The sequence below is a fragment of the Pyramidobacter sp. CG50-2 genome (genome assembly GCF_003612005.1).
Classification (GTDB): domain Bacteria; phylum Synergistota; class Synergistia; order Synergistales; family Dethiosulfovibrionaceae; genus Pyramidobacter.
In genome coordinates, this window is sequence record NZ_RAWT01000008.1 from 1 (window position 1) to 54509 (window position 54509).

Sequence of the window (54509 nt, forward strand, 5' to 3'; positions counted from 1 at the left end):
TTTCAGTTGAGGGTCACTTTTGTATGCTCTTTTTTCGGACAATTTCCTCGTAACAGCTTTTCATCCCCTTGAATTTGTTCCGTTAGCGCAATCTTGATCGTTATTATGTGTTCGTAATGACTGCTTGCTGCTTTTGTCCTGTCAAAGTAAATGCAACCCCGTCGCATTTACTTTGACGAGGTTGCATTTACTCTGAAAATTTACCTCCAAAGAAAAGGGAGAGCCGCAGGCCCTCCCTTTGGTATTTATCAGTGATCCGGCGTTTTAATTCGGGATCAGGACTCCGTAACCGCCGGCCTCGCGCTTGTAAACGACGTTGACTTTGCCGCTTTCGGCGTTGAGGAACATGTAGAAGGAATGTTCGAGAAGATCCATCTGCATCACGGCTTCGTCGGGCGTCATCGGATAGAGGTCGAAGTGCTTTTCCTTGACGATCGTCCCCACCGGGAGCTCGTCGAGCTCCGGCTGGTCGTCGAAGGAGAACTCCCGGTCGTGCGTCTTGAAATGGGCTCGGTCCACCAGATATTCCTTGTGCCGGCGGATGCGGCGCTCGAGGTTCTTGAGCCCCAGATCGAAAGACTTGCGCAGATCCACGTCCTTCTCTTCCCCGCGCATGATCACGCCGTTGACGTTGGCCGTCACTTCCGTGATATACGTGTTCTTGATCATCTTCACGAGGATCTGACTGTCGGTGATGCGCGGGAAAAACTTTTCCATCTTGGAAAGTTTCTTCTCCATATACTCCTTGAGGTCAGCAGGAACTTCAACATTTTTCATCAAAAAACGAATCTCCATGCATACTTCCTCCTTCCAGTGTGCGTTCTGTCACTCTCTGTTGCAAACTTATCATATCACTCAAATTATATTCCGGCAAGTCCTGATATAGAAATATTAAAAAGTTATTGTCAACTGGATTTTCATGACGTTTTCTGCTACATTGGATCCGTTCCAGCTTATTTTTATCAAAACAAAACAAGGAGTGGTACACCATGTCACTGTCTCTGTCGAAGAAAGCCACGAACCTAAAGCCTTCCGCCACGCTCGCCGTGGGGGCCCTTGCCAAGGAAATGAAGCGCGAAGGGAAGCCGGTCATTTCCTTCAGCCAGGGAGAGCCCGACTTCACGTCGCCGCGGGCCGTGCTCGAAGCGGGGCATGACGCCATCGACAAAGGCTATACTCATTATACCGCCAGCAACGGCATCGCCGAGCTGCGCGAAGCCATCTGCGCCTACTACAAAAAACATTTTGGGCTCGAATACGCGGCCAACGACGTGCTCGTCGGCGCCGGAGCCAAGCCGGTGCTTTACTGCGCGCTGGCGGCGATCCTCGACGAAGGCGACGAGGTCGTCGTTCCCGCTCCCGCCTGGGTCAGCTATGTCGAACAGATCCGCCTCTGCGGCGGCAAAGAAGTTCTCGTCGAGTGCAGCGACACCGGCAACGTGCCGACGCTCGAGCGCATGAAGGCCGCGATCACGCCGAAGACGAAGTGCATCCTCCTCAACAGCCCCAACAACCCGACCGGCGCCGTCTATGACGAAGCGACCATGAAAGGCATCGCCCAGCTGGCGCTCGATCACGATCTGATCATCGTCAACGACGAAATTTACGAGCGCCTTGTCTACGGCGACGCCAAGTTCAGCGAGATCGTCGCGCTCTGCCCCGCCGTCAAGGACCGCACGATCATCGTCAACGGAGTCAGCAAGGCGTTCGCTATGACGGGCTGGAGAATCGGTTACGCGCTCGGTCCCTCGAAATACATCAAGGCCATGGGCAGCATCCAGGGACATTTGACGTCCAACGCCTGCTCCATCGCCCAGTATGCCGCGCTCGGCGGTCTGAAGGGCGCCGACGACGTGGACGTCGAGGTGATGAGAAAAGCTTTCAGCGCCCGGCGCGAACTTGTGTTCAGTCTGCTGGACGCGATTCCCCGCATCTCGTACGTCAAGCCGGACGGGGCTTTTTACGTGCTGATCGATCTCAAGGGGCTGCTGGGGAAAAAGCATGGCGGCACGCTGCTTGCCGACGACGCGGCGCTCTGCTCCGATCTGCTCAAGAGCAAATACGTGGCGGTGACGCCGGGCAGCGCCTTCTTCGCTGACGGCATGATGCGCATCGCCTACGCCAACTCAGAGGACGATATCCGCGAGGGGCTGCGCCGTTTCGCCGAGTACGTGTCGGAGATCGAATAGGTCCGACTCGTTTCCGCAGGGGAGTATTTCGCCGCATGAAATACTCCCCTGTTTCATTTCGGACGCCGCTCCGCCGGGCACGGCGGCGCCGGCAACGGCGGCAGGTCGCGCGGGAACTTGCGGACTTGCGGCAAATAGTGTATCCTCATCCCGTGATTTTCGTTCCGAAAGCTCCATAATATCAGCGATCAGGAGGAATTTTGCATGTTCGAGAAGTTGTTCAAGATCAAAGCGGCGGGCAGCTCCGTCCATACGGAGATCATGGCCGGGATCACGACGTTCATGACGATGGGGTACATCATTTTCGTCAATCCCAACATCATGGCGAACGCCGGCATGCCGTTCGACGCCGTGATGGTGGCCACGTGTCTGGCCAGCGCTTTCGCCACGGCGCTGATGGCGTTCCTGGCCAATTATCCGATCGGTCTGTCGACGGGGATGGGGCTGAACGCTTTTTTCGCCTTCTCCGTCGTCCTTTCGATGAAGGTTTCCTGGCAGGTCGCGCTGGCGGCGATCTTCATCGAGGGCGTCATCTTCATCCTGCTGACGCTGACGAAGATCCGCGAGGCCGTCATCAACAGCATCCCCAAAACTCTCAAGGTGGGCATCGCGGCCGGCATCGGCTTTTTCATCGCTCTGATCGGTCTGATCGGCTGCGGCATCGTCGTCGATAACCCGGCGACGCTCGTCTCCGTCGGCGATCTCACTTCAAAGCCCGCTCTGGTCGCCATTTTCGGCTTCCTCGTGATCGTCTGCCTGGAGTGCCACCGCGTCAGGGGCGCTGTGCTGTGGGGGATCCTCGCTTCCACGCTGGCCGCGATCCCCGCGGGACTGACGAAAGTGCCGGCTTCCTTCGTGTCCATGCCGCCTTCCATCGCGCCGCTGTTCTGCAAGATGGACTTTTCCATGATCGGCACGGCGACGTTCTGGGGCATCGTCTTCACGTTTTTCTTCGTCGATTTCTTCGACACCGTCGGCACGCTGGTCGGCGTCACCACGCGCGCCGGCATGCTGGACGAAAAGGGCAACCTGCCCCGCGCCAGCCAGGCGCTGATGGCCGACGCCATCGGCACGGTGGCCGGCTCGGTCCTCGGCGTTTCGACCGTCACGTCCTTCGTCGAAAGCGCTTCCGGCGTCGAGCAGGGCGGGCGCACCGGGCTTACCGCGCTGACGACGGCGGTCCTCTTCCTGCTGGCCGTTTTCTTCAGCCCGCTCGTGGCCATGGTCCCCAGCGCCGCCACTTCGCCGGCTCTGGTCATGGTCGGCATTTACATGATGATGAGCCTTCGCGACCTGGATTTCGGCGACTTCTCCAACACGATCCCCGCCGCCGTCGCCATCTTTACGATGCCTTTCACGTACAGCATCGGCAACGGCATCGAGTTCAGCACGCTCACGTTCGTCGTCACCAAGGTCTTGGGCGGCAAGATCAAGGAGATCAGCCCGATCCTCTGGCTGCTGGCGCTGCTGTTCCTGGCCAAGGAAAGCAGCTCCTGGTGGCTGCCGGCCGTCGCGGCGATGTTCTAATACTAATTCTTGATAGAAAGTATTAGCATAGTTCTCTGGGCGCTGCGGGGGAGTTCAGTCGCTCAGGACTCCCTCGACCGCTGCGCGGTCTGCGCAGCTCGCTTTGTGAATCTCCCCCGCAGCGCCTCTGTATTCGGCATTTTAATTGAGAAATAGTATAAGCGCCGCGTTGTATGATAGTATTGAGGAGGTCTTTGACAGACCTCCTTTTTTTGTATTGCCAGACTGATTTTCGTAAGGAGGAACGTAGGTGGATTATCGGAAGTTGACGTCACAGGCCCGCGGCGCGAGCCCCGCCGATTGTGTCATCAAAAACGCGAAGGTGCCCAATCTCTTCTCCGGCGAGACCGAAGAAGCGGACGTCGCCGTCGGCGACGGCCTGATCGTCGGCGTCGGCGCAGGATACCGCGGACGGGAGGAATTTGACGCCGCGGGAAAATTTCTCGTGCCCGGCTTCATCGAAGCGCACTGCCATATCGAAAGCACGATGCTGACGCCGCGCGGCTTCGCCGAACTGGTGCTGCCTCACGGCACGACGACCGTGTTCGCCGATCCGCACGAGATCGCCAACACCTCGTCCTTCGAGGGGCTCTGCTTCATGCGCGAAGCGAGCGAGGGGCTTCCCGTGGACATCTATTTGAACGCGCCCTCGTGCGTCCCCGCCTCGCCGTTCGAAACGCCGCGCGAGATCCTCGAAGCCGACGCGATCGCGCGGATGTTTTCCGAAGGGACATGCCGGGGATTGGGCGAGATGATGAACTACCCCGGCGTCGTCGGCGGCGACCGGGACACGTGGGAAAAGATCCTCGCCTCGCGCGGGCAGCCCCGCAACGGGCACGCGCCCTGCCTGAGGGGAAAAGAGCTCAACGCTTACCTGCTGTCGCGCTGCAACTCCGACCATGAATGCAGCTCTTACGAGGAAGCGCTCGACAAACTCCGCCGCGGCTGCTGGGTGATGTTGCGCCAGGGAGCGACGGAACACAATCTGGCGGCTTTGGCGCCGCTGGTCGCCGAAGACGAACGGCGGGCCAGCCGCTGCATGCTGGTCAGCGACGACTTGACCGCCGCCGTGCTCCACGACGAAGGGCATCTGGACCGGATCCTGCGGCTGGCCGTGAAAAACGGCATCTCCCCCGTCAGCGCCCTGCGCATGGTGACGCTGAACCCGGCGGAGTTCAACCGCATTTACGACCTGGGGGCCATTGCGCCCGGTTACCGCGCCGACATGGCGCTGCTGGACGACCTCGAGGATTTCAACGTCCTTCGGGTCTGGAAGAACGGCAGGGCCGCGGAGTTCCCCCGCCGGGGATCGCCCCGCGGCGCGAATCTCCCCGGCGTCAGCGGCAACGGCTGCACGCTGACGGCGGACGATCTGAGGATCCCGGCGCGGGGCAGGCTCCGCGTCATCGAAACCGTTCCCGGCGAAGTGATCACCCGCGAACGGATCGTCGACGGCGCGGCCGTGGACGGTGAATTCACGGCGTGCCCGTCCCGCGATCTCGCGAAGATGGCGGTCGTGAACCGGAACACCGCGCAGCGAAGGATCGGCCGCGGGTTCGTCACAGGTCTGGGACTGCGGCGCGGCGCTCTGGGCTCGTCCGTGGCGCACGACGCGCACAATTTCAGCGTCGTCGGCATGGACGACCAGTCGATGCTGACGGCGTTCGCCGCCATACGGGAAAAGGGCGGGCTGGTCGCGGCCGACGGGAACGAAGTTTTGTTCCATCTGCCGCTGCCGATCGCCGGGCTGATGAGCGACCTTCCGCCCGAGGAGCTGCTGAGGGATTTCAGCCGGCTGCTGGACGCCGCGAAGAGACTCGGCACGCCGCTCCCCAATCCGTTCATGGTGCTCAGTTTCCTTTCGCTGTCCGTGATCCCTTCGCTGAAGCTAACCGATCGGGGCTACGTCGACCTCGCCCAGGGCGGCCTGGTGCCGCTCGGCGTTCAATAAAAGCTTCTTCGATAAAGACAAAGCGCAAGCAGGCGTTCCGCGCGGAACGCCTGCTTGCGCTTTGTGTGTCGTTTATTTTTCGAGGATCTCTTTTTCCTTTTTCTTGAACTCGTCGTCGACCCGGGCGATGAATTTATCGGTGGTCTTCTGCGCGTCGTCGAGCATTTTCTTGAGATCGTCCTCGGTGATTTCCGAAGCTTTCTCCTGCTTTTTGTAGGCGTCGTTGGCGTCGCGGCGGATGTTCCTCAAGGCGACTTTCGCTTCCTCGGCCGCTTTCGAAGCCATTTTGACGAATTCCTTGCGCCGTTCGCCGGTCAGTTCCGGAACGACAAGACGGATGTTGTTCCCGTCCACGTTGGGCGTCAGGCCGATGTTGGCGGCCAGGATCGCCTTTTCGATGAGCTTGACCGCCCCTTTGTCGAAAGGCGCGATGATCAGCATCCGCGCTTCGGGCACGGTGATGTTCGCCAGCTGTTTGATGGGCATGGGCGACCCGTAATAATCGACTTTGACGCCCTCGACAAGCCCGGGATGGGCGCGCCCGGTGCGAATGCCCTGAAACTCGCCGTCAAGGTGATCGAGCACCTTTGCCATTTTCTCGTCAAGATTGAAATCCGCCATACTGAATCCGCTCCTTTGTCTTATTTGGATACGATGGTGCCGATATTTTTGCCCTCGATCAGGAACGCGCGCAGGCTGCCTTCTTCCAGCACGTTGAGAACGGCGATGGGGATGCCGTTTTCCATGCAGAGGGAAAACGCCGCGGCGTCCATGACTTCGATACGGCGCTGCAGCGCGTCCATATATGAAAGTTTCTCGAATTTGACCGCGTCGGAATATTTGAAAGGATCCTTGTCGTAAATGCCGTCGACCTTCGTCGCCTTGACAAGGCATTCGGCGCCGATCTCCGCCGCGCGGAGGGCGGCCGTCGTGTCGGTCGAAAAATAGGGAGAGCCCGTCCCGGCCGCGAAAATCACCACGCGGCCTTTCTCGATGTGGCGCAAAGCCCGGCGGCGGATGTAGGGCTCCGCCACCTGACGCATCTCGATCGCCGTCAGCACGCGCGTCGGGATGTCGTTTTTCCGTTCCAGGACGTCCTGCAGGGCCAGGGCGTTGATGACGGTCCCCAGCATCCCCATGTAGTCGGCCTGAGAACGTTCGACCCCCTCGTCCACGGCCTGTCGGCCGCGGAAAAAATTGCCGCCGCCGACGACGAGCCCGATCTGAATGCCGTCTGCCGCAACCTGGGCGATCTGGCGGCACATCCGATCGATAGCGCGAAAATCAAGACCAAATCCCTGGGGCCCGGCGAGGACTTCTCCTGACAGTTTCAGCAGCACACGTTTGAACTTCATGACGGCTCCTCCTCATCGCTTCGCGATCCGCGCTCATATGCCCTTCATCCCGCGCGACTTGATTTTAACATAAATCATCAAAAGAGCGAAACTTTCACAATAAAACCGCACATAAAAAGGCACAGAGCTCATCAGGAACTCTGTGCCACCACATCCTATTCGCCGATGGAAAAACGGGAAAAACGGCGCACTTTCATGTTTTCGCCCATTTTGGCGATCAGGGCGATCACGAGGTCGTTGATCTTCTTGTCTCCGTCGCGAATCCAGGCCTGCTCGAGCAGACAGCTCTGCTCGTAGTACTTGCGGACCTTGCCCTCGATGATCTTGTCAAGGCGATCGGCGGGTTTGCCTTCGGCGATCAGCTGCTCGCGGTAGATGTTCTTCTCGCGTTCGAGAACGTCGGCCGGGACGTCTTCCGGAGTCACGTAGGCGGGATTGGCCGCGGCGATTTGCATGGCGATGTCGTGGCCCAGCTGCTGGAACTCGTCGGTCTTGGCGACGAAATCGGTCTCACAGTCGATCTCCACCATCACGCCAATCTTGCCGGTGTTGTGGATGTAGGAGAAAACACGTCCGTCCTTGGCGTTGCGGTCGGCTTTCTTGGCAGCTTTGGCAAGGCCCTTCTCGCGAAGAAAATCAATGGCCTTCTCGGCGTCTCCGTTGCATTCGACCAGGGCTTTTTTGCAGTCCATCATCCCACAGCCGGTACGATCACGAAGCTCTTTCACGACAGCAGCAGTAATTTCCATTATGGCGACCTCCTTCGGAACTATTCGTCGTTGCCCTCGGCGGTAACTTCGCCGTAGGCCTCCGTCAGCTTCTCCTTCATATCGAGGATGGAAGCGTCGCTGGCGGCGGTCTCGTCAGCATCCGGAAGCTGAGCGTCAGACACCGCGCCGTCCTCTCCGCCGCGGCCCTCGATGACGGCGTTCGCCATCAGGCCGCAGATCAGTTTGATGGCGCGGATGGCGTCGTCGTTGCCGGGAATGGGATAATCGATCATCTCCGGATCGCAGTTCGTATCGACGATGGAAATGACGGGAATGTGAAGCTTGCGGGCTTCCATGACGGCGATGTCTTCACGGCGGGGATCGATGACGAAGAGCGCGTCGGGAAGAGCTCGCATATCCCTGATGCCGAGCAGATACTTCTCGAGCTTGGCCAGTTCCTTGCGGAACAGGGAGATCTCCTTCTTGGTATAGTCGCCCCAATCGTTGTCGGCTTCGTGCTTTTCAAGCTCGATCATGCGCTGCACGCGCTTGCGGATCGTGGCGAAGTTGGTCATCAGGCCGCCCAGCCAGCGCTGATTGATATAGAACTCGCCGCAGCGCTGCGCCTCTTCGCGGATCGTGTCCTGCGCCTGGCGCTTCGTGCCGACGAAAAGCACCGAACCGCCGTCCTTGGCTACCGAACGGACGAAATCATACGCCTTCTCCAGACCTTTGACGGTCTTCTGCAGGTCGATGATGTACACGCCGTTGCGCTCCGTGAAGATGTAAGGCTTCATCTTCGGGTTCCAGCGGCGCGTCTGATGTCCGAAGTGGACACCGCACTCAAGAAGCTGCTTCATGCTGACGACTGACATTCAAAAATTCCTCCTCGGTTATCCTCCACCGTATTCCAGCAGGCTTGGGACCCTCTCGCGAAGGGCACCGCCCCTCAGCCCTCGTACGGTGTGCGTTTTTAAAACCGATTCATTATACCATACCGTTCCGTCATTGCAAGAGCTCGTGCTTCCACGTCAGCGCCGGGAAGACTCTTTCAGGCATGACGCTATTCCATTGCTTTTACCTTGCCGCCATTGCGTTTACTCTGAAAATCTGTGCGCCGATCTTAAAATTTTTCTAAATCTAGCACTGATTTATAGAAAAAAATCTTGACATGAGTTTTTTTTCAGATATAATCCAGACATATCAACAAGAAAAAATTATAAATCCTGAGGCGATTCCATGAATCCTATCGAGACTCAATACTCTGTACGTGACGACGGACATTATGTTCCCGCTATGGAAGTTGGCGGAACATATTACATTTCCGGACAGCTTTCCATCAATCCTGAAACCGGCAAAGTTCCTGAGGGAGGAATCAAGGCCGAGGCGCAACAGGCTCTCGATAACCTTGAGACGGTCCTTAAGGCTTCTGGCTTGAAAAGAGAGAATGTAGCCATGTGCCGTGTCTATGTGCCAGATGTGAAGTACTGGCCTGAACTGAATGAAGTCTACAGCAAGTTTTTTGGGGCTCATCGTCCTGCACGGATCGTAGTCCCTTCGAATAATTTATATGCCGGCTGTCTTGTTGAAGTAGAAGCAGTAGCTTCCCGTAAGTAATCTTCCTAACATAAAGAGAGAGGCTGAAAAACATGAAAGTCTGCGAACTCGATACTCCTGCGCTTCTTGTGGATCGTGAGATTATGATGGACAACATTCGCGCCATGCAGAATCGCGCAAATCGCAAGGGAGTCGCTCTGCGTCCTCACACCAAGACCCATAAAACTCCGGCAATCGCGTTGATTCAGCGTGATTGCGGCTGCAAGGGAATTGCCGTTGCAAAGCTCGGGGAAGCGGAAGTCATGGCCGATGCAGGGTTCGACGACATCTTTATCGCTAACGAGATCGTCGGCGATATCAAGATGAAGAGACTGCGTAAGCTTGCCCAAAGCATCAAACTCTCTTGGGGCATCGACTGCCCTGACCACGTAGAGGCTGCCGAGAAGGTCTTCGCCAGCGCCTCCGTCAAAGCCGAGGTTCTTGTGGAAATCGAAGTAGGCGAGCGCCGTTCAGGCATTATCGAGGAATCTGATTTCCTGGATCTCCTCGATTCGATCAAAAAAGCCCCTCATGTCCATCTCAAAGGGGTCTTCTCCCACGAAGGGCACTGCTACAATTCTCCCGACCTTGCTACCTGCCGTAAAGAGTTTATCGCTTCCCAGAAGCGTACCCTTCGGTTTGTCCAAATCGCCAAAGAGCAAGGATTCGAGATCGAAACGGTCAGTATTGGTTCCACTCCTTCGCTGATGCATGATGATTTCCCTGTTCTTGAGGGAATCTCGGAGTTTCGCCCTGGAACCTATGTGCTCATGGACGCTTCCATGGCTAATGCCGCCGGAACTCTGTCTCGTTGTGCTGCTACAGTGCTCGCAACGGTCATCAGCCGTCCTACGCCTGAGCGTGTCATTCTCGATGTGGGAGCCAAGGGCATTACCATGCAGCGCCGTAGCCAAGGCATCACCGCAACGGAAGGGCTCGGCACTGTCAAGGGCTACGACAATGTCTACATCCATGACGTTTATGACGAGCACGCCATTATCTATAACAAAACCTTCCATGACGCAGTGAAAATCGGCGACAAGGTTGAGATTATCCCTGTCCACATCTGTCCCACTTGCAACCTTCATGAAAAGCTCTATCTGACCTCTTGCGGCGAAGTGGTCGCGGAACTTCCCGTTCTCGCTCGTGGCAAACTTCAGTAAAGGGGATACTCCCATGAAAATCGCACTGATCCAGTTGCGGGTCGACAACAGCAAACAGAATAACCTTGACCGTGCTTGTGCTTTCATTGCTCAGTCCAAACAAGGTGGGGCCGATATGGCAATATTACCTGAAATGTTCTGCTGTCCCTATCAGACGAAAAATTTTCCTCTCTACGCTGAAAAAGCCGGCGGGAAAGCGTGGCTGCAGCTTTCCGAGACGGCGAGAAAAAACAACATTTATCTTGTAGCCGGTTCCATGCCTGAAGTTGATGAAGAAGGCAAAGTTTACAACACTTCTTTCGTCTTCGATCGTGAAGGCGCTCAGCTTGCCTCGCATCGCAAGGCCCACATGTTTGATATTGACGTCCCCGGTGGCCAACGTTTTAGAGAGTCCGAAACTTTGGCTCCCGGAGACAAGGTAACCACCTTCGAGACGGAATTTGGTCTGATGGGACTTCTTGTGTGCTATGATTTCCGCTTCCCTGAAATGTCGCGTATCATGGCCAAACGCGGCGCAAAAGTCATTTTCGTACCCGCTGCTTTCAATATGACTACCGGCCCTGCTCACTGGGACCTGCTCTTCCGGTGCAGAGCTCAGGATTTTCAAGTATTTACTGTAGGCTGCGCCCCTGCACGCGACGAAGGGGGATGTTATGTATCCTACGCAAATTCCATGGTAGTGGGGCCTTGGGGTGACGTAAAGCTTCGCATGGCAACAGAAGAAAGCATGGAGTTCTGCGATATCGACCTGAACGAGCTGAAAAAGGTCCGTACGAGTTTTCCTTTGTGGAATCATTACCGTAAAGGCCTTTATGAAGCAGAAACATCAAAATGAAGCGTCACATTATTCTATTCTAAGGAGGAAACGCAAATGGCAATGGAAAAAGGTCAGGAAAATAACGTCCAAACGTTCGATCTAAAGACAGCTCTCTGCTTCTTTATCCTTATTTCCCTTCTGTCTATAGCAGGAGAGATGATTGGCACCCACAGTTTTCCCGTGGGGCCTGGGAAGATCGTTTTTATTCCCATGGTCTTCACGATGTTGCTCTCCCTTATCTTCACCCCCGACGTGCTCGGCCGAGCGGTTCCTGCTTTCAAGAAATTCTGTGGCGAGAAAGAAGTAAAGTACGCTGAGAACAGCATGATGCTGGTACTTCTGCTTCTCGGCGTCAAGATGGGCACAGCTGCGGGGCCTAACCTTCCCAAGCTGCTTGCTGCCGGTCCAGCTCTGGTTCTTCAGGAATTTGGCAACATGGGCACCATGATCATCGGTCTCCCCATCGCTTTGCTCCTCGGCATGCGCCGTGAAGCTGTAGGTGCTACTGTGAGTATCTGCCGAGAACCTACTCTTGGCCTGATCAGCGAGATCTATGGCATTAACTCCGCCGAAGGTCTCGGCGTTATGGGAACCTATATGGTAGGTAATCTCTTTGGCTCCATTTTCTTTGGCTTGCTTGGTTCTCTTAGCGTTATGTCCGGACTTGATCCGCGCGCCTTAGCCATGGCTTGTGGTATGGGTTCCGGCTCCATGATGACGGCCGCCACTCAGTCTCTTACCGCTACGGTACCTGCCATGGCCGAAGAGATTAGCGCCTTTGCTGCCACTTCAAATATTATGACCAATGTGACCGGTCTGTACATGGATCTTTTCGTCGCTCTTCCCTGCGCGAACTTCCTGTATAAGCTTCTTGTCCGCAAATCATCCCGGTAAGATTAAGGAGGCTCTATTATGAATCTCGTTGCCAAAACCCTGAACCAACTTAAGGTCCTCGTGCTCTTGAGCGCTGCCGTTCTTATCACCCACTATGCCGCTATCGGCCAAAAGCTCAATCTTGTCAATGCTATTATCGGAATGATTATCATCGTTGCTATCTCCATCGTTTCCGTCAAGATCAAGGAAGCTCTTCCTTTAAAAATTCCCGCTTTCGCTTGGGCTTCTTTGATCTCCATGCTTCTTACCATTCCCGCTTCTCCTGTTGGCCCCTACATCCTCCAGATGACCAAGCAGATTACCACCGGTGAGATCGGAACCGTCATCCTCGCTGTCGCCGGCATCTCCATCGGCACGCGCATCGACGATGTAAAGAAACTCAGTTGGCGTATTATTCTTGTGGCCATTGTAGTCTTCTGTGGCACATTCTTTGGCTCTGCTCTGATCGCTCAGCTTATCATGAAAGTTCAAGGACTCATCTAAGGCTATGGACATTGAGAATTTGAAACGATGTGCCTTTGATGCGATTGATGTAAATCGGCAAAATATTTTAGACCTCGGGCACGACATCTATGCACATCCTGAAACCGGCTACCGGGAAGTGCGCACCACGAACCTCGTAGCAGATGCTTTGGAAACGCTCGGTTTTGATGTAGAACGCAACATTGCTGTGACTGGCTGTCGTGCTCGTTCTTCCCATAAAACAGGTCCTTGTCTCGCCATGCTCGGAGAACTTGATTCGGTTATTTGTCACGAACATCCTGACTGCAATCCTTCAACAGGAGCCATACATGCCTGCGGCCATAACATTCAGATCGCCGTTATGTATGCTGTTGCCTGTGCTTTGAAAAAAGCTGAGATTCTGGATGAACTTGGGGGTTCGGTTGACTTCATTGCTGTTCCTGCCGAAGAGTACATTGAGCTTGATTACCGAAAACGCCTTAAAAATGAGGGCAAGATCCGCTATTACTCAGGTAAGGCAGAATTTACCTACCGCGGTGTTTTCGACGACGTAAACATGTGCCTGATGATTCATAACTGGCCCTTTGATGGCAAGGCTAAAACTGCTTGCCAGAACACCGGAACTGGTTTTATCGGGAAACGTGTCAGTTATATCGGAAAGCAAGCTCATGCCGGAGCTGCCCCTTGGGATGGCGTAAACGCTTTGAACATGGCTATGGTTGCCATCAACAGCATGAATACTCAACGTGAGACCTTCAAGGATGCTGATTCTGTGCGCGTTCACCAGATCATCACCCATGGAGGAGATTTGTTGAATTCCGTTCCCGCTCTTGTGGAGGCTGAGGTGTGCATCCGCGCTATGAACATTCCGGCTCTTCTTGCCGCGAACGAGAAAATTAATCGCTGCATTCACGGCGCTGCCATTGCTATGGGAGGGCATGCAAAGGTCGAGGATTCTCCCGGACAGATGCCTCTGAAGTCCTGCGATGCTATGGCCGACATTTTTGGCACTAATGCCAAAAGCTTCTACAAAAAAGAGGAGATCGTTCCCTGTCAGCCTGCGACAGCTTCCTTTGACATAGGAGATCTATCCATGTTTATGCCCGTACTTCACAGCCTCAGCTCAGGAATCGTCGGCGGATTGCACTCAAAGGATTACCGTGTGGTCGATGAGAAAGATGCGTTCATCGTTCCCGCCAAGATCATGGCTGCCACAATCATTGATCTGCTCTATGGCAATGCTGAAAAAGCCAAACAGATCATCGCTGATTTTAAACCCACTATAACCCGCGAGGAATATCTGAAGCTCTTCGAACGTCTGGAGAATGTAATGCAGTACTGAAATTACGGTCTTAACATTGTATAATGAACAAGAGCGGCTCGATCTGAGTCCGCTCTTTCCACTTTTTAGGAGGTCTAAGCGAATTAAGATGAATGAAGTCCTAAAGAAATTTGTCCCTCTTGCCGACATGATCGCCCAAACGATCGGGCCCCATTGTGAAGTGGTTCTTCACGATATGGCGACTCCTCTGCAATCTGTAGTTTATATAGCAAATAACACGGTTACGGGGCGCAAGATCGGTGACGGATTCAATCTGATCATTTCCGATGTCTTGTCCTCCCGCCGCTTTGAGAACGATATGCTCTGCAACTACTCTTTTAGAACTCCTGGCGGAAAACTGATAAAGTCATCAACGGCTTTGTTGCGCGATGAAAACGGATTGGTTGCCGGCGCGATGTGTATCAATATAGATACCACAGTGATCACGGAAAACATCAAATGGCTCCAGAATCTCCTGCCAGATGCTACTGCGAACATGGCCGAGAATAGAGATAATAATGCTCCTCACGTTCTTGAAGTGGTTAATGAAGTCATTGATAAGATTTTCAATAGGCGTGATGAGAAAAAAATGTCGCGCGACGAGAAGATGGAATTAATGCGCCAGATGGATTCCAGGGGCATTTTTCTCACTAAAGGCGCTATCGAAAAAGTCGCTGAAAAAATGGGGGTTTCCAAAGTAACCGTGTATAGCTATCTGGACGAGTTAAAGAACAAAAACGGACAATAAAAAAACAAGTTTTTGCCCATATTGCGACAGAGAACGAAGACCTCGGTTTTACCGTTGATATTTTTTAGGGAAGGAATGTGTGCCATGAAAAAGGTTGCTCTTATTGGATGCGGCGCTCTCGGATCAATCATTGCGCATGAACTGAAAAAGATCCTTTCTGACGATTACGAATTGACGGGAGTGCTTGATTTCCGAGCTGAAGCTGCGCAAGAACTTGCCAAAGGATGTGACACTCGAGCATGCTCCAATCTCGATGAACTTTTGTCTGATGCTGAAATGATCATCGAAGCGGCTGACGGCGAAGTTGTCAGAGCATATGGAGAAATCGTTCTCAATTCGGGGTGTGATCTGGTCATCTTGTCTGTCGGTGCTCTGTCTGATAAAAGCTTGAAGTCCGCACTTGAAAATGCAGCCCGCAGTGCAGGGAAGAAAATATATGTAGTCAACGGCGCTCTCGGAGGTCTTGACGTTCTCCAGACGATGAGCATGATGGCACCGACAATTGCGGTCATCAGTAATGCAAAAGCCCCCGGAAGCCTGAATGGGGCACCTTTCCTCGAAGGGAGAGACCTGTCCGAAGATAAGACTGTTAGGATTTTCGAAGGTTCTATTGACGATGCGATCAGAGGATTTCCGAAGAACGTGAATGTCGCAGTCGCAACGGCTCTGGCTTCCAACTGTCCTGACGCGAAAGTCATCATCACCAGCGTCCCCGGAACGAAAGATAACAAACATTGTGTTCATGCAGAAAATGGCATAATTACTGCAGATATTTCCATCTCTTCGCTCCCTGACCCTGATAACCCTAAATCAAGCCCCTCCGCTGCCTGGAGTGTTTTGAATCTGCTGAGGAATCTTGCTGCTCCTGTGTTCTACTATTGATCCAATCTAAAAACAGAAGGCACACAGACAAGGACGCCCGTTATCTGCATCAAATTTGAAAAGCGGCTCTCAGAGTGTTCTGGTTCGTTCTGAAGCAAAATTTTCCCTTAACGCGCTTGACGTGCAGCCCCCTTCATGTGATACATTGAAGTCGCGAGATCATATCACACGTCAGAATCGACATGGGGAGTTCGCTATGGAATACAGACCTCTCGGGCACACCGGGCTTTCTGTCAGCGCGATCGCGTTGGGGTGCGAAGGCTTCACGGGCAAAACTCCGGAAGCCGTCAGGAAGGATTTCGACTGCGCGCAGGATTTGGGGATCAACTTTTTCGACTGCTATTCTTCCGATCCGCAGCTCCGCTCCGCTTTTGGGGAGGCGCTGAGAGGACGGCGGGAGAGATTCATCGTTCAGGGGCACCTGTGTTCTGTCTGGGAAAACGGTCAGTACCTGCGTACGCGTGATCCCGTCAGGACGGAGAGGGCTTTCCGGGATTTGCTGGCGCGCCTGGGGACGGATTACATCGACGTCGGCATGATCCATTACATCGACGCGGAAGAGGACTTTCGCGCGGTGTTCGACGGCGAGATCATTCAATACGCTCGGCAGCTGAAGGAGAGGGGGCAGATCCGCTTCCTCGGACTGAGCAGCCATAATCCGCACGTCGCGTCGCTGGCCGTTGAAACGGGGCTGATCGACGTGCTGCTGTTCGCCGTCAATCCCTGCTACGACATGCAGCCTGCCGGCGAAAACGTGGAGGATCTCTGGGCCGATGAAAGCTATATGAAAGATCTGCACAACATGGATCCAGGACGCGAAAGTCTCTACGAACTGTGCGCGCGTCAAGGCGTGGGGATCGACGTCATGAAAACCTACGGCGGCGGCGACCTGCTCAGTGGCAATTTGCACTTGAGATGAGAAATTATTTGCACGAAGTGAGCAATAAATGTAAAGGGATCGCCGGCAAAATTTTCCTGCTGGCGATCCCTTTATTTATTACTTTTGGGAATGGTTTCGAGCTTCAGCGTGGTCGTAAAACCCGAGCTGGGCGAGATGTTGTGAATACAATTTGTTATCATGAAGTCGCCGTTGAGCTGGCTCGGCGAGAAGTCCGCGAGGGTGAGTATCGTCCCGGCGAAGAGGTCTTCGCGCCCCATCAGCGTGACCGTGCCTTCGATTTGCCCGCGCTGCAGCTCCGTCAGCTTGTTCCGAGCGGCAGTCCAGGCTTCGGCCGTCGATTGGAAGGTCTTGCGGATCGTGTAGACGGGCGTTCCGCCGCCCGCGGTCACTGCCTGTTCCCGCGCCAGTTCCGCGTCCCACCAGCGGGCCGTGACGGAGCCGTATCGGCCGCGGTCGGCGAAGGTGAAAGACCCCGACGAGACTTCCGACGCCGAGAGCGTCGCCGCGCCGCGCAGATCCGCCTCCGGCGCGGAGATGACGAACGTCCGGTCCTTGACGCCGAACCGAAGCCCCGCTTCGGCGCACAGACGCCGCAGCAGGTGAAGATTGCTCTCGTTGCTCTGCGCGACCGACCGGTAGACGAGCGACACGCCGACGGTTTTGCTGGCGCAGCCCTCTTCCGCCGCGATCCTGGCGGCGATGTCCGCCAGCGAGACATCCTCCCACTGCCGGCTGCGTTTTACCTTGCCCGCGCCCTTGCTGAAGTCGGCCGACTTGGCCGTGACCGACATCGAGGCCGGAGCCCCGCCGCCCGCCAGTTTGACCGAGATCTCGTCGACGATGAAACGGCCGAGGAACCGCAGCCCGGTCTCCTTCCAGCCGATCCATGCCGCCACGGGATCGCCCCGGCAGGGCACCGCGAAAGCCGGCGCGTTGAACAGCGTGAAGGAAACGCTGTCGGCGTCGTCCTTCTCGTGGTCGTTGTAGACGAATGAAAGCGCGTTCGCCGAGAGCTTCTCGGTGATGTCCACCGAAGCCACTTCAAGTTTCAGCGCCGGGTGAAAGCGCGCTACCACAGCGACCGCTCCGCCGGCTCGGCCGCCGCCTCCGGCAGCGAGATCAAAAGCCCCGCGGGCAGCTCGTCGTACAGAGCGACCCCCGGATTGGCCTCGAGCGCCCGCTCGACCACCCGCCCCGCCAGGGCGCCGTAGCGCTTCCAGCAGAGCAGATCGAGGCGGTCCCCCTCAGCGGCGCGGATTGTAACCGACGTATCCTGTGCCATAGCGTTCCAGCTCCATCGCAAAGTCCTGCTTGCGCGGCGCGCCGTCGTCGAACAGCAGCGACCGCGTCTCGTTGACGCTCTTGACCACCCACAGCCCCAGATACCGCCCGCGGCCGTCCACCATCGGCAGCGGCGTCATGGCCGACGCCATCAGACGCAGACGCTCCAGGCTGCCGTCCCCGCGGAAGGTCGGATAGACCGTCCCCGAGAGCGAGACGCGCCGTTCCTCGAGCCCCGTCGCCTGATACCCCGACGAGTTGGCGAAGCGGGGCGCCGAAGCCCACGGATAGGAGGCGGAAAGCTGCAGCGTCTGATAAGCCGCCGTGTCGATGGAAAAGATGAAACTACCCAAAGCAAGGATCATCGGCAAAACCTCCGCGCGCGAGGCGCGCCATCTCGTCGCGGATCGCGGCCGTCAGGCGCGAAATGGCGGAATCGTCGGCCGGCGCCTGCGAATGGATCTCGATCCTGAACGTGTTGTGCTGCACGACCGTCATTGCCCGGCCGTCGGAAGCGGCGCCGCCCCGCGAAAACGGGACCGCCTCCGGCTCGCGCGCCGACAGCATGCCCAGCTTGACGCCCGCCTGCGTCCACAGATCGACGCCGCGGGCGCGGTGCTTGGACGAAAGAGGGATCGCCGCTTCCTCGCCGTCTTCGGCGAAGAGCGCCAGATGCGGCGTGTCGAAGATGCCGCCCAGCGCGCGGCCGGGGATCTTGGCCACCTCCAGCCCCCAGAGGCTGGGATCGTAAAGAGCGTTCGCATTTTGCCGTTGAATCGCGGCCCGTTCTTCCCCGCTGCCGAAGATCGTCTCTTTGAAGCTCTTCCACTTATTTCCGATCCAGGCGATCTTTTCATCGACCCAGTCTCCGAACCTGATGAACGGCGCCTTGAACGCTTCGAACAGGTCGCCGAACATCTTCACCGCGCCTTCCCAGGCCGCGCCGACGCGCTCCCACACCCCGCCCAGCCAGCCCGTGAAGGCTTCCCAGTACGGGCGCACCGGCTCCCAGATCTTCAGGAAGAACGCCTTCACGTCGTCCCAGTAGTAGACGACGGCCGCCCCCGCCATCGCGATACCGGCGATCGCCAGCCCCACGGGATGGGCCGCCAGCGCCGCCCCCAGCGATTTGATTCCGGCGACAGCCGACGGAATCGCGGTTTTCGCGAACGACAGCGTCGCGGCGCCCGCGCTTTTCAGCGAGCTTCCCAGCGAGAGCAGCGCCCCTTTCGAAAAGCTCCACGCCGCCAGCGCGGCGCTTTTCATGCCGGCGGCGGCCCAGGCCAGCCCTGACTTGAGAGCCGCCCAGTCGGCGGCCAGACCGCGCCCCAGCGAGGCGACCGAGCCGCGCACGGAAGCCATCGCGCCGCCCAGCAGCGAGCCGCTGCCGCGGAGCTTCAGCATCTCCAGCGACGTCCGGATCACCGACGGGCGCAGACGCTGCAGCCCGCCCCAGAGATAGCTGGCGCCGTCCTGCAGCAGCGAAAAGCCGTATTTCCCGGCCAGCCCGCCCAGCTTCAGCCCCACGCAGGCCGTCGCCACGCCGCCGATCGCCTTGGCGGCCAGCGGGTACTTTTCGGCCAGCCGCCCCGCCGACCTCACCAGCTCGGTCATCGTCAGCACCGCCCCGCGCAGCGGATCCAGCAGCGGCGTCGCCGAACTGATGAAGAAGTTTTCGACCGCCGATCCCAGGCTGATGAACGCCCCCTTGAGCGTGTCGTTCATCGTCTTCGCCGTCCTTTTTGCCTCGCCGCCGGCGTGACGCAGCTGTTCGGCGTACTCTTCGAGCCGCCCGTCGGCCGCGCGGTCGACCAGCTCGCTCATGCCTGCCACGGCTTCCTGCCCGAACAGCATCGCGAACGCCGCCATGCGCTCCTGTTCCGTCATGTCCCCGGAGGCGTCGGCGATTTTTTTGAGCAGCTTCGGCATCGGCAGCATCTTGCCCTCGGCCGTGATCAGGTCGTCGAGCGTCAGCCCCATCGCCTCGAGCGCCTCGTCCGTCATTCGGGTCGGTCTGGCCAGCCGCGTCATCGCGGCGCGCAGCGCCGTGCCCGCCATGCTGCCCTGGATGCCGACGTTGCCCAGCAGCCCCACCATCGCGGCCGTCTCTTCCAGATCGGTGTTCACCTTGGCGGCCACCGGCGCCACGTACTTCATCGCGTCGCCCAGCTGCGCCAGATTCGTGTTGCTGGTGGTGAAGCCGCGCACCAGCACGTCGGCCACGCGGTCCATCTGTCCGGCCTTCATGCCGAACCCCGAAAGGATATTCGAGGCGATATCCGCCGACGCGCCCAGATCCATCGCCCCCGCCGCCGCCAGATCCAGCATCCCCGGCATCGAGTCGATGATCTCGCGGCTGTCGAAGCCCGCCATGCCGAGAAAGGCCATGCCCTCGGCCGCCTGGCCGGCCGAGAACTGCGTCTGCAGCCCCAGCTCCTTGGCCTTGGCCGTGAGCGCGTCAAACTCCGCGCCGTCCGTGCGCGTGACCGCCTTCACCTTCGCCATCGACTGCTCGAAGTTCATCGCCGTCCTGATCGGCGCGGCCACCGCCATCACCGAGCCCACCATGCCCATCATCGAACCGCGCAGCTGCGCGCGCTCCTCGCGCCGCGCCATGCGCGCGTTCACGCGCGCCAGAGCGGCGTCCGACTGGTCCGAAGCCGCCTGCAGCGTGCGCATGTTCTGCGACAGGCCGTTCAGGTCCAGCCCGTAATTCCTCGCGGCATTGGCGGCGCCGGCCGCGCTCAGCTTCAGCTCCTCGAACTTCTGCTTCAGCGCCGCGCCGGGGGCCGCCGTGCGGGCGATCTCCGCGCCCACCTTGTTCATCTCCGCGGAGATATCCCGATAGCCTTCGCCCAGCTTCAGCCCCAGCTTGATGTTGGCGCTGCGCTCCTGCAGCGCCGTGATCCGGCTCTCCGCCGACTTGAGCGCCGATCCCACCGACGAAGCCAGCGAGGCGCCGATGATCAGCCCCAGAGTGAGATTCGCCATTTCAAGGCCGTCCTTTCGTCAGCGTCCCGCCGGCTTCGTACCAGAGCGCCAGCTCGTCCAGGTCCATGTCGCGCGGGTCGAGATGCAGCGCATGAGCGACCGCCGCGCTCATGCCCAGCCAGTTCATTCCCGGCCGAAAAAAATCTTCAGCTGCGCCTGCAGCTTGACGTAGTCCTTTACGTCCATCTCCTCCAGCTCGTCGGGCGCCAGTTCGGCGAGATTGGCGATCAGCTTCAGCTCGCGTTCGGCGTCGCTGTCATAACTCTTGTTGACGGCGACGACGTCGCGCACCTTCGGCCGGCGCAGCGCCAGCGACTTCACCTCGACGCCGCCGACTGTGATCGGATACTCCAGAGATACCGTGACCTTTTCCGCCATTGCGCAGCCCCCTTACAGCCCGATGTTGGCGCGCGTCGCCGCCAGCATGTCCACGCCGTCGACGATGCGCACCATGTTCGCCGCGTCGATCTCCGTGATCACCTTGCCGTTCACTTCTTCCTTGTAGTAGCTGAGAGCGACCGTCGTCTTCATGCTGAGCGCCTCGCCCGCCTTCCACGTGCCGGCGTCGATCTCCTTCCACATGCCCTCCATCGTGATCTTCACGGCGACCGCCGCGCCGTTGCCCAGCGACAGCGAACCGCGCACCACGACGGGGACGGGATTGTTGTGCCCCCGGCCGAAGTACTTCGTCACCTCGGCGTCGTAGTCGGTCAGCGTCATGGCCGCTTCCATGGCCTCCATGCCCATGTCCAGCTGCACCGGCATATCCATGCCGCCGGCGCGGAACTCCTCGGTCTTGACGGCCAGCTTGGGCCGCTCGAACTCGCTCACCTTGCCGGCGTAGCCGCGCCCGTCCACAAAGGCGTTGAACCCCTGCAGGACCCGCGGCCCTTTCAGAAAACTCAAATCCCGAGATGCCATCAAAACGCCTCCTTAAAAGATCTCTTCCACATAGTCGTTCACCAGATGGCTGCGGAAGGTCGGATGTTCGCAGGGATAGATCGGCGTAAAGTCGAAATCCCAGTACACCGTGCCGTTGGCAATCTGATCCGGCGTGTTCAGCTCCGGATCGCACCAGCAGGAGCCGCCCAGGATCGCGCCGATCGCCTTGAGATGGCGCAGGTACGACTCCACCCCGGCCCGCACGTCCTCGACGTAGGTCTTGGTGATGCCGCGGTCCACCGCCCACAGGTGTGCCTGCAGCAGCGACTCGTTGATCATGTCGGCGGTGCGCCGCACGCAGAGATACTTCCACTTCGGGTCGCTCGAGCAGGACCGGTTGCCCCACAGCCGCCAGCCGTCCTCGCGGATCACCGTCGCCACCTTGTTCTCGTTCAGATGGTTGGCGCGGCAGTTGGCGTCGCCCATGGCGAAGTCCACGGGGCGGACCGTGCCGACGATGCCGTTCATGGGCTGGTTCGAGGGACTCCACCACCAGCCCTTCTCGTTGTCCATGCGGGCGAGGATGCCCGCGGCGCGGGCGCTGGCCGGAGCCGCGACGTTCGCGCTTTCCGCCGTGTCCCACACCGTCACCCAGGGATCGACCACCATGGCGCGCGGCGAGCTGAAGTTTTTGACGTAGTCGATCGCCGCCGCGTCGGTCGTGTTGGGGCCGTCGAGGAAGCAGACCGCCTTGAGCCGCTCGCAGACGGCGATCATCTCCGTCGCCGCCGCCTGCTCCTGCGAGAACCCCGGCGCGACGATGATCCTCGGCTGCACGCCCAGCACGCTCTTGGAACCGAGAAACGCCTGCAGCCCTGTCTGTTTGCCCGTGCCGGAATCGACGCCGCCGATGACGTTCGACAGCGTCGCGGCCGCCTGCGCCTCCTCGTCCTCGCCCGCACCTTCGGCGACGCGGACGACCACGATCATCGCGCCCGTCTGGTCGAAAATGCCGTCCACCGCCTGCGGCAGCGTGCCTTTCGTCCCCAGCTTGGCCGCCTCGCTGCGTTTGCCGGCGACGAGCACCGGCGTGTCGAGCGGGAACGCCGCTTCGTCGGCCGGCTCCGGCGCCGTGCCGATCAGGCCGATGACGCTGGACTTGACCGTTTCGATAGGGCGCGAGCCGTCGTCGATCTCGACGACCTCGACGCCGTGATAGAACTGATCTGGCATATTATCGCTCTCCTTGTGTGTGTTTTTTATTCCCAGCATATGGCGTTCAGGTCTTCGGGCGTTTCCGCCGCTTCGATCTGCGCGGCCAGGGCCGCTTCCCGCGCGTAACAGCCCGACACGTGCGCTTCAATGGTTTGCGACAGGTCCCAGACGTCCGCGTCGGAGAGCGTGACATAGCTGCCGTCCCGCAGCCGCCACGGCGTGTCCGGCACGGGCCTGCCCATCTGCTGGTAGGCCATGCTTTTGACGATCTGCGCCGACACGGCGCGCTGCGCGTCCTCGTCGGCGTCGACCGCATGGGTCCTCCACGTCGTGCCCGCGGCGATCGCGGCGTTGCGGGCGGCGGTGATTTCGCGTTTCTTGCGTTCTTTCAGCACATCAAAGGGCACAGACCACTTCGTCCCGTCCCACACCGCTTCGCCGTCCTCCGGCGGGACGGCCGTCCATTCGGCCGGGACGGGGCCCAGCTCCTTGATCTCGTGCCGTTCGCGCGTGGCCGTGTCGTAGCGGACCTCGCCGCGATGATCCTCGACGAGCGACCAGGCGCCGTCGCGGTAAACGGCGACGTATCCGGGGCCAGCCGCGGGCGGTTCGTCCGTCGTGCTGTGCGCGGGGAGCAGACACACCCCAGGTTCGAGCGGCGACTCCGGCGCCTCGATGGACGCGACGTATTCGCCCGTTTCGGGCTTGTAATCGTAAACGATCATGGAGACCTCCTAATATTTGATACATGGTAAAAGCGTGACGGCCGGCGGCTGGACAGTTGAGGAACCGCCGTAAATCGGATTGCATTTACAAGCATTAAATTTTATCCCATCACCGCATTCGCCTTCAGAATGAAGCTGTACAGGCCTATAATCTTCTTTATGAATTAAATTCCATTCTAGAGCTCCCGAAGAAAATTCATTCGGATTCTCGTCACTTGCTATCGGGAATGTCCTCGCGTATCCTAATATTCCTGTAATGTTAGGCAACCCGGCATTCCTGTACGATCCCACAGCCAGATCTCCCTGTGCAACGCGTCCGCGCAGATCCGGGATCCCGAACGTCGTCGCCCCGTCGCCCGCGCCGTAGCGCGTGCCGACGGCGCCGAAAAGGCGCGCGTACGTGACGCGGCTCAGGTTTTGGGCTCCGTTGCAGATCAGAAAACCGTCCGGCGCCGCTTCCGCCTCCGCCGCGAAAAACCCCACCCAGCCCGGCGGCAGCGCGCCCCATCCCGGCGCCAGCAGTCCCGTCGCGTCGGCGATCGGCATCATGCCCGCGGCGGCGGCGACGCTCGCTCTCACCTTCGCGGTGATTTCCCCCGCGCTCTCGTCGGCCTCGAAGTACACCGGCGACTCGGCGGCGAGCCTCAGGTTGGGATGCTCGGGCGTCGCGTGCAGCGCCCGCCCGCCGGCCTCGACCCCCTTGAACAGCGGCAGCAGCGCGCGGTCGAACTCTTTTTTCATCACATAGACATAGCCGGGGTCGATCTTCAGCGTCACGCTGGCGGCGCTGCCGACCTGCGCGCGGCAGACGGTGGTGAGGGTGACGGCGCTGCCGCTCGCGGCGACCGACTTGACGATGTCGGGATAGCTGCCGTACACGACCAGATCGCCGTCGTCGTCGAAAATGCCCACCTCGCGCACCGTCCAGCCGCCGATCTCGGGATCGACGACCATCTCGGCGACGACCTGCGTGTCGTCGTCGGGGTCGGCGTGCAGATAGTTGATCGGGGCGCGGTAAACCTCGTTCACCAGCGCCGCGCGCCCGCTCACGACGGCGACCGCCGCGCCGCCGCCGTCGCCGAGGGCCATTTCGCTCCATTTCAGGCTCTGGCCGTTCATCTGCGCGCGGGCCAGCTTCGCCGCGCCGACGTCGGTCAGGACCGTAGCGTATATTTGCGCCATGTTCGTTCACCTTTCTTCGTGATCTCAAACGCGTGGACGCACGTCCGCTTCGACGCGGCCGCCCGCCGTCAGGGCGGCGAAGATCGGGCCGCTCGTTTCCGCCCATTCCGCCTGCCGCGGCCACACCTCGACGGTCGCGCCGCCGTAAACGGCCGCGGCGGCGGCGATCTGCCCCGCCGTCTGTACGAAATGAGCGACGCGCCCCAGATGGCGCGACGCCGGTTTGGTCAGTTCGACGGCGCGCACGGCCTTCGCGGTGAACGCGTCGATATCGACGGCGCCCGTCAGCTCGACGGAGAGGTCGAAGACGTACGGGGTCCCCGTGTCCTCGTCGATCTCCGCGCGATATTCCAGCGCCTCCAGCGCGCGGTGCACCGCCCAGGGCGTGCCCTTGTGGCGGTGCACTTCCCAGGCCGCCGCCACGACGGCGCGCTTCGTATCTTCGCTCCACGACTCGTCCCAGTCGTCCACGTGCCAGCTCCAGGCCAGCCACGGCAGCAGCTCGGCCGGACAGAGGCGCGGATCCCAGAGCGCCTTGATCCGCTCCGGCCGCAGGTCGGCGAAGCCCGCCGCGAGCGACAGCGCCCGTTCCGCCGCCGAGGCCGAAGGCGGCAGCAGATGCGCCGTCATTCGACCGCCTCGTAGGTGACGCTCACGCCGCGCGCGAGCGGCGCTTCGAGGTCCGAAGCGGTCACGTCGGACGGCGGCGAAACCAGCGTCACGCGTCGCACTCCCGGCGCGTGGGCCGCGGCGATCAGGGCCGATCGGGCGGCCACGCCGCCGATGCGCCGCGTTTCCGCCGCGCAGGCTTCGAGCCGCCGCGTCGCCTCGGCGATCACCGGCGCGGCGGAAACGCCCGCGGGGATCTCTAGGTGAGCGTTAACGTCGTACCCGACAATCGAAGCGCCGACCACGCTCACATGGTCGGTCAGCGGGCGGCGCTTTTCGTCGTTCACGGCCTGCCTGACGCGCTCCAGCATGGCCTCGTCGGCTGTGCCGCCGGCTTCGGCACTGAGCACCACGATCTTCACGTCCCCCGGCGACGGGCTTGAAACGGCCGCGTCGGCGATTCGCCCGTCGGCCGACAGCGCCCACCAGCGGTAACTCTCGGCCGGGCCGGCGGTGCTCCAGCTTTCCGGCGCCAGCTGCGCGCGGGCCCTCAGCGCGTCGTCGCTCTCTTCGTCGCTGCCGCCGGAAGCGGCCTCCGTCTGTTCGACCCGGCCCACGAACGGCAGCGGCTGCACCGCCAGCCATTGCCCGGCGTTCAGCCCATTGGCGGCGGCGCCAATAGGGCGGACGACCTCCATCACGCCGCTGCCTTCCGTTTCTCCCGCGCGGATCGACAGGCTTTTCATCAGGCGGGCTTCGCACCCGCCGGAGGCGTCGCGCACGGCCCAGCCCGCGGGGACCGTCACGGGGCTGGACAGCGCCGCCGTCAGGCCGACGGAACAGGGGAACGTCGCTGCCGCGCCGGGCAGGCGCTTCACGCCCGGAAAGGCCGCCAGCTGATCGAGGTCGCTCCCCGCGGCGAAGGCCAGCATCACGGCCTTCGCCGCTTCGTTGACGCGCTGGCGCAGCAGCAGCTCGCGCCACGCCGCCACTTCGAGGATCTTCACGGCCGGATCCGCTTCCAGATCGGCCGCCGTCCATCCCGGCAGCAGCTGCTCGAGCTTTTCCAGCATCCGTTGCCGGATCGTTTCGTAGTCCAGCGTCTCGACGATTCGAGGCGCCGGGAGCTGAGATAAATCGATCACAGGGCTACCGTCGCCTCCTTCTCCTCGCCGCCGGCGAGCCTGTATTTTACGGTCAGCGTAATGCGGCCGACGCCGACGGCGTCGATGACCGTCCGAATCACTTCGACGCGCGGTTCCCAGCGGCGCAGCGCGTCGGCCGTGGCCATATAGACGCGCAGCTTCCACTCCTCGTTCATCGGGGCGTCCACCAGCCGCGGCAGGTCGCTGCCGTACTCCGGCCGCATCACCCGCGTGCCCTTCGGCGTGGCGAGGATGTCGGCGATCGACGCCCTGACGTGATCTTCGGCGCCCAGCAGGCGGAACCGCCCGTCAGCGATCCCGACGCCGGTCGCCAACGCCATATTTCCGACACAGCGCCTCGAAGCGCCGGTCCACCTCTTCGGCCGTCAGGGGCTGTTTCGCGCTTGGCTGCGCCTCCTGCTTGACGGGGCTTTTGACCCACTTGGTGTCGATGGCCGTGCCGTCGTAGGCCTTCTTGGCGAACAACCCCAGCACGATCGTCTGCATGGCCTGCACGTAGTAGTCGGGCAGTTCCAGCGTCGGGATCGCGGGCACGGGCGGCATCGAGGCGCCGCACAGGGGCTACCAGCCAGCCCACCGTCGAGAACAGCCAGCTCAGCAACGGCGCGGCGATGTGGTTGAAGGCGATCACGGCGCAGCACATCCAGATCACCGTGGGGATCGCCCCCGCCACGTAGGGCGACTTGTTGCCGAGCCAGGCTTTCTGCACGTTCAGGCGCGCCGTCACCTCGCTCATGTCGATCTTCCGCATTTCCATCTTGATCTTTTCCAGCTCGCCCGGCGTGGTGATCACCTTGTCGAGGATGGCGCTCACGCCGGGGACCAGTTCCAGCAAATTCATGCGAGTCACCTTCTTTTGTCGTCCACGAAAACGTTCGGGGATCCCGAAACGTGATGCCCCGGCTGCCCGCAGTCCTGGCACACCGTCGTGTCGCCGAGGCGCGTCAGCGGCTTGCCGTTGACGAACACCGTCGGCGAGGCGGTCGTACTGGCGAACGTGCCGCCGTGGGGGCAGTTGCAGGGGCCGGTATCGTCCAGCCGGTGCGCCCTCATGCCGTTGATGACCACGTCGGGCGAGCCGGAGCCGTTGTTCCCGGCGCGCCCGTGCGGGCAGCAGGGCGCGCCGACGTTGCAGACGCCTACGGTGCCGTCGCCGATCCGCGTCGCAGCCGGCATGGAGATCAACTCCTTTAGTTGAGATAGATGTTCCCGGCGGCCTTGATGATGATGTCGCCGTTTTCGAATTTGATAAAGCTGCCGTAATGGTCGGTTAGGCTGATCACGTGCCCGGCCTGGTCCACGCACAGGCGCGCGCCGTCGCCGAACTGCACGATCTCCACGTCCTGCGCCGCGCCGTCCGGCAGCGGCACGAGGCCCGAAAAGACGCCCAGCAGCGCCACGCCCTGCGACGAGTCGCCGGCGGGGGCGAGAAACAGCGCCTGCTCGCCGATCCGCGGATGGGAAAACGTCTTCACTCCCGAATTCGCGCGCGTTTCCAGCCAGCGCACCAGCGGCGTCGTGCGACTGCCCAGGCTGAGGCGGCATTTGCCGAGCTCGGGCCTGACCTCGCTGACCACGCCGAACTGGATCAGCTCGCCCAGCCGGCGCTCCACCTCAGAGGCGTTCATAGTCGCCCTCGTGAGCGGCGCCGATGTCCGGGTCCCAGCCGGCGAAAGCGCCCTGGGGCCGGGATCCGGGTTCGACCACGTCGTACAGCGGATAGGTCACCTCGAACAGCAGCACGTCGGCGGTGAGGGCGCGGCGGTCTTCCAGATCGGCCTCGGAGAGGGCGATCTTCACCGGCAGGCCGTCGGCCGTAAACAGCACCGGCTCACGGCACACCGCCTTCAGCAGCTCCGTCTTGTCGGCCCAGTCGTTGTCGCCGCTGAAGAACGTGCAGCTGACCACGGCCGTCACCCAGCCGTAGATCCGCAGGTCCTCCTGTTCCTGGAACAGCGGCGAGAGCGATCGCCGCTCGAAGGCGATCACCAGCGAGCGGCTTTTGCCCCGCTCGTTCAGCGGGATGCCCGGGAGCGCGGCGGCGATCAGAGATTCCAGATGATTTTTGATGTTTTGCTCTATCACCGCAGCACCGCCCCCCGCAGCATCGCGCCGAGCACGGCGAGGATCAGCGACACGGCCATGCCGATCAGCACCTTGTTGGTGTTGCGCTGCGACTGGCCGAGCGAGGCCAGGCTCTTTTCCACGCCGTCCATCTTCGTTTCCAGCCGCGTGATCTGCAGCGCCTGATTGACGTTGCCGGCATTGCGCGCGTTGATCGCGCCGATCAGGCCGTCGAAGCCCCGGCAGATCCGTTCGATTTTCTGTTCCAGTCCCTCCACGGGCTTCTCCCTTCTTCGCTTCCGCGTCACGCCGGCGGCCTCACGCCCGCCTCGCGGGCGAGGCGTCGCAGGCGGTTGAACCAGCCGCGGCGGAACTTCTCCTGCGACGGGCGGTTCCTGACGATGCGGCCGTAATACGCGGCGCGCTGAAAGATGATGCGTTCGGCCAGGTATTCGGCGTCGCGACGCGCGGCGCGTTCGGCGGCGGCCGCCGTGCGCGGCCCCCACAGCCCGTCGATGATCACGCGTTCGCCCACGTCGCACAGCGCCCGCTGGATCAGCAGCGCCGCGCGGCCGTGCTGCACCGCCGTGTCGAAGACGGCCAGGCTGGCGGGCCAGACGATGCGGCCGCAGCCGTAGCGGTCCCAGTAAAAAGCCCTGTAGATCGCCGCGGCTTCGTCCCGCGTCAGATCCCGCACGTCGGCCGCCGCCGCGACGCCGCGCGCCGCGGCGCGGTCCAGCGTCGCCTGCGTTATGCCCATGTTGGTCGCGCCGCCGGCGTCGTCGGCATCGTCGACGTAGCCGCCTTCGAGGCACAGCACGAAGCTGAGCGCCCGGTCCCAGTCCGTCACTGCAAACAACTCCTTTTTCAAACCATTTTGAAGCCCTTTGAAGGCCTTTCAGATCACCGTCGCCGCAACGACTCCGCCCGGCCGTAGCCCGCGCAGCGCCTCGTAACCGCGCTGTTCCCACAGGCGCGCCAGTTTGACGATGTCCGCGGCGTCGTGGAACTGGTAGTCCGACACTTCCGCCACGTCGCGCGGCACGCGCTCGGCGTTCGCCAGAAAGAACGTGTTGAGCACCGGCAGCGCGTAGCTGATCGCGAAGCAGCCGGCCGCCTCGCGCAGACGCGCCGTAACGGCCTCGTCAAGCGTCGCCAGATCCGCCGCAGTATAGCCCGAAACCTGCCATACCAGGCGTTCCGCGCTTTCGATATGGGGCCGCAGCCGTTCGTCGGCAATCTCTTCGGGCAGCCCGCCGAGAAGTCGTACATCGTCCGGCCCGATCATCACAGGATCCTGGCGCGGACGGTGCGGCTGCGGGCGTTGAGGTAGTCGATCCCCGCGGCGGTGATGCGCACCTGTCCGTAGACGCCGCCGTGCTCCGCCCCGACGCGCGAGCCGTCCACGTCGACGAAGCACTTTTCCTTCAGGTAGGCGATCGTGCGGCGAAAGTCTTCGGCGCCGACGGCGGCTTCCTGACGGCACTTTTCCAGCTCCACGTAGGCGGGATAGTTGCCGAACAGGCAGTCGAGGACGCGCAGGATCAGCTTGTCCATGGCTGTCGGCTATCCGGCGTATCCGATCACGGCCGCGTCGGGGATCGCCACCTGATAATCGAACGGCATGTCGAAGGTGTAGTCGATGCAGCGCCCCTTGCCGTTCAGCTCGCGATAGCGCTCGATCTGCGTGCAGGCGCCGTAGATCAGGTTTTCCAGCGGCGTGAAGATCACGGTGCCGCGCGGCATGGCGCCCACGCGCTCGATGTCGTAGCCGAGCATCTCCTTGAGCTTGCCCTCGAGCAGCACCGCGCCCATGCCGTCGCGCCTGCCGATCTGGCGGATCAGGGCCTCGTGGTCGCTGATGTTCATGACGATCTTGCACTTGGCGCTCTTGTACCGGTCGGGCAGGGCCTCGATCACGGCGCCGAGATACTCGGGCCAGTCGGTGGCGCCGCTCTGCACGTACGCGGCCGAATCGACCGTGTGCGTCTTGCCCCCGGCGTCCTTGAGCAGCTGCACCCAGCCCTTGTTCAGCTCGACAAACTTCTTGTTCGCGTAAGTGTCGGACGTGCCGACGAAGCCGAGACGCACGACGTTTTCGGCGAAGCGGGCGCTCCACTTCTTCAGCAGCTGCGACTCGAACTGGGGATTGTTCTGGTTGTCGCGCAGCGAGGAGAACAGCACGCGCCCGAACAGCTGCGCCGGCAGCATGTTCAGCGTGCAGCCCTCGTTGGTGATCTGCGCGAAATCCGTTGGCTCTTCGCCTTCGGGCACGCGCACCAGCACCTCCTGGGCGATCTCGTACACGTCCTTCTGCAGGCGCGAGGAACGCTCCACCGTGACCTTGCCGAGAAAGTCGTCGCTTTCCACCATCAGGTCGATGATGCGGCTGGCCTGCTGCGGGCGCAGCACGCCGCCGACGCGCTGGCTTTCGGCCGTGATCTCGCCCGATTTCAGCAGCCCCCTCAGCCCTTTGATTTCCGCCATTTACAGCACTCCTTCCAGTTCGTCGTCGAGCGCCGTGTCGAGGGCCCTCTGCGAGGAGCCGCGGCTCTTCTCGACGGATTCGAGACGGCGTTCCATCTTTTCGACTTTGTCGTTCAGCGGCTTCAGCGCCTCCGTCACGGCGGCGCTCACGGCCTTGCTCAGTTCTTCGGTCATGCGGTCTTCGTCCTCTCCTTCGGGGTCTTTCTTTGCCCCCGATTCGTTCTTTTCCGTCTTTTCCGTCTTTTCCGCGGCCGCCCCCTTGACCAGGTCGGCCAGCGCCGCGAAAAGCCCCTTGGCGAACGTGCGCCCGTCGTCCTCGCGCACTTTTTCGGCCACGCCGGCCATGCTCAGCCCCGACACGGCGCCGTCCTTGACGGACTTCCACAGCGCCTCGTCGTCGATCTTGACGCCCACGGCCCAGCTGCCTTCCGGCGCACCGGGGAACCGCCCGTCGGCGCCCTTGAGCAGCCAGCTCTCGGCCACGTAGGCCCCTTCGGGCCTGAAGCTGTGTTCGACGTCCACGTTCCTCTGGCTGAGGTCGGCGAGAAAGCCGTGCGCCGCCTTCTCGATCTCCGCGGCGGTCGAATATTCACCTTGAGTATCTATTTCGTCCGGTGAATATACTACACCATAAACCATGTGGTGATCAAGTGACTTGCAAAGATGACTTAAAGAAGCTTTCACTTCCTCGCCGTCCAGGGTCCCCGCCGACTTGTAGACAAAGGTCCGTTTGTTGGCCGCCGCCCCCACCAGCGAAATGTGAGAGATCTTCATGTTTTTCAGCAGAGTCGCCATCGATCCAATCGCCTCCCTTTTTTACGCCCCGACTTTAGCAAACTTTTCGATTGTATTCAATCCAGATCTGGAAAAATGAAAAAACGCCCCTAAATCTTCCACTAATGGATGGAATCGGGGGCGTTTTTTCATTATAGTAAGTCGAAAAAGGGAGGCTGACAGTTTACATGAACACGATCATCGAAAATATCCCCTCGCCGCGGCTCGAGCCGGTCCTCAAGGCCAAGCGCTCGCAGCCGCCGGCGCTGGAAGGCCGCTTCGAATACGCCGATCCGCCCGCCGACTTCAACCGCGTCCTCGAACTGAGCCTGAGCAACGCCTACCACTGGCGCTGCATCGACCTGATCAGCGACGCCGCCGTGGGCGTGGGCTACGAGACCGACGGAAAAGCGCGCGCCTTTTTGGAAGAAATCTCGCAGGGCGAGCCGTTCCTCGACCTGCTCAAGCGCTTCGCCGTCGATCTGGAATGGAGCGGCAACGCCTATCTGGAGGTCGCCCGCGACGCCCGCGGCCGCGTCGCCGAACTGTACAACGTCCACGCCCAGACCATGTGGATCGCTCCCGACGAGGCCGGCAACCGTCCCGGCGGCTACGCGCAGATCGTCGCCGAGACGCCGGTCCCGTTCTCGCCGCTGGGCAGGCCGCGCGGCGACCGCAACGAGATGCTGCACGCCCGCACCTTCACGCCGCTGTCGAGCTTTTACGGCCTGCCGCGCTGGATCGCCGTGCTCGACACGCTGCGCCTCGACCAGGAAAAAAAGACCTTCCTGGCCAGCTTCTTCCACAACAGCGCCGTGCCCGACCTGGCCGTGGTGCTGGAAGGGGCCGAGTTCGACAAGGCCACGGAAGAGGCGCTGCGCCGCGCCCTGACGGAGATGAAGGGCGCGAACAACGCCCACCGCACGCTGCTGATGTCGATCCCCTTCGACAACGCCAAAATTCGCTTCGAAAAGCTGACCGCCGACCTCAAAGACCTGCACTTCAAGGAACTGTCCGAGTCGACCGACAGCGAGATCATCGCCGCCCACGGCGTGCCGCCGCGCCTGGTGGGCATGATGACGCCCGGGCAGCTGGGCGGCGGCGGCGAAGTGACCGGCCAGCTGGAACTGTTCATGGAAACGGTGATCAAGCCGCGCATGCGCTTCCTCGAAGGGCAGGTGCAGCGCCTGCTGCGCGCCGCGGACATCGGCGCCGATTTCAAGCTCACGCCCATCGACGTCGGCGCGCTGACCGCCGAAGACGAAGCCGGGACCCCGTCCGTCTCGCAGAAGATCCTCAAGAGCCTGGAGGCGCAGCTGTCGTGAGCGTCGACGCCGCCGCCATGCGCCGCATCGCCCACCGGGCCGCCCTGCGCCTGGAAGCGATCGTCAAGACGCAGACCGTGCCCGTGCGCACGGGCGAGCTGCGCCAGTCGCTCCACACCTCGCCGTTCGCCGGCGGCTGGCTGGTGGGCACGGGCAAGATCTACGCCCGCGCCGTCCACGACGGACGCCCGGCCATGATCATCCGCCCGAAGGACCGCAAGGCCCTGTACTGGCCCGGCGCCAGGCGCCCGGTGCGAAAGGTCGTGAGCCCGGCGCGCAAGGCGCGCCCCTTCCTGCGCCAGGCGCTGGACCTGTTTTTGAGCCACGCCGACGCCGAGATCCGCCGCCTGCGCGTCGACCGCGACCTCGCCGGCGTCCTCTTCGGGGAGCTGAAGCGCGCCGGCGTGAAGAACCTGCGCGTCGAGGACTGACGCCGCGCGAAGACGATAGTTTGATATTCACTGGGCACAAAATTGCGCTCAGCTGACGCCGCGGGCAAAAATGCTCGCTTCGTGACAATCCCGAGCGAAGAAAAGGAGAGAAAAGGATGAGAACAAAACTGTCCCGCGGCAAAAGCCGCCCTCTGTGCGACCGGCTCCGCCGCCGGCAGCGGGAACTGCGGGCCGCGATCGTGAAGCGCCTCCTGCGCCTCGCCGCCCGGATCAACCCGCCGCACCACGAAGCGATCCTGTTCCTCACCTCCGACCGGAACAAGCTCTGCGAGCTCTGGGCCTTCGCCGCGCGCCAGGGCTGGCTCGCCCCCGGCGACAAAAAAGGGACCGCGTGATCGCGGTCCCTTGGAGGCTCTTCGCCCGTGCTCTTTATTTGCCCTCGCGCCCCTCGCGCCAGGTGATGATGGTGTTTTTGTAGGTGTTGACGATAAACGTCATGTCCACGCCGGGGAAATAAAAGCACTTGACGAGCGCGGCGTTGTGGCTGCCTTCATACGGGATGACCTCGAACGGCCCCAGCTTCTCGACCCAGAACTGCGGCTCCCAGGGGTCGCCCATGGCCACGTGATCCATCACATAGAACTGCCCCTCGTCCAGCGACATCGGCGCCGCCGGGGCGGACGCCGAAAAAGCGCACAGCAGCAACAGGCACAGCGATAAACGTTTCATCACGATAACCTCCTTTTATTTCAGAGGATCCCGAGGAAGGGATCCTCCTCTTCCTCGTTCTGGCGCCGCAGCTTTTCCAGCAGGGCCCGGTCGCGCACGAGCTGCAGGATCTCCTCCTGCCGGGCGTCGGGCAGCGAGCCCATCAGCGCCGCCACGCGCCGCGCCGCGGCGCTGCGCTCGATCGCCTGCCGCGCCGTCTCGAGCGTCGGGTCGCCGGGCTCGCCCGGTTCGCCGGCGCCGTCCAGCAGCCACGTCATGCTCGCGTCCAGCCCCGAGGCGTACAGCTCCAGCTCGCGCCGCGGCGGCTCGGCTTCGCCCGCCTCGTAGCGGGCGTATTCCTCCTCGCCCGCGCCCAGCTGCGCCGCCGCCTCGGCCATGCTCAGCCCGCGCCCCTCGCGCAGCTGACGCAGGCGAGAGCCCAGGGATTTCAGCGCGTCCCCCTCCAGACCGTGGCTGTCGAGGAACATGGGGCCGACGCCGTCAAGGAGCCAGTCTGAACTGACATGAGTGGATACTTTTAACTGCATTAGAATGTTTGAAGACGGTCTCTTTCGTCCTGTCTCAAGTGCTGCTAGATATGCTCTGTTAATATTAACAAAATCAGCAAATTTGCGCTGTGACATTGAGTATTTAGCTCTTAATTCTTTCATTCTATTACCGATCTCTGTATATAAATAGGATTCCATGATTAACCAACACCCCTTGATATGAGTTCTATAAGTACCTATAATATGAGTTGTAACTGGCCGGTTACTTTCAGCAAGCACTTATAAGGAGATGATACACCATGTCGGGAGTTACAGCAAGCCGGAAAATCCGCGCCGCGCTGCTGTTGAAGGGGCATTCGCTGTGTTCCTGGGCGCAGGCGCAGGGACTGAACTATCGGGTGGTCAAGGTAGCGCTGTCGCGTTACGACGGCAGAAGCAGGCGTCCTTCCCCGGGGACGAAGACCCTGACGATCATCGAGATGCTCGAACGGGAAACGGGCGTAACGATCTGCACGGAAAAAGCCGCCCCGGACTGCCCCCGCGACGAGTTTCAGCGCCGCCTGCTGGCCGTCCGCGCCGAGGCGGGACTGACGGCCGCGCAGATGGCCGCGCTGCTGGGCATGACGCCCCGCGCCTATTGCCTCTATGAAAACGGCGTCAAGAAGGTTCCGCTCAGTCTCGCCGTGGCGTTGGCCCGGCGCGGGATCGATGGCACCTGGTTCCTTCTGGGCGAGGGCGCTATGGGGCGCCTGAAAATGACCGGCGAAGGGCCGGTCCATCTAGACAAACGCGACGACGCGAAAGGAGCGCAATGAAATGAACGACTTGATCGACAATCTCGGCATCACGGAACTGGACGGCGAGGCGGCGGTGTCGTCGCTGAGCGTGGCGCGGACATTCGGGAAAGAACACAAAAACGTTATCAGAGATGTCCGCGAGCTTGATTGCAGCCCCGAATTCAGCCGACTCAATTTTAAGCTGGCTGAAAGAAAGGACGCTCAGGACAAGCCGCGCCCTTATTACATGATGACCCGCGACGGGTTCACTTTTCTCACCATGGGATATACGGGCGAAAAAGCGGCGCGACTCAAAGAAGCATACATAGAGGCGTTCAACGCTGCAAAGATACCCTACGCAAAAAACGAATCGTCCAGCTCCCAAGACGATCGAACCATTACTAGCGATGTCGAAAATTCTCTCTCCCCAAAAAATCCGCACATTTTAACACTCTCCTTTCAAGATCATACGGTGCGCGCGCTATTGCGAAACGACGACTTGTGGTGGGTGGCAAGAGATGTACTCGCGATCCTCGGCCTTAATCCCAAGCATGGCGCGGAAAATCTGGATGATGACGAAAAGGAAGTCGCTATTATCGACACCCCTCGCGGCAAAAAGAGAATGACAATCATCAATGAGTTTGGCTTATGGAATTTGATTATGCGCGGGCGTAAACCCGAGGCGAAAGCCTTTGGCCAGTGGCTTACGCGCGAGGTACTGCCGAGCGCCCTTCCAGATAATGATAATCGCCAGACAATTACCCGCGCTAACACAGAGCGCGAGACTCTGGCCGCGCTGACGGCCGATCTGGGCGTGACGGAGCGCGACGGCCGCGCGGTCGTCTCGTCGCTGGATCTGGCGAAAAAATTTGAAAAAGAGCACAGAAGCATCATTCGGTCTATCAAAAACCTTGATCCTCACGAGGATTTCACTGAGCACAATTTTGTGCCCAGTGAATATCAAGATATTACTGGTCGAAAACTTCCTTGCTATCTCATAAGCCGCGACGGCTTTATGCTCCTGATCATGGGTTTTACGGGCAAAAAAGCGGAGGCGATCAAGGTAGCGTACATTAGGGCCTTCAACGCCATGGAAGCCGCCCTGCGCGAGCGCGAGCGAAGCGGCATGCCCCCCGCCGCGTTGCGGGAACTGGCCGCGGCGGCGACGCAGATCACCGCGGCGGTGACGGAGCTGGCGCGCCTGACGGCGGAACTGGCCGGCGTCACGGCGGCCGTGGCGCGGCGGCAGGACGACGTGGAGCGCCGCTGCGCGGCGCTGGAACGGCGGCTCGCTCCCCGGCCGGCGCGGCCGACGCCGGAGAACCAGCTGAATCTGTTCATGCGGCCGCACGACCTGCTCGACGAGGCGCGGCGGGACCTGCATCAGCCGCGCGAGGAGCGCGAACCGGTGAGGACGTCGTCGTACACGACGATCGGGCCGCGGCTGCGCGAACTGCGCAAGGAACACTACAACATGTCGCCGGACGAGTTCGCGGAGCTGACGGGCGTGACGGCGACGACGCTGATGGCGATCGAGGCGGGGATCTCGCGGCCGGGGTTGGGGACGCTGAGCCGGCTGCGCCTGCGAACGGGCGTCAGCGCGGACTGGCTGCTGTTCGGCGAAGGGCCGGTCCATCCGGTGTCAAAAGATTATACCATCGCGCCCTTTACGGGCGCGTAAATTGAAACCTTGATACCAACATCATTAATCCTGAAGTTAGGGATCGCGCCCTTTACGGGCGCGTGAATTGAAACGGCCACGGCGCGATGTTCGGCGCGGAGCGCGACGCGGAATAGCCGTACCGCCGCGCCCCGCGCGGGCGCGGCGGTCGAGGCCCTCTGACGGAGGCGAGGACATGTCCCAACACAACAAAGACGCTCCGCTCCCCGGAGGGCTCGAACTGTCGCCCGCGCAGCTGCGCGACGGACGCACGCATACGCGGCTGGGCGCGCTGGCGCGGCTGAAGGAACGGCCGCCCCACGTCGGCAAGGTGGAGTGGATGAAGCGGGTCGCTCAGGAGACGGGAATCGGTTTTTCCACGCTCTCGCGCTGGGCGCGGGAGGAACGGCAGGGCAAGGCGGCCGGGGCGCGGGCGCCGCTGCGCGTGGCGGTGTCGAGCCGGGCGGGGGCGGTGGGCGTGGCGCTGCGGTCGAGCAGTTTCACGCCGGCCGCGATCGAATACGGGATCTCGCTGCTGATGCGCAATCCGCGGCTGGGGATCCGCGACAGCTATCTCGAACTCAGTAACAAAGCGGCGTAGGCGGGCTGGGAGATCGGCTCGGAGGCGAGCTGGTACCGGGTGGTGCGGCAGGTGCCGCCGGCGGTGCGGAGCGTCGCGACCGGCGGGCGGCGGGCGCTGGAAGCGCTGGTGACGCCGCCGGTGCTGCGGGATTTTTCGGCCTATCACGTGCACGAGATGCTGGTGGGCGACCAGCACATCTTCGACTACATCGTGCTGGACGACGACGGCAATCCCGTGCGGCCGGAAATATTTGCCTGGGGCGACTTCCGCTCTCGCTATTTTTCAGGGCTGTGGCCGGTGCTGGGGCCGTACGACAAATGGTCGGTGGGCTTTGCCCTGCGTGAAGCCTGCAGATGGGGGATCCCCAAGAACCTCTATAACGACAACGGCAAGCCGGAGCGGTCGCACTACATGGCGACGCTGCGGCAGCAGCTCTCGGGCTACACGGCGTTCCGACGCTGGGGCAAAGACGACGTGGGTCAGCATTTCGCCAGGCCGCGCAACGCGCAGGCGAAGCCGATCGAAAGCTGGTTCTTCCACGCCGTGGAACGGCCGCTGATGCAGAAGGACATTCCCGGCTACGCGCGGCGCGACGGCGACGAAAAGACCAACGATCTGATCCAGGAGCTGCTGCGCGACGCGACGCGAAAGAAGAAGCTCTGGCATTTCCGCGACTTTTTCGAGGTCTTTCTGGGGGTGCTGGACCGCTGGCACCGGCACCGCATGAGCGAAGCGGGGATCGTGCCGCGCGAGGAGTTTTTGGCGGGGATCGCCGAGGCGCCGCTGGTGAAGCTGACGGACCAGACGCTGGACTTTTTGATCTTCCCCTCGGAATCGCGGCTGGTGCGCGATTCGTCGGTGCGGCTGAAGCTGCCGGGCTGGGGGGTGTGCACGTGGTACGCGCCGGAGCTGAGCGCGCTGTGCGCCCGCGGGCGCAGGCAGAGGGTGGAGGTGAAGTACAACCCGTACGATCCGGCGTCGGCGTACGTGCTGGACAAGGAGTCGTCGGAGCTGATCTGTATCGCCGAGCGGTGGGAGAAGATCGATCCCAAGGACGGCACGGCGCTGGGGCGCAAGATCCGCCGGCAGCGTCAGCTGATCGGCTGGTGGATGGAGATCGCCGCGGATCTGAGCTCGCGCGCCGAGGCCAAGCCGGTGAAGCTGTCGCCGTACACGGCGGCGGCGCAGGCGGCGGCGCAGAAGCGGCTGAAAGAGGACGTGGCGATCGACCGCGCCGCGCTGCAGGCCCGGCTGATCGAGCTGGCGCAGGCGGCCAAAGAGGCGTAAAGGAGTGAGACGGTTCAAATGGAGCTGAAACTGGCGCAAAGTTCTTCTCTGGAAGAGCTGCAGGAGTTCGTCCGCGAGCGCGCCCTGAGCAACGCCGACGTAGCGCGGATCACGGGCAGATCGGCGGCGACGACGAGTCAGGTGCTGGGCGGCAAGTACAAGGGACGCGCGGAAACGGGCGCGGAGATGCTGGCGTCTCTGCGGGAGCACTTCAAGCCCGGGGCGAAGCGCCTCGCCGACGGCACATGGAAGACTCACGGTCAGTCGGTGATCGACTCGATGCTGGAGCTGACGTATCAGGACGGGGAGATGACCTGCATCACGGGGCCGTCGGGCATCGGCAAGACGCACTCGGCTCGGGCTTTCGCGCAGCGGCGGACGGACGTGCTGTACTGGCGGGCCAAGGACGGCATGAGCGTGGGCGACGTGCTCAGTTCGCTGCTGGCGGCGGTCCATGCGCCGGACGCGGGAACGAACACGCGCAAGCTGCTGCGGCTGATCGAGACGCTGAAGGCGCGGCGGATCGCCATGGTGATCTGCGATGAGGCGGATCTGCTGGTGAACGAGCAGAACAGAAGTCGGCTGATGAAGAAGCTGGTCTGCTTCCGCGAGCTGTACGAGGCGGGGATCGCCGTGGCGCTGCTGGGGCTGGAATCGTTCGAGCTGAGTCTGCGCAACGCGGGCGAGACGTATTTCCTCTCGCGGCTGGGCTATTTCCAGAAGATCGACGGGGTGCTGCTGAGCGAGCTGCGGGAGTACTGGCAGGGGCTGGGCGGCGATCCCGAGGGCGCGGAAGACCGGCTGGCGCTGTCGCTGGCGCCGAAACGGGGCGCGCTGCGATTTTTGTACAAGGTGTTTCGCCGCGCGGCGGCGATGGGTTCGGTAAAACAGGCTCTTGGGCTGATGTTCGACGCGCAGGGGCACTTTTCGGAAACTATCGAGGAGGCGTAAAGATGAAGGAAATGGCAATGAATGGCAACAGCATGACGGTGCTTTACGGGCCGTACCGGCGGAAGAGCCGGCTGAAGCGCTTCGCGGTGCGGTTTCTGGCGGCGGCGCTGTGCGCTCTGAGCGACGATCGCGTGATCCTGGCCCCCGGGCTGGGCGCGTTTGTCAGAAAGTAGGCGGTCGCATGGCACGCAGGAAACCCGACGCGGTCTATCCCGTCAAATCGCTGGCGGAGGCCAACGAGGCGCTGAAAGAGATCGCCGGTCTGTCGCGCGGCGTGAGCGCCATCGAGGCCCGCATGAACGAGGACATCGACAGCATCAAGGCGCAGGCGGCGGAGGAAACGGCGCCGCTGAAGGCGCGCCTGGCGGCGCTGGAGAACGGGCTGATGGTCTTTTCCGAAACGCGGAAGGACGCGCTGTTCGGCGAGAAGCGCTCGGTGGAGCTGGATTACGGCTCGCTGGGCTACCGGCGCAGCACGGCGCTGGCGACGGTGAAGGGTGTGACCTGGAAGCAGGTGCTGGGCAAGCTGGAAGAGCTGCAGTTCGCCGAGGCGATCCGCGTCAAGCGCGAGCCGGACAAGGACGTGCTGGCCAAGTGGACGCCGGAGCGGCTGGAACTGGTGGGCGTGGCGGTAGTCGGCAAGGACACGTTCTGGTACGAGCTGAATCAGGAGAAGCTGGCCGATCTGGAAGGAGGCCGGGCACAATGACGATGAGCGTTCCGGAAGTTTCTCTTCTTCTTTATGTCGAATCCTGCGCCGTGGATCGCGGCGGGCTGCTCGACGCGGCGAGGCTGAACATGGACGATCTGGAGCTGCTGAAGCAGTGGGACGCAGAAGGGTTCGTCCTCTTCGGCCGCGTGGACGGAAAAGACGTGAAGAGCGACGGCCTGTCGTGCTGGTGCTATTGGTGCGATCTGAGCGAAGAGGCGTGGAAGCTGGCGGTGGCCGAGCGCCGCAAACGGGGCGTCAGGCGCCGGCGCGAGGGCATCAGGCGGCTGTACCGCGGCCGCCCGGTGTATTGAGGAGGCCGCAGCCATGCAGTTCGATCCGGAAACGATGAAGATCCATGTCTGCAAGAAGTGCAGGGGGTTGGGCTTCGGCGTCGATCTGAAGGGCGAGCGCTTCAACTGCTGCGAGTGCGGCGGCACGGGGCGCATCCTTGTCAAGACTCTCAAGGAGGAGTTCACGCTCGGCAGTCTGGGCGAGAATCTCTCCTTCGACAAGGAAACGATGAAGGTGCGCGTCTGCAAGTCGTGCGGCGGCCTGGAGCGCATCCGTTACGGCGCGGAAGAGCGCGAATGCGGGGACTGTCACGGCGCGGGGCGGTTCGTCGAGCAGACGATCACGACGGAATATCAGCTGCGCCACGTGGACGGCCTGGCCGAGCCCGGCCGATAGACGGCGCGGGGCGGGGCAAACGGCATGCTTCAGATCACGGCGCATCAGAAAAAGACGATCTGGGCGCTCTGGAAGAAGGAGATCGGCCAGCCGGATTCGACGCTGTACGCGATGATCATGGAACAGTTCGGCTGCGAGCGCATGTCGGCCATGTCGCGGCGCCAGGCGGAGCTGCTGATCCGCGGTCTGCGGCGCCTGGCGCTCCGCCTCGGCCCCGACCGGCTGACGGCGGCGCAGCACGGCGAGATCCACCGGCGGCGGCGCGCTCTGGGCTGGCCGGAAGCGGCGATGGACCGGTTCTGCGAAAAGGTGACGGGCGTCGGCGTGATCGCCTGGCTCACGGTAGCTCAGGCGCGCTGTCTGATCACGGCGCTGGAAAAGCTGAGGCGCGAAGGATACGGCGCGCGGAAGGAGGAGGGCGGTGGCGTACAGCGAGAAGGTTAAAAAGGAGGCGCAGCGGCTCTGGCTGGCCGGCCACAGCGCGCTGGAGATCGCCGCGAAGGTCGGCTGCAATCCCGATACGGTCAACGCCTGGCGGCGGCGCTATCAGTGGGACGCCGGCGACGCCGACAGCTCGGTGCGGCATCTCAGGGAGAAAATGGCGGCAATCAGCGCCGGTTCCGGCGAACTGAGCGACGCTCAGGTGCGCAAGGTCGACAAGCTGTCGAAGGCGATCCGCCGCATGGAACAATCGGCTCCCAGGGGGCGGCTGCGGGGCGCACGCAAGCAAAAGACGCCGGGGCTGTCCGTCGAGGTGATCGGCGACATCCGCGCGCGGATCCTCGACCGGCTCTATCCGTATCAAAGGGATTTCGTCCGGGACGAGGCGAGGTTCCGCATCTGCCTGAAAGCGCGGCAGACGGGGTTCTCCTACTCCCTGGGCGCGGAGGTGCTGCTGGGGGCGCTGGCGCGGAAGGAAAACCAGATCGTGGTCTCGGCCTCGCAGGATCAGTCGGAGATCGTCCGCAACTACTGCGTGAAGTGGTGCAACGATCTGGGCGTGGAGTACCTGGAAGACAAGGGGAACATCGTCTTTCCCGGCGGCGGCATAGGCTACTTTTTGCCCTGCAACTGGCGCACGGTGCAGGGATACACGGGCGACGTCTATCTGGACGAGTACGCCTGGCACATGGCTCCGGCCAAGATGTGGCTGGCGGTGGTGCCGGCGATCACGGTCGGCAAGAAACGCCTGACGGTGACGAGCACGCCCTACACGGAGTACGACCGCTTCGGCGAGATCTGGACGCAGCCGGGCAAGTACCCGCGCTTCAGCCGTCACAAGGTGGACATCTACCGCGCCATCGCCGACGGGCACCGGGTGGACCTCGAAGAGCTGCGGGACCTGTTCGACGCGATGACGTTCGCGCAGGCGTACGAGTGCCGCTTCTTCGCCGACGAGATGTCGCTGCTGTCGCCGGCCGAAGTGCGCGACGCCTTCCGCGACGACGCGCTGGACATGAACACGTCGGCGGAACTCAGCGGCGGCACGGACATCGGGCGCTGGCGCGACCTGACGGCGGTGGTCCTGTCGGAGTTGCGCGGCGAGAAGAAAGAACGGGAAGTCTGGGTGCGGCACATGGATACGCTGGACAAGATGTCGTTTCAGGCTCAGGAAGACCATATCGGCGCCCTGTTCGAGGTGTACAGGATCCGGCGGATGCGCATCGACCGCACGGGCATCGGCGCGCAGATGGCGGAAAACCTGCAGATGCGCTATCCCGGCAAGGTGTCGGGGGTCTGGTTCACGCGAGAAACGAAGGAGCAGCTGGCGTTGGGCGTGAAAAAGCTGTTCGAGGGGCGGCGGATGCGCATCCCCAACGACCGCGATCTGACGATGCAGCTGCACGCGATCCGGCGCAGGCCCACGGAGAAGGGCTTTACCTACGACGCCGACCGCAACGAGGAGATCAAGCACGCCGACCTGTTCTGGGCGCTGGCGCTGTCGGTGATGGACGCCGCGGGACAGCGGCGCGTGCTGGGAAGAAGAAACGTCTCGATGATAGGAGGCTGAGCCGTGAACTGTCCGAAATGTCACGCGCGACTGACCGTCGCGCATACCGACGACCGCGGCAACGAGGTCGTCCGCGTCCGCACCTGTCCGAACTGCCGGTACATCTGCCGGACGCGGGAGAATTTCCCCGGAGAGAAGAAAAAAGGCGGCGCAGGTGAAAAAGGTCCCGCTGCTGTATAATCTCAGTGTGCTCAAGTCGGAGCGGACGCTCGACGAGCTGGCGGAACTCCTCAAGACGGCGTTGAGCAAATGCTGGAACAGACAGACGCGGGCGCTGCTGATGGAACTGCTGTCGGAGGTCCGCGCGCTGGGCGAACGCGCCGCGGCGACGCCCGGCGACGTGGGACGGATCGAAGCGAAAGCGGCGAAATATCTGGGCGTCGGGCTCGCGGAAGCGGCCCGGCGTCCTGTCGCCGAAGCGATATCGAACTCGTATCGGCACGGTCTGCACGGCGTCGGCGTCGACTTTGCGCTGAAAGCGCCGGATCTATCGGCCATCGATCTGCTGCGCGAGGACGGGCTGTATTGGCTCGGCGGCGGGTACGACCGTTTCGCCTCAGATGCGATCAGAAAATCGCTGTGGGCGTATTACGAAACCGGCGCGACGCGGCTGCAGCTGGCGGAACATCTGGAAGACAGCCTGTCGCAGCTCGCCGAGCCGAAGATGAAGGGATATTTCAATCTGCTGGCCGACCACTGGGTGGCGCGCACGAACGAACTGGGCCGGGTGGCGGGCTACGAGGAAGCGGGCGTCGAGTACGTGCAGGTCGTGGCGGTGCTGGACGCTCACACGACGCAGATTTGCCGCTCCATGCACGGCCGCACGATCCCCGTCGGCGCTCTGTCGCGCCAGCGGGACCGGCTTCTTTCCGCGGCCCGGCGGCACGACGCCGACGCCATGAAGGCCGCGCAGCCGATGTTCGGCGATCAGGAAGTCCCCGCGGCGACGAAGACGTCGGCGCTGATCGACGCGGGGATCGGGCTGCCGCCCTATCACTTCCGCTGTCGAACGACGACGGTCGCGTACTTCCCGCCCGTCGAGTACCCCGAGAAGGTCTCGCAGTGGGCCATCGACGGCGAAGTGCCAGCCAAGGAACTGCCGGGGCTCCTCGATTACGCCATGAAATGCCATTGGGGCAGCCATAAAGCAACGTGGAAAAAGCAGGACGGCGGCGACGGGCTGGAGCACCCTACAGCGTTTGTTCATTACATGAAACATGGAAAACGGGAGTTTCACGCGACCATGGCGGAATACAACGAGCAGATCGCCTCGCTGATCCGCCGCGGCGGTCGCGACGCTTATTTGATCATAGAAGATAAAAAAGCCCCCCACCCTCAGATCGTCTTTCACGATACGAAGACGGGAGAACAGGCGATCATTTCTCTGGAAGGTCAGACAATCTCGACCTTTTTCAAAACAAAAAAATTTAGATTCCGTGCAAGGGCACAAGTCGTCATGCCTTTGCCGAAGATGAAAGGAGTCATGAAAACATGGACGCCAAAGCTGAAGCGCTTCTTGATGAGTATCGGGATGACTTGTGCCTTGAAGACTTCTCGCAGGAGGAACTGATGTGCCACCTGCTGGGATATGATGTTTTTTGGCTGGGCAGCGAAGACTGCCCTGACTATCTTCGCATGGATGACGGCGTAGACAGCCCGACTTTGGTCTCAGCGCTTCTGTTCAACCATGATGAACTGCCGACAAGGGTGCGCGACTATCTGGATTCTGTCGTGGAAGACTGGGGAAAATATCGGAAACGCGGCGTCTTCTTTGAGCGGTTTCCGGCGGCTCGCTGTGGAAATTTTACGTGGCCTGAATATCGGGCAGAAGCCGAACAGATCCTCGGACGTGCGATACCGAAAAGTCACTGGTGGTTCTGGCCCACGCCCGAAGAACAGAAACGAAAAGCATAACCGAGCGGAATGAACCGTTTCATCCACTCTTTTTCATCCGTTCTCCGAAAATGTAAGGGAACCATCAACGGCTGACAGATCATGAACTCAGTCGTTGGAATGGCGTAAGAAATAATCGGTTGTCCACAAAATAACCTCGCTCTACGTGACTTTTCCACCGCCGAAAGACTCGCTGCAGAAGCCTCATTTTTCTGACCAACGCCCCGATTTTGCCCCTCGATCAGCCTCAAAAAAGGCCCCGTTCTAGCCCGTTCAAATCAGATACATTCAGGGTTCACAGCATCATTAAAAATCCTCAAATCCCCTTCAAACATCCTCAAATGGTCAAATCGACGCGTGGGCAAAATCCGTGAGAAAACGGAAAAAACGGAAGAATCCCTGACATTGATTTGCACGAAATGAGCAATAGCACAAGAGCACCTGAGACCAGCAACGCCAAGATCTCAGATGCTCTTTTTTACGCCCAAAAATCAGCCTCAAAAATACTCACTTTCCGTGAAAATAGCCACCGTGCCCCAAAGGCATCAACGTCGCTTCCGTCAATAAATTCCTCAATCTTGCCAAAACCCAGGAGCAGATCCCGGAGACGGCGCGCGAGCACTATGCACTGCTGCCTCACCACGCCTCCGAATGCATTGCCTGCGGCAGCTGCGAGAAGCGCTGTCCCTTCGGAGTTCCGATTATCGACGCCATGAAAGAAGCTTCTTCGCTGTTCGGCTGCTAGACCGCGTGCGGCACGAGGTTCCCCGGCGTTCAAAGAGCGCAAAAAGCGGGCATCTGAATATCTCAGATGCCCGCTTTTTGCTACAGCATTTTCAAATCTTCGAGGATATTACGCGCCAGCTCTTCATAAGAATGGTCCGTGCTGTCGTAAACGCGGCACTGGAGCTTCTCCATCAAAGAACGGGCGTCGTCCAGTTCCGCCCTGATCTTATCGATATCGGCATATGCCGCTCGCTGCGGATCGAGCCCCATGGCGACGATCCGTTCGCAGCGGATCTCTCTTAAGCGCTCAGCCGAGATCAGGAGCCCGACTCTCTTTTCCACGCTCACATTCCAGATGCGGGGATCGGGAGCGACGCCGGGCAGCAAAGGAACGTTCGAGACGGCGTATCCTTTCAGGGCAAGCCAGATCGAGAGGGGCGTTTTTCCGGCCCGAGACACGCCGAACAAGACGATGTCAGCGGCGGTCATCAGCTCGGGGGATTGTCCATCGTCGCAGCGGAGCGTGAATTCGATGGCCTTGACGCGGCGCAGGTAATCGCCGTCAACGCGGCGGTTCACTCCCGGGCGCTGCATGGGCTGCCGTCCCGTGAGGCGGCAGATCTCTTCGACCAGGGGGCCCATCATGGACACATAGCCTAAGTTGTACTTTTTCGTGTCGGCAACCAACGCCGCCAACACGTCGGATTTGACCAGAGTGCTGACGATCAAATGCCCGCCGCGCTGATAAAAATCGCTGGCGATCCCGTGGACTTGAGCGACTTCGCGAACCGACCGATGGCGCTCGATCGTCACGTCGAGGCCGTCGAACTGGGCCAGCGCCGCGTGGAGCATGCTTTCGGCAGTCTCTCCTGTCGAATCGGAAACGATGGAAACACGTAATGTCATAAAATGCCCTTCAGTCTATTTGACTTTGCTGAGATCTCCGACGCGCATAAAGAGATTCTGACAATGGGACAGCAGCGCGAGACGATTGGCGCGGACGGCCGCGTCCTCGTCCATGACCATCACGTCGTCGAAGAAGGCCGAAACGGCCGGGGAAAGCTGGGCGAGGACGTTCATCAGCCCGTTCCAGTCGTTTTTCTGCAGAGCGGCTTCCACGGGCTTCTCCGCCTCGTTCACGGCCGCATAAAGGTCCTTTTCGGCAGCCTTGACGCAAAGCGAAGGATCCACGGAGCTCGAAACGTTCTCGGCCTTCGTCAGGATGTTCTTCACCCGCACCGCGGAATTGACCAGCTTCGTGAACCAGTCTTCCTGCTTCACCTCCGCGAACGCGCCCAGCAGATAAAGCGTCTGCAGGGGACGGGATCCTGTCACGGAGAGCGCCAGTTCGATCAGTTCGTGGCCGTATTCTTTTTCCTTGAGCTGAATGAGCGTGCGCTGCCTTATGAACTCCAGCAGCGAGTTCAACGCTTCGCCGTCAACTTCGAGGTCCTGGGCGATGAAAGCGAGCAGCGCCTCCAGATCAAGGTCGAGGCGAAGTCCCCAGAGGATCTCGTTGATGCAGCGGATGGCGCGGCGGAGGCCGTAAGGATCCTGCGACCCCGTCGGCTGAAACCCCAGCTTGTAGGCCCCGACCATGTTGAAGGCCCGTTCGGCAATTCCCACGACGGCGCCGATCACGTCGGAAGGAAGTTCGTTTCCCGCCGCGGTCGGCATGTACTGCTCGGCGATGGCCTTGGCGACCCGCGGATCCTCTCCGTTTTTCAGGGCGTATTCACGGCCCATGATCCCCTGGAGTTCGGAAAATTCGCCGACCATGCCGGTGACAAGATCCGCTTTCGAAAGGTAGGCCGCGCGTTCGACCAGCTTGACGTCGTCCTTGCTGCCGAGGAGGTCGCAAATCTTTCGGGAGATCTTGACCATTTCCATGGTCTTGTCGTAGACGGAACCCAGCTTCTCCTGATAGATGACGTTTTTCAGGTCCTCGACCCGCGCCGAGAGGGGACGTTTCAGATCTTCCTTCCAGAAGAAAACGGCGTCTTCCAGGCGGGCGCGCAGAACCCGTTCATTTCCTTCCCGAACCAGCTCCATATTGGGAACCAGATTGTTGCTGACGCCGACAAAACAGGGCATCAATTTGCCGCTGTGGTCGTGAACGGCAAAATATTTCTGGTTGTCTTTCATCGAGGTCGTCAGGACTTCTTCGGGGATCTCCAGATACTTGCGGTCAAACGAGCCGTAAAAGGGCACGGGATACTCGACAAGATAAAGATTCTCCTGAACCAGAGGGGGGTCAAGCTCGACGACGCCGTCAAGCTCTTTTTCGATGCCGGCAATGGCGGCGCGCATTTTCTCCTCGCGCTTCTTCTGATCGACAATGACCCAGTTGTCGTACATGACGGTCAGATAATCGTCGCTCGACTCGATCTCCACGGAAGGAGCTCCCATGAAACGATGTCCGCAGGTGGTCCGGCCGCTTTTCATGCCGTTCAGCTCAAACTCGACGACTTTCGCTCCGATCAGGCAGAGCAGCCAGCGGATCGGGCGGGCGAAGCGAACGCTGGGGTCGTACCAGTACATGTTTTTGGGAAAAACGATACGGGAGACGATGTGCTTCATCATGTCCGGAAGCAAGGCGTCCGCGGCGCCGCCCTTGTGATTGATGACGGCGAACGCATAATCCACGCCGTTGACGTTGCGGCTTTCCAGCTGTTCGACGGCAATGCCTTTGCTTTTGGCAAAACCTTCTGCCGCACGAGTCGGCGTTCCCGTGCCGTCGAAAGCGGATTTCCACGCCGGCCCTTTGTGCTCTTCGGAGAGGTCCTCCTGACGTTCCGCAACGGAACGGACCAACAGCACGAGGCGGCGGGGAGTGCCCATCACCTCTATGCGCCCATGCCCGAGACGCTGCGCGGCAAACTCTTCCTCGGCGTATTGGGCGATGTCACGCAAGGCGCTTGGCATAAAACGGGACGGTATCTCTTCCGTTCCAATCTCCAGAATCAGATCTCTTTCCATCGGTCCGTCCCCCTTTAAAATTTTTTCATGAGCGGATAGCCCATATCTTTCCGCTGCTGCGCATAGGCTGAGCAGCACTTCGACGCAATCGCGCGGATGCGCGAAACATACCCCGTGCGCTGCGTGACGCTGATCGCGCCGCGGGCATCGAGAAGATTGAAAATCTGCGAGCACTTCAGCACGCAGTCCCAGGCGGGCAGAACCAAAGCCTGATCGGCAAGACGCAAGCTTTCCTTCTCGTACAGGGAAAATATTTCCGCAAGCATGGCGACGTCGGCCACCTCGAAGTTATATATGGAGTTCTCGACTTCTCCCTGATGATGGACATCTCCATAGGTCACCTTGTCGTTCCACTTCAAATCGTAAACGTTGTCGGCTTTCTGAACGAACATGGCGATACGTTCAAGGCCGTACGTTATTTCTGCGGGCACCGCTTCCATATCGACGCCGCCGACCTGCTGGAAATAGGTGAACTGGGTCACTTCCATGCCGTCGAGCCAGACTTCCCAGCCGAGCCCCCAGGCGCCGATCGCCGCAGACTCCCAATCGTCCTCGACGAAACGGATATCATGCTCGCGGGGATCGATCCCCAGCGCGGCAAGGCTGTTGATGTAAAGCGACTGGATGTTCTCCGGCGCCGGCTTCATGATCACCTGGAACTGGTAATAATGCTGCAGACGGTTGGGGTTGTCGCCGTAACGCCCATCCGCCGGACGGCGAGACGGCTGCACATAGGCAACGTTCCAGGGTTCGGGGCCGATGACCCGAAGCGACGTAGCCGGATGCATCGTGCCGGCCCCGACCTCGATGTCGTAGGGCTGCTGTACGATGCATCCCTGATCCGCCCAATAGCGTTGCAATCTCAGCATGATATCCTGAAAGTTCATTCCACACGCGACCTCCAATTCAAACTATCGATTATCATCAAGGTTTCTCACAAAGAGTTGCCGGACATTTCGGGCCTGTTCCAACAATTTCGATGTGCCGTTCTCCGGTACAAAGCTTTTCGAAAGGGCGTAAGCCGCGAATTCATCGATGTCGAGCGGGCTCTGCCCGTGAGCGCAGTTCGTACAGACAAAGGTCCCCTCCTGCCAGACGGCGCGTCCGCCCAAAGGCTTTCCACAGGCGCTGCAGGAGAGCAGATCAGGCGCGATCCCCCAGCTGAGGAGCCAGCGCCATAAAAAACGCGCATCAAGCAGTTCCGGCGCGGCGCCTTCGCTCAGCGCCTTCAACGCCCAATAGAAGAGAGCCAACAAATCGTCGTAGGGATAACCGGGAATCAAGTGCCGTTCAAACATCTTCGCCCAGCGAACGGCCTGGATCACGGCCCGCGGATAGCGTCGCAACGCCCAGAAGTCCTCGGTGACTTCGATTTCCTTCAGATACGTCTTTCTTTTTGACTGATAAAGCTGGTAATGTCCCCAGACGAAAGGCTCCAAGGCGCCGCCGAAACGCATCGACCCTTTCGAGGCTCCGGGGACGTACACCCAATTCGTGCCGGCGCTTTTTAAAAACAACAATGCGGCGATATCGCCTTCCATGTAGTTTCCGCGCCGCAGCACGACGCCCGTCCGCTTGATGAGACGCTGAGACGTCTCCTCCGGAAGGTCTATTCGTATCCCAGTCTTTTCAATTCCTTTTCCGAGTCTCTCCATCCTTTGTTAACCTTAACCCAAAGTTCAAGATACGTTTTATGTCCCGTCATCTCTTCCAGCGCTTTCCGGGCGGCCGTGCCGATGGTCTTGATCTTTTCCCCTTTTCTGCCGAGAATGATGGCCCGTTGGCCTTCCCGCTCCACGTAGACCGTGGCGCGGACGAACAAGTCCCTGCGCTCCGGGTATTCGTCGGGCGACTTGAACTCTTCGATCTCCACGGCGACGCTGTGCGGCACTTCCTCGTCGGTGGACGCGATGATCTTTTCGCGAATCAGTTCCTGCGCGATGAAACGCTCCGTCCTGTCCGTGATCATATCGTCCGGATAGAGCGGCGCCGCGACAGGAAGCAAGCTCTCAAGGGTTCTGACGAGAACTTCGCCGTTGGTGCCGTCTTTTGCCGATACCGGAACGACGTCGCGCAGCTTGATTTTCTTCGTAAAACGGTCGATGAGAGGCAGTATTTTGCTTCTGGAACCGGGAAGGTCCACCTTATTGACCGCCAACACGACAGGGATGCCGGGATAATCGCGAAGGACTTTCAGGATGCGGTCGTTTTCGCTCTGCTCGGGGCGATCGTCGATCGTCACGACATAAAGGACGACATTGGCATCCTCAAGCCCCGAGACCGCGCGCTCGACCAGACGTTCGCCGAGCTTGTTCAAAGGAGCGTGAATGCCGGGCGTATCGACGAAAAGGATCTGACTCGCCGCTCCATTGTAAAGCCCCAGAATGTTGTCGCGGGTCGTCTGGGGTTTCGCAGAAACGATCGACAGCTTGTACTTGAGGATCCTATTGAGGAGCGACGATTTGCCCACATTGGGCCGGCCGATGACGGCGACGATTCCCGCACGAAAATCTGTCTGCACTTTGATCTATTCTCCTGCCTCCGATGTGTCCCTGCGGATCACAACGTCATTAATCCGATGGCCATCCATGCTGACGATCTCGAAAAGCCAGCCGTCCAACGCGACGGTATCCCCTTCGCGGGGAAAATCGCCGAACCGATCCAGTAAAAACCCTCCCAACGTGTCGACGTCGTCGCAGACGAAATGACTATTCAGAACGTCGTTGAGCTCTTCAAGGGAAATACTGGCTTTCGCTCTGTAAGAATCATCGGAGAGACGTGTCACCGTTTGTTCTTCTTTATCGTATTCATCCTGGATTTCGCCGACGATCTCCTCCAGAAGATCCTCGAGAGTGATCAGTCCCGCCGTGCCGCCGTACTCGTCGACGACGACCGCCATGTGCATACGGACGTTTTGCATTATTCTGAAGAGCTTGGGCACGTACATCGTTTCGGGCACGAACAGCGGCGTCCTCATGAACTTGGTGACCGGCTCGTTTTTTTGCCCTTTCATCAAGGCCGCAAGCAGATCCTTGACGAGAACGATCCCGTCGATGTGATCCGGGGTATCCGTAAAAACGGGAACCCGGGAATCCCCCATCTTTTCAATAAACTGAAGCGCGTCGTCCACCGTCCGCTCCGATTCGATCATGTGCATCTGAGTACGGGGGATCATGATCTCGGAGACGCGGATCTCGTCAAAGGAAATGACGCCGTCGATCATCTGGCGTTCGGATTCTTCGATCGCGCCGGAGGCTTCGCCGATCTTCACGACTTGCCCTATTTCCTCTTTGGTAACGAAAGAATCTTTCAGAGAAAGGTCCAAACCCGTGATGTAACTGGCTATTCTCGCAAACTGCTCCATCCCCCAGATCAACGGCGTCACGAGCCAGCTGAAAAAACGCACGAGCGGAAGAGCCACGACAAGCAGGCGTTCGCCTTTCGCCATCGCCACGCACTTGGGAATCACTTCGCCGAAAATGATGATCAAAATGCTCATCACGACGACGGCGGAAGCGACGCCGTGTTCGTCAATCAACGACGTCGCCAGCGCCGTGGCGGTAACGCTCGCCGCCACGTTGACAAGATTGTTGCCGACGAGAATCGCCGAAATCGCCTGATACCGGTCCTCATTGACCCAATCTACGAAGCGTTCCAGAAAGGGATATTCCTCGGCCAGCAATTTCATTCTCGTACTGCTGGCGGCTGTCAGCGCCATCTCGGACGCACTGAAAAAAGCCGAAAGGAACAACAGAATAACTATCGCCGTACATAATTGAGGCAAAGCGTCCAAAAATCATTCCTCCTGCGCTTTGGTGTGACGTTCCTTCTGAACTTCATGCGCGGATCGCGTAAAGATGACTTCATTCACGCGATGTTCTCCTACGTCAGTGACCTTTATCGTCCAGTCATCATCGCGGTAAATATCGCCTTTCTCGGGAAACCCCATAAACTTGTCGAGAACATAGCCGCCGACGGAATCAACGTCATTGCAGTCAAAGTCGTATCCCACGACGGCTCCGAGATCCTCGAGCGACTCCGTGCATTTCACCCGGTACGAGTTCTCGTTCAACTGCACGATAGGGGCCGACTCCTCGTCGTATTCGTCGCGTATATCACCGACAATCTCTTCAAGCAGGTCTTCAAGAGTGACGATTCCCGCCGTGCCGCCATATTCATCCACGACCACCGCAAAATGAACGTGTTTGCCGCGCATCATGCCGAACAGGTCATTGACTTTCATCGTTTCCGGGACGAAGAGCGCCCGCCGCATAAAAGCGCTGAGAGGGGTATCCATCTTGCCGGCCCGCAGATAGGGAATCATGTCTTTGAGGTAAACGACGCCGACGATGTCGTCTGGCGTTTCGCGAAAGACGGGAATCCTCGAATGTTCCCAATTTTGCATGAGAGAAACGACGTCGGCGATAGTCTCATTCACCTCCAGCGCGTCCATGGACACGCGAGGGACCATGATCTCCGACACTCTGGTCTCGTCGAAAGCGATAACGCCGTCGATCATTCTGCGTTCCGAAGCTTCGATAGCCCCGGATTCTTCTCCGTGTTTTACAAGCTGTTCTATTTCATCCCGTGTGACGACCGCGCTTTCCAGCGTCATATCGACGTGAAACAAGCCGCTGAAAAAGGCCACGATCTTCTCCAAAATCCAAATAAGGGGGCTGAAGACGACGGAAACCGCGCGCAAGCCCGGCAGGATGACGTTGAAATTCCTTTCACCGAGGGCCATACCGATACATTTGGGCAGGAAGTCGGCAAAAAGGACCATGAGGATCGTCATGATGACCGTAGCCCAAAAAACGCCTTTTTCACCCCAGAAGTCCGTCGCCAAGACCGTCGCGAATGAACTGGCGGCGACGGAAAAGAGATTATGCGCCACCAAGATGGCAATAATCACTTTTTGTCTTTCAGCAAGTTCCCAATCAACCAGCGGAGCCAGTTTTGCGTTGTCTTCGCCGAATGCCTGGGCCTTGGCTGCGCTGACCGAAGAAATCGCCGCTTCGCCCACGCTCAGATAGCCGCTCAGCATCACGAGAAAGACGACGGTCAAAAGGAGGACGACAAAAGACGTCATTTTTTCTCGCGCCCCGCGTTACCGGCAGCCGGAGCGGACAGTCCCTTCAGAAAAAGATCTCTGAAATGTTCCTGCACGCTCCACATTCTCTCTTGTTTCTCCGGCGTGTCGTGATCCCATGCCAGAAGGTGCAGCATGCCGTGAAAAACAACGAGCGCCAGTTCCGATTCTCCCGATACATGATGTTCCACGGCGTTCCTTCTAACGACCGCGGGACACACCACAATATCGCCGAGGAGAAGAGGCGGCAGCTGAGCGTCGGGGGCAAACCTGCCTTCTTTCTCAAAAAAAGGGAAGCTCAACACATCCGTTGGGGCGTGGACCTGACG

The 54509-nt window shown here is 60.4% G+C and carries 68 protein-coding genes and 2 pseudogenes (1 of these 70 running past the window's edge); 30 read left to right on the forward strand and 40 right to left on the reverse strand.

What is annotated here, in order from left to right:
- Positions 1-264 precede the first annotated feature (264 nt).
- Complete coding sequence (gene hpf, locus D7D26_RS02710; RefSeq protein ID WP_078017149.1) at positions 265-795, reverse strand: ribosome hibernation-promoting factor, HPF/YfiA family; 531 nt, start codon at positions 793-795, stop codon at positions 265-267.
- Between the two features lie 194 nt (positions 796-989).
- On the opposite strand from hpf, the gene D7D26_RS02715 reads away from it, so the two are divergent.
- The 3 genes from D7D26_RS02715 (at position 990) to ade (ending at position 5667) form a co-directional block, all read left to right on the forward strand.
- Positions 990-2189 (forward strand): pyridoxal phosphate-dependent aminotransferase, encoded by a 1200-nt coding sequence (locus D7D26_RS02715; RefSeq protein WP_120371924.1) that lies wholly within the window; start codon positions 990-992, stop codon positions 2187-2189.
- A gap of 204 nt (positions 2190-2393) precedes the next feature.
- Positions 2394-3716, forward strand: a complete 1323-nt coding sequence (locus D7D26_RS02720; protein WP_120371925.1) for an NCS2 family permease — start codon at positions 2394-2396, stop codon at positions 3714-3716.
- Positions 3717-3966: 250 nt separating this feature from the next.
- Positions 3967-5667: an adenine deaminase gene (gene ade, locus D7D26_RS02725; RefSeq protein WP_120371926.1), complete on the forward strand. Its 1701-nt coding sequence runs from the start codon at positions 3967-3969 to the stop codon at positions 5665-5667.
- Between the two features lie 72 nt (positions 5668-5739).
- Here ade and frr read toward each other — a convergent pair whose 3' ends face one another.
- The 4 genes from frr to rpsB form a co-directional block, all read right to left on the reverse strand.
- Positions 5740-6288, reverse strand: a complete 549-nt coding sequence (gene frr / locus D7D26_RS02730; RefSeq protein WP_120371927.1) for a ribosome recycling factor — start codon at positions 6286-6288, stop codon at positions 5740-5742.
- Positions 6289-6308: 20 nt separating this feature from the next.
- Complete coding sequence (gene pyrH / locus D7D26_RS02735) at positions 6309-7022, reverse strand: UMP kinase (protein ID WP_078017144.1); 714 nt, start codon at positions 7020-7022, stop codon at positions 6309-6311.
- Between the two features lie 155 nt (positions 7023-7177).
- Positions 7178-7771: a translation elongation factor Ts gene (gene tsf / locus D7D26_RS02740; RefSeq protein WP_120371928.1), complete on the reverse strand. Its 594-nt coding sequence runs from the start codon at positions 7769-7771 to the stop codon at positions 7178-7180.
- Between the two features lie 20 nt (positions 7772-7791).
- The gene (rpsB, locus tag D7D26_RS02745) at positions 7792-8607 is read right to left on the reverse strand and encodes a 30S ribosomal protein S2 (protein WP_120371929.1); all 816 of its coding nucleotides are present in this window, start codon (positions 8605-8607) and stop codon (positions 7792-7794) included.
- Between the two features lie 364 nt (positions 8608-8971).
- Here rpsB and D7D26_RS02750 point away from each other — a divergent pair, with 364 nt between their 5' ends.
- The 9 genes from D7D26_RS02750 to D7D26_RS02790 all read left to right on the forward strand — a co-directional run bounded on the left by D7D26_RS02750 (position 8972) and on the right by D7D26_RS02790 (position 16534).
- The gene (locus D7D26_RS02750; protein WP_083798295.1) at positions 8972-9349 is read left to right on the forward strand and encodes a RidA family protein; all 378 of its coding nucleotides are present in this window, start codon (positions 8972-8974) and stop codon (positions 9347-9349) included.
- Positions 9350-9381: 32 nt separating this feature from the next.
- Complete coding sequence (locus D7D26_RS02755; RefSeq protein ID WP_009165152.1) at positions 9382-10491, forward strand: alanine racemase; 1110 nt, start codon at positions 9382-9384, stop codon at positions 10489-10491.
- A gap of 13 nt (positions 10492-10504) precedes the next feature.
- Positions 10505-11326, forward strand: coding sequence for a carbon-nitrogen hydrolase family protein (locus D7D26_RS02760; RefSeq protein WP_120371930.1), 822 nt, complete (start codon positions 10505-10507; stop codon positions 11324-11326).
- A 36-nt stretch (positions 11327-11362) separates the two neighbouring features.
- Positions 11363-12202: a DUF3100 domain-containing protein gene (locus D7D26_RS02765; RefSeq protein ID WP_120371931.1), complete on the forward strand. Its 840-nt coding sequence runs from the start codon at positions 11363-11365 to the stop codon at positions 12200-12202.
- Between the two features lie 18 nt (positions 12203-12220).
- Positions 12221-12685, forward strand: coding sequence for a hypothetical protein (locus tag D7D26_RS02770; RefSeq protein WP_009165149.1), 465 nt, complete (start codon positions 12221-12223; stop codon positions 12683-12685).
- A 4-nt stretch (positions 12686-12689) separates the two neighbouring features.
- Positions 12690-14006: an amidohydrolase gene (locus D7D26_RS02775; RefSeq protein ID WP_120371932.1), complete on the forward strand. Its 1317-nt coding sequence runs from the start codon at positions 12690-12692 to the stop codon at positions 14004-14006.
- Positions 14007-14094: 88 nt separating this feature from the next.
- The gene (locus D7D26_RS02780) at positions 14095-14733 is read left to right on the forward strand and encodes a helix-turn-helix transcriptional regulator (protein WP_120371933.1); all 639 of its coding nucleotides are present in this window, start codon (positions 14095-14097) and stop codon (positions 14731-14733) included.
- Positions 14734-14817: 84 nt separating this feature from the next.
- On the forward strand, positions 14818-15615 hold the full coding sequence (locus D7D26_RS02785; protein ID WP_158606243.1) for an aspartate dehydrogenase domain-containing protein: 798 nt from the start codon (positions 14818-14820) through the stop codon (positions 15613-15615).
- 196 nt (positions 15616-15811) lie between these two features.
- A complete protein-coding gene (locus D7D26_RS02790; RefSeq protein ID WP_233543435.1) occupies positions 15812-16534 on the forward strand; it encodes an aldo/keto reductase in 723 nt (240 codons plus the stop codon).
- A 71-nt stretch (positions 16535-16605) separates the two neighbouring features.
- Here D7D26_RS02790 and D7D26_RS02795 read toward each other — a convergent pair whose 3' ends face one another.
- From D7D26_RS02795 to D7D26_RS02900, 24 genes and pseudogenes are all read right to left on the reverse strand, one after another.
- Complete coding sequence (locus D7D26_RS02795; RefSeq protein WP_120371935.1) at positions 16606-17592, reverse strand: phage late control D family protein; 987 nt, start codon at positions 17590-17592, stop codon at positions 16606-16608.
- The gene (locus tag D7D26_RS02800) at positions 17586-17798 is read right to left on the reverse strand and encodes a tail protein X (protein WP_120371936.1); all 213 of its coding nucleotides are present in this window, start codon (positions 17796-17798) and stop codon (positions 17586-17588) included. Before D7D26_RS02800 ends, D7D26_RS02795 begins: the two co-directional genes overlap by 7 nt.
- Positions 17761-18162, reverse strand: a complete 402-nt coding sequence (locus D7D26_RS02805) for a phage tail protein (RefSeq protein WP_120371937.1) — start codon at positions 18160-18162, stop codon at positions 17761-17763. Before D7D26_RS02805 ends, D7D26_RS02800 begins: the two co-directional genes overlap by 38 nt.
- Positions 18143-20788 (reverse strand): phage tail tape measure protein, encoded by a 2646-nt coding sequence (locus tag D7D26_RS02810; RefSeq protein WP_120371938.1) that lies wholly within the window; start codon positions 20786-20788, stop codon positions 18143-18145. Before D7D26_RS02810 ends, D7D26_RS02805 begins: the two co-directional genes overlap by 20 nt.
- A 1-nt stretch (position 20789) precedes the next feature.
- Positions 20790-20915, reverse strand: coding sequence for a hypothetical protein (locus D7D26_RS12745; RefSeq protein WP_255415966.1), 126 nt, complete (start codon positions 20913-20915; stop codon positions 20790-20792).
- On the reverse strand, positions 20912-21166 hold the full coding sequence (locus tag D7D26_RS02815) for a phage tail assembly protein (protein ID WP_120371939.1): 255 nt from the start codon (positions 21164-21166) through the stop codon (positions 20912-20914). Before D7D26_RS02815 ends, D7D26_RS12745 begins: the two co-directional genes overlap by 4 nt.
- Positions 21167-21178: 12 nt before the next feature.
- Positions 21179-21709, reverse strand: a complete 531-nt coding sequence (locus D7D26_RS02820) for a phage major tail tube protein (RefSeq protein ID WP_120371940.1) — start codon at positions 21707-21709, stop codon at positions 21179-21181.
- 12 nt (positions 21710-21721) lie between these two features.
- The gene (locus tag D7D26_RS02825; RefSeq protein WP_120371941.1) at positions 21722-22903 is read right to left on the reverse strand and encodes a phage tail sheath subtilisin-like domain-containing protein; all 1182 of its coding nucleotides are present in this window, start codon (positions 22901-22903) and stop codon (positions 21722-21724) included.
- A 26-nt stretch (positions 22904-22929) separates the two neighbouring features.
- Complete coding sequence (locus D7D26_RS02830; protein WP_120371942.1) at positions 22930-23610, reverse strand: DUF4376 domain-containing protein; 681 nt, start codon at positions 23608-23610, stop codon at positions 22930-22932.
- Between the two features lie 9 nt (positions 23611-23619).
- Positions 23620-24792 (reverse strand): phage tail protein, encoded by a 1173-nt coding sequence (locus D7D26_RS02835; protein WP_120371943.1) that lies wholly within the window; start codon positions 24790-24792, stop codon positions 23620-23622.
- Between the two features lie 24 nt (positions 24793-24816).
- Positions 24817-25422: a phage tail protein I gene (locus tag D7D26_RS02840; protein ID WP_120371944.1), complete on the reverse strand. Its 606-nt coding sequence runs from the start codon at positions 25420-25422 to the stop codon at positions 24817-24819.
- The gene (locus tag D7D26_RS02845; RefSeq protein ID WP_120371945.1) at positions 25419-26546 is read right to left on the reverse strand and encodes a baseplate assembly protein; all 1128 of its coding nucleotides are present in this window, start codon (positions 26544-26546) and stop codon (positions 25419-25421) included. Before D7D26_RS02845 ends, D7D26_RS02840 begins: the two co-directional genes overlap by 4 nt.
- Positions 26543-26887, reverse strand: coding sequence for a GPW/gp25 family protein (locus tag D7D26_RS02850; RefSeq protein ID WP_120371946.1), 345 nt, complete (start codon positions 26885-26887; stop codon positions 26543-26545). Before D7D26_RS02850 ends, D7D26_RS02845 begins: the two co-directional genes overlap by 4 nt.
- On the reverse strand, positions 26856-27110 hold the full coding sequence (locus D7D26_RS12545; protein ID WP_233543436.1) for a hypothetical protein: 255 nt from the start codon (positions 27108-27110) through the stop codon (positions 26856-26858). Before D7D26_RS12545 ends, D7D26_RS02850 begins: the two co-directional genes overlap by 32 nt.
- Before the next feature lie 43 nt (positions 27111-27153).
- Positions 27154-27408 (reverse strand): annotated as a pseudogene (locus tag D7D26_RS12870) (3TM-type holin); the annotation flags it as partial.
- Between the two features lie 5 nt (positions 27409-27413).
- Positions 27414-27743, reverse strand: coding sequence for a PAAR domain-containing protein (locus D7D26_RS02860; RefSeq protein WP_120371948.1), 330 nt, complete (start codon positions 27741-27743; stop codon positions 27414-27416).
- A 14-nt stretch (positions 27744-27757) separates the two neighbouring features.
- The gene (locus D7D26_RS02865; RefSeq protein WP_120371949.1) at positions 27758-28195 is read right to left on the reverse strand and encodes a phage baseplate assembly protein V; all 438 of its coding nucleotides are present in this window, start codon (positions 28193-28195) and stop codon (positions 27758-27760) included.
- A complete protein-coding gene (locus tag D7D26_RS02870) occupies positions 28182-28652 on the reverse strand; it encodes a hypothetical protein (RefSeq protein WP_120371950.1) in 471 nt (156 codons plus the stop codon). The genes D7D26_RS02865 and D7D26_RS02870 overlap by 14 nt, the downstream gene beginning before the upstream one ends.
- Positions 28649-28909 (reverse strand): hypothetical protein, encoded by a 261-nt coding sequence (locus D7D26_RS02875; protein WP_120371951.1) that lies wholly within the window; start codon positions 28907-28909, stop codon positions 28649-28651. The genes D7D26_RS02870 and D7D26_RS02875 overlap by 4 nt, the downstream gene beginning before the upstream one ends.
- A 26-nt stretch (positions 28910-28935) precedes the next feature.
- Positions 28936-29481: a glycoside hydrolase family 108 protein gene (locus D7D26_RS02880; protein ID WP_158606244.1), complete on the reverse strand. Its 546-nt coding sequence runs from the start codon at positions 29479-29481 to the stop codon at positions 28936-28938.
- Between the two features lie 48 nt (positions 29482-29529).
- On the reverse strand, positions 29530-29919 hold the full coding sequence (locus tag D7D26_RS02885) for a hypothetical protein (protein ID WP_120371953.1): 390 nt from the start codon (positions 29917-29919) through the stop codon (positions 29530-29532).
- A complete protein-coding gene (locus D7D26_RS02890; RefSeq protein WP_120371954.1) occupies positions 29919-30188 on the reverse strand; it encodes a hypothetical protein in 270 nt (89 codons plus the stop codon). The genes D7D26_RS02885 and D7D26_RS02890 overlap by 1 nt, the downstream gene beginning before the upstream one ends.
- Positions 30189-30197: 9 nt before the next feature.
- Complete coding sequence (locus D7D26_RS02895) at positions 30198-31118, reverse strand: P2 family phage major capsid protein (protein ID WP_120371955.1); 921 nt, start codon at positions 31116-31118, stop codon at positions 30198-30200.
- Positions 31119-31913: an XkdF-like putative serine protease domain-containing protein gene (locus D7D26_RS02900; RefSeq protein ID WP_120371956.1), complete on the reverse strand. Its 795-nt coding sequence runs from the start codon at positions 31911-31913 to the stop codon at positions 31119-31121.
- Between the two features lie 167 nt (positions 31914-32080).
- Here D7D26_RS02900 and D7D26_RS02905 point away from each other — a divergent pair, with 167 nt between their 5' ends.
- The 3 genes from D7D26_RS02905 (at position 32081) to D7D26_RS02915 (ending at position 34004) form a co-directional block, all read left to right on the forward strand.
- Positions 32081-33217 carry a phage portal protein gene (locus D7D26_RS02905; RefSeq protein WP_120371957.1) on the forward strand — a complete coding sequence of 379 codons (1137 nt, stop codon included), beginning with the start codon at positions 32081-32083 and terminating at the stop codon, positions 33215-33217.
- A gap of 77 nt (positions 33218-33294) precedes the next feature.
- The gene (locus D7D26_RS02910) at positions 33295-33648 is read left to right on the forward strand and encodes a hypothetical protein (protein WP_147413037.1); all 354 of its coding nucleotides are present in this window, start codon (positions 33295-33297) and stop codon (positions 33646-33648) included.
- Positions 33649-33764: 116 nt separating this feature from the next.
- Positions 33765-34004, forward strand: coding sequence for a hypothetical protein (locus D7D26_RS02915; protein WP_120371959.1), 240 nt, complete (start codon positions 33765-33767; stop codon positions 34002-34004).
- Positions 34005-34038: 34 nt separating this feature from the next.
- Here D7D26_RS02915 and D7D26_RS02920 read toward each other — a convergent pair whose 3' ends face one another.
- The 3 genes and pseudogenes from D7D26_RS02920 to D7D26_RS12875 form a co-directional block, all read right to left on the reverse strand.
- Positions 34039-34338, reverse strand: coding sequence for a hypothetical protein (locus D7D26_RS02920; protein WP_120371960.1), 300 nt, complete (start codon positions 34336-34338; stop codon positions 34039-34041).
- Positions 34339-34358: 20 nt separating this feature from the next.
- Positions 34359-34865: a helix-turn-helix domain-containing protein gene (locus tag D7D26_RS02925; protein ID WP_199674667.1), complete on the reverse strand. Its 507-nt coding sequence runs from the start codon at positions 34863-34865 to the stop codon at positions 34359-34361.
- Positions 34866-35024: pseudogene (locus tag D7D26_RS12875) on the reverse strand (helix-turn-helix transcriptional regulator); the annotation flags it as partial.
- A gap of 101 nt (positions 35025-35125) precedes the next feature.
- On the opposite strand from D7D26_RS12875, the gene D7D26_RS02930 reads away from it, so the two are divergent.
- From D7D26_RS02930 to D7D26_RS12550, 15 genes are all read left to right on the forward strand, one after another.
- Complete coding sequence (locus tag D7D26_RS02930) at positions 35126-35641, forward strand: helix-turn-helix transcriptional regulator (protein WP_120371962.1); 516 nt, start codon at positions 35126-35128, stop codon at positions 35639-35641.
- A gap of 1 nt (position 35642) precedes the next feature.
- On the forward strand, positions 35643-37283 hold the full coding sequence (locus tag D7D26_RS02935; RefSeq protein ID WP_120371963.1) for a Rha family transcriptional regulator: 1641 nt from the start codon (positions 35643-35645) through the stop codon (positions 37281-37283).
- Between the two features lie 175 nt (positions 37284-37458).
- Entirely contained in the window at positions 37459-37863 is a 405-nt protein-coding gene (locus D7D26_RS12250; RefSeq protein ID WP_158606245.1) for a hypothetical protein, read from the forward strand.
- Positions 37864-37905: 42 nt separating this feature from the next.
- Positions 37906-39132, forward strand: a complete 1227-nt coding sequence (locus D7D26_RS02945) for a Mu transposase C-terminal domain-containing protein (protein WP_233543437.1) — start codon at positions 37906-37908, stop codon at positions 39130-39132.
- Between the two features lie 18 nt (positions 39133-39150).
- The gene (locus tag D7D26_RS02950; RefSeq protein WP_120371966.1) at positions 39151-40083 is read left to right on the forward strand and encodes an AAA family ATPase; all 933 of its coding nucleotides are present in this window, start codon (positions 39151-39153) and stop codon (positions 40081-40083) included.
- A 2-nt stretch (positions 40084-40085) separates the two neighbouring features.
- Positions 40086-40256, forward strand: a complete 171-nt coding sequence (locus tag D7D26_RS12255) for a hypothetical protein (protein ID WP_158606246.1) — start codon at positions 40086-40088, stop codon at positions 40254-40256.
- A gap of 8 nt (positions 40257-40264) precedes the next feature.
- A complete protein-coding gene (locus D7D26_RS02955; protein WP_120371967.1) occupies positions 40265-40792 on the forward strand; it encodes a host-nuclease inhibitor Gam family protein in 528 nt (175 codons plus the stop codon).
- The gene (locus D7D26_RS02960; protein WP_120371968.1) at positions 40789-41106 is read left to right on the forward strand and encodes a hypothetical protein; all 318 of its coding nucleotides are present in this window, start codon (positions 40789-40791) and stop codon (positions 41104-41106) included. Before D7D26_RS02955 ends, D7D26_RS02960 begins: the two co-directional genes overlap by 4 nt.
- Before the next feature lie 13 nt (positions 41107-41119).
- Positions 41120-41482 (forward strand): molecular chaperone DnaJ, encoded by a 363-nt coding sequence (locus tag D7D26_RS02965; protein ID WP_120371969.1) that lies wholly within the window; start codon positions 41120-41122, stop codon positions 41480-41482.
- Between the two features lie 24 nt (positions 41483-41506).
- Entirely contained in the window at positions 41507-41926 is a 420-nt protein-coding gene (locus D7D26_RS02970; protein WP_120371970.1) for a phage protein GemA/Gp16 family protein, read from the forward strand.
- Entirely contained in the window at positions 41904-43493 is a 1590-nt protein-coding gene (locus D7D26_RS02975; protein ID WP_120371971.1) for a terminase large subunit domain-containing protein, read from the forward strand. Before D7D26_RS02970 ends, D7D26_RS02975 begins: the two co-directional genes overlap by 23 nt.
- Positions 43494-43496: 3 nt before the next feature.
- Complete coding sequence (locus tag D7D26_RS12260) at positions 43497-43673, forward strand: hypothetical protein (RefSeq protein ID WP_158606247.1); 177 nt, start codon at positions 43497-43499, stop codon at positions 43671-43673.
- Complete coding sequence (locus D7D26_RS02980) at positions 43648-45063, forward strand: hypothetical protein (protein ID WP_120371972.1); 1416 nt, start codon at positions 43648-43650, stop codon at positions 45061-45063. Before D7D26_RS12260 ends, D7D26_RS02980 begins: the two co-directional genes overlap by 26 nt.
- Complete coding sequence (locus D7D26_RS02985; RefSeq protein ID WP_147413038.1) at positions 44985-45407, forward strand: hypothetical protein; 423 nt, start codon at positions 44985-44987, stop codon at positions 45405-45407. The genes D7D26_RS02980 and D7D26_RS02985 overlap by 79 nt, the downstream gene beginning before the upstream one ends.
- Positions 45408-45984: 577 nt before the next feature.
- Positions 45985-46131, forward strand: coding sequence for a 4Fe-4S binding protein (locus tag D7D26_RS12550; protein WP_255415967.1), 147 nt, complete (start codon positions 45985-45987; stop codon positions 46129-46131).
- An 80-nt stretch (positions 46132-46211) separates the two neighbouring features.
- Here D7D26_RS12550 and D7D26_RS02995 read toward each other — a convergent pair whose 3' ends face one another.
- The 8 genes in view from D7D26_RS02995 to ybeY are tightly spaced (at most 24 nt apart) and all read right to left on the reverse strand, a layout consistent with a single transcriptional unit that may run on beyond the window.
- Entirely contained in the window at positions 46212-47018 is an 807-nt protein-coding gene (locus tag D7D26_RS02995) for a pyruvate, water dikinase regulatory protein (protein WP_078016210.1), read from the reverse strand.
- A gap of 15 nt (positions 47019-47033) precedes the next feature.
- On the reverse strand, positions 47034-49091 hold the full coding sequence (gene glyS / locus D7D26_RS03000) for a glycine--tRNA ligase subunit beta (RefSeq protein WP_120371974.1): 2058 nt from the start codon (positions 49089-49091) through the stop codon (positions 47034-47036).
- A 14-nt stretch (positions 49092-49105) separates the two neighbouring features.
- Positions 49106-49978, reverse strand: a complete 873-nt coding sequence (locus D7D26_RS03005) for a glycine--tRNA ligase subunit alpha (RefSeq protein WP_120371975.1) — start codon at positions 49976-49978, stop codon at positions 49106-49108.
- Positions 49979-50002: 24 nt separating this feature from the next.
- Positions 50003-50746, reverse strand: coding sequence for a DNA repair protein RecO (gene recO / locus D7D26_RS03010; protein ID WP_120371976.1), 744 nt, complete (start codon positions 50744-50746; stop codon positions 50003-50005).
- Positions 50701-51612 (reverse strand): GTPase Era, encoded by a 912-nt coding sequence (gene era, locus D7D26_RS03015; RefSeq protein WP_120371977.1) that lies wholly within the window; start codon positions 51610-51612, stop codon positions 50701-50703. The genes recO and era overlap by 46 nt, the downstream gene beginning before the upstream one ends.
- A 6-nt stretch (positions 51613-51618) precedes the next feature.
- Complete coding sequence (locus D7D26_RS03020; RefSeq protein WP_120371978.1) at positions 51619-52884, reverse strand: hemolysin family protein; 1266 nt, start codon at positions 52882-52884, stop codon at positions 51619-51621.
- 3 nt (positions 52885-52887) lie between these two features.
- Positions 52888-54156 (reverse strand): hemolysin family protein, encoded by a 1269-nt coding sequence (locus tag D7D26_RS03025; RefSeq protein ID WP_168170040.1) that lies wholly within the window; start codon positions 54154-54156, stop codon positions 52888-52890.
- 20 nt (positions 54157-54176) lie between these two features.
- Positions 54177-54509: the 3' portion of an rRNA maturation RNase YbeY gene (gene ybeY / locus D7D26_RS03030; protein WP_120371979.1), read on the reverse strand. The gene runs 261 nt beyond the window's last position; the window shows 333 of its 594 coding nt (coding positions 262-594); the start codon falls outside the window, past its right edge — the gene reads right to left on this strand; its stop codon occupies positions 54177-54179.

Bases quoted from the DNA above. Each gene is read 5' to 3' on its own strand.
- D7D26_RS02860 (WP_120371948.1), bottom strand. From the start codon at position 27,743: ATGCCGGCTGCGACGCGGATCGGCGACGGCACCGTAGGCGTCTGCAAC.
- frr (WP_120371927.1), bottom strand. From the start codon at position 6,288: ATGGCGGATTTCAATCTTGACGAGAAAATGGCAAAGGTGCTCGATCAC.
- D7D26_RS02840 (WP_120371944.1), bottom strand. From the start codon at position 25,422: ATGACGGCGCATCTGCTGCCGCCTTCGGCCTCGGCGGCGGAACGGGCG.
- D7D26_RS02800 (WP_120371936.1), bottom strand. From the start codon at position 17,798: ATGGCACAGGATACGTCGGTTACAATCCGCGCCGCTGAGGGGGACCGC.
- D7D26_RS02890 (WP_120371954.1), bottom strand. From the start codon at position 30,188: ATGGACAAGCTGATCCTGCGCGTCCTCGACTGCCTGTTCGGCAACTAT.
- D7D26_RS02960 (WP_120371968.1), top strand. From the start codon at position 40,789: ATGACGATGAGCGTTCCGGAAGTTTCTCTTCTTCTTTATGTCGAATCC.
- D7D26_RS12545 (WP_233543436.1), bottom strand. From the start codon at position 27,110: ATGCCGCCCGTGCCCGCGATCCCGACGCTGGAACTGCCCGACTACTAC.
- D7D26_RS02915 (WP_120371959.1), top strand. From the start codon at position 33,765: ATGAGAACAAAACTGTCCCGCGGCAAAAGCCGCCCTCTGTGCGACCGG.
- D7D26_RS02765 (WP_120371931.1), top strand. From the start codon at position 11,363: ATGGCAATGGAAAAAGGTCAGGAAAATAACGTCCAAACGTTCGATCTA.
- D7D26_RS02780 (WP_120371933.1), top strand. From the start codon at position 14,095: ATGAATGAAGTCCTAAAGAAATTTGTCCCTCTTGCCGACATGATCGCC.
- D7D26_RS02720 (WP_120371925.1), top strand. From the start codon at position 2,394: ATGTTCGAGAAGTTGTTCAAGATCAAAGCGGCGGGCAGCTCCGTCCAT.
- D7D26_RS02770 (WP_009165149.1), top strand. From the start codon at position 12,221: ATGAATCTCGTTGCCAAAACCCTGAACCAACTTAAGGTCCTCGTGCTC.
- D7D26_RS02950 (WP_120371966.1), top strand. From the start codon at position 39,151: ATGGAGCTGAAACTGGCGCAAAGTTCTTCTCTGGAAGAGCTGCAGGAG.
- D7D26_RS02750 (WP_083798295.1), top strand. From the start codon at position 8,972: ATGAATCCTATCGAGACTCAATACTCTGTACGTGACGACGGACATTAT.
- D7D26_RS02995 (WP_078016210.1), bottom strand. From the start codon at position 47,018: ATGACATTACGTGTTTCCATCGTTTCCGATTCGACAGGAGAGACTGCC.
- D7D26_RS02970 (WP_120371970.1), top strand. From the start codon at position 41,507: ATGCTTCAGATCACGGCGCATCAGAAAAAGACGATCTGGGCGCTCTGG.
- D7D26_RS02830 (WP_120371942.1), bottom strand. From the start codon at position 23,610: ATGATCGTTTACGATTACAAGCCCGAAACGGGCGAATACGTCGCGTCC.
- D7D26_RS02895 (WP_120371955.1), bottom strand. From the start codon at position 31,118: ATGGCGGAAATCAAAGGGCTGAGGGGGCTGCTGAAATCGGGCGAGATC.
- D7D26_RS12255 (WP_158606246.1), top strand. From the start codon at position 40,086: ATGAAGGAAATGGCAATGAATGGCAACAGCATGACGGTGCTTTACGGG.
- D7D26_RS12745 (WP_255415966.1), bottom strand. From the start codon at position 20,915: ATGAACTGGCTGGGCATGAGCGCGGCGGTCGCTCATGCGCTGCATCTC.
- D7D26_RS02935 (WP_120371963.1), top strand. From the start codon at position 35,643: ATGAACGACTTGATCGACAATCTCGGCATCACGGAACTGGACGGCGAG.
- pyrH (WP_078017144.1), bottom strand. From the start codon at position 7,022: ATGAAGTTCAAACGTGTGCTGCTGAAACTGTCAGGAGAAGTCCTCGCC.
- D7D26_RS02985 (WP_147413038.1), top strand. From the start codon at position 44,985: ATGGACGCCAAAGCTGAAGCGCTTCTTGATGAGTATCGGGATGACTTG.
- D7D26_RS02820 (WP_120371940.1), bottom strand. From the start codon at position 21,709: ATGGCATCTCGGGATTTGAGTTTTCTGAAAGGGCCGCGGGTCCTGCAG.
- D7D26_RS02850 (WP_120371946.1), bottom strand. From the start codon at position 26,887: ATGGCGTTGGCGACCGGCGTCGGGATCGCTGACGGGCGGTTCCGCCTG.
- D7D26_RS02785 (WP_158606243.1), top strand. From the start codon at position 14,818: ATGAAAAAGGTTGCTCTTATTGGATGCGGCGCTCTCGGATCAATCATT.
- D7D26_RS02815 (WP_120371939.1), bottom strand. From the start codon at position 21,166: ATGGCGGAAAAGGTCACGGTATCTCTGGAGTATCCGATCACAGTCGGC.
- D7D26_RS12250 (WP_158606245.1), top strand. From the start codon at position 37,459: ATGTCCCAACACAACAAAGACGCTCCGCTCCCCGGAGGGCTCGAACTG.
- D7D26_RS02965 (WP_120371969.1), top strand. From the start codon at position 41,120: ATGCAGTTCGATCCGGAAACGATGAAGATCCATGTCTGCAAGAAGTGC.
- rpsB (WP_120371929.1), bottom strand. From the start codon at position 8,607: ATGTCAGTCGTCAGCATGAAGCAGCTTCTTGAGTGCGGTGTCCACTTC.
- D7D26_RS02865 (WP_120371949.1), bottom strand. From the start codon at position 28,195: ATGAACGCCTCTGAGGTGGAGCGCCGGCTGGGCGAGCTGATCCAGTTC.
- D7D26_RS02715 (WP_120371924.1), top strand. From the start codon at position 990: ATGTCACTGTCTCTGTCGAAGAAAGCCACGAACCTAAAGCCTTCCGCC.
- D7D26_RS02790 (WP_233543435.1), top strand. From the start codon at position 15,812: ATGGAATACAGACCTCTCGGGCACACCGGGCTTTCTGTCAGCGCGATC.
- D7D26_RS02835 (WP_120371943.1), bottom strand. From the start codon at position 24,792: ATGGCGCAAATATACGCTACGGTCCTGACCGACGTCGGCGCGGCGAAG.
- D7D26_RS02810 (WP_120371938.1), bottom strand. From the start codon at position 20,788: ATGGCGAATCTCACTCTGGGGCTGATCATCGGCGCCTCGCTGGCTTCG.
- D7D26_RS02900 (WP_120371956.1), bottom strand. From the start codon at position 31,913: ATGGCGACTCTGCTGAAAAACATGAAGATCTCTCACATTTCGCTGGTG.
- D7D26_RS03005 (WP_120371975.1), bottom strand. From the start codon at position 49,978: ATGAACTTTCAGGATATCATGCTGAGATTGCAACGCTATTGGGCGGAT.
- D7D26_RS02760 (WP_120371930.1), top strand. From the start codon at position 10,505: ATGAAAATCGCACTGATCCAGTTGCGGGTCGACAACAGCAAACAGAAT.
- D7D26_RS02905 (WP_120371957.1), top strand. From the start codon at position 32,081: ATGAACACGATCATCGAAAATATCCCCTCGCCGCGGCTCGAGCCGGTC.
- D7D26_RS02775 (WP_120371932.1), top strand. From the start codon at position 12,690: ATGGACATTGAGAATTTGAAACGATGTGCCTTTGATGCGATTGATGTA.
- D7D26_RS02920 (WP_120371960.1), bottom strand. From the start codon at position 34,338: ATGAAACGTTTATCGCTGTGCCTGTTGCTGCTGTGCGCTTTTTCGGCG.
- D7D26_RS02805 (WP_120371937.1), bottom strand. From the start codon at position 18,162: ATGATCCTTGCTTTGGGTAGTTTCATCTTTTCCATCGACACGGCGGCT.
- tsf (WP_120371928.1), bottom strand. From the start codon at position 7,771: ATGGAAATTACTGCTGCTGTCGTGAAAGAGCTTCGTGATCGTACCGGC.
- D7D26_RS02955 (WP_120371967.1), top strand. From the start codon at position 40,265: ATGGCACGCAGGAAACCCGACGCGGTCTATCCCGTCAAATCGCTGGCG.
- D7D26_RS02930 (WP_120371962.1), top strand. From the start codon at position 35,126: ATGTCGGGAGTTACAGCAAGCCGGAAAATCCGCGCCGCGCTGCTGTTG.
- glyS (WP_120371974.1), bottom strand. From the start codon at position 49,091: ATGGAAAGAGATCTGATTCTGGAGATTGGAACGGAAGAGATACCGTCC.
- hpf (WP_078017149.1), bottom strand. From the start codon at position 795: ATGGAGATTCGTTTTTTGATGAAAAATGTTGAAGTTCCTGCTGACCTC.
- D7D26_RS02755 (WP_009165152.1), top strand. From the start codon at position 9,382: ATGAAAGTCTGCGAACTCGATACTCCTGCGCTTCTTGTGGATCGTGAG.
- D7D26_RS02885 (WP_120371953.1), bottom strand. From the start codon at position 29,919: ATGATCGGGCCGGACGATGTACGACTTCTCGGCGGGCTGCCCGAAGAG.
- D7D26_RS02825 (WP_120371941.1), bottom strand. From the start codon at position 22,903: ATGCCAGATCAGTTCTATCACGGCGTCGAGGTCGTCGAGATCGACGAC.
- recO (WP_120371976.1), bottom strand. From the start codon at position 50,746: ATGGAGAGACTCGGAAAAGGAATTGAAAAGACTGGGATACGAATAGAC.
- D7D26_RS02925 (WP_199674667.1), bottom strand. From the start codon at position 34,865: ATGCAGTTAAAAGTATCCACTCATGTCAGTTCAGACTGGCTCCTTGAC.